We start from the raw sequence: 56,083 nt of genomic DNA, 5'->3' as shown, positions 1-56,083 counted from the left end.
CGCCGTTGGCGGCGTTGTAGCCGAAGTTGCCTTTGCCGTCCTTGACCTTGTTGAGGACGACCGAAGGCTCCTCGCCGCAGTTGGTGACGATCTCACGCAGCGGGGCTTCCATCGCGCGCAGCGCGATGACGATGCCGTGGTTCTGGTCCTCGTTGGCGCCCTTGAGCTGGCCAATGGCCTGCAGCGCGCGGATCAGCGCGACGCCACCGCCCGGGACCACGCCTTCTTCCACCGCCGCACGCGTGGCGTGCAGGGCGTCTTCGACGCGGGCCTTCTTTTCCTTCATTTCGATTTCGGTCGAGGCGCCGACCTTGATCACCGCCACGCCGCCGGCCAGCTTGGCCACGCGCTCCTGCAGCTTCTCGCGGTCGTAGTCGGAGGAGGTTTCCTCGATCTGCGCCTTGATCTGCTTGATGCGGCCTTCGATGCCGGAGGTTTCGCCGGCGCCGTCGATGATCGTGGTGTTTTCCTTGCTGACCTGGATCTTCTTGGCGCGACCGAGATCCTTGATGGTCGCCTTCTCAAGCGAGAGGCCGACTTCCTCGGAGATCACGGTGCCGCCGGTGAGGATGGCCATGTCTTCCAGCATCGCCTTGCGACGGTCGCCGAAGCCCGGCGCCTTGACGGCGCAGACCTTGACGATGCCGCGGATGGTGTTGACCACCAGCGTCGCCAGCGCTTCGCCTTCCACTTCCTCGGCGACGATCAGCAGCGGCTTGCCGGCCTTGGCCACGCCCTCGAGGACGGGCAGCAGGTCGCGCACGTTGGAGATCTTCTTGTCGTGCAGCAGGATGTACGGGTCATCCAGCTCGGCCGACATCGACTGCTGGTTGTTGACGAAGTAGGCGGACAGGTAGCCGCGGTCGAACTGCATGCCCTCGACGACGTCGAGTTCGTTTTCCAGGCCCGAGCCTTCCTCAACGGTGATCACGCCTTCCTTGCCGACCTTCTTCATCGCGTCGGCGATGATGTTGCCGATCGACTCGTCGCTGTTGGCGGAGATCGTGCCGACCTGGGCAATCGCCTTGTCGTCGGCGGTGGGCTTGGAGAGCTTCTTCAGCTCTTCGACGGCGGCCACGACGGCCTTGTCGATGCCGCGCTTGAGGTCCATCGGGTTCATGCCGGCGGCGACCGCCTTGGAACCTTCGCGGATCAGCGCCTGCGCCAGCACGGTGGCGGTGGTGGTGCCGTCACCGGCGTTGTCGGAGGTCTTGGAAGCGACTTCCTTCACCATCTGCGCGCCCATGTTCTCGAACTTGTCGGCCAGTTCGATTTCCTTGGCGACGGAGACGCCGTCCTTGGTGATGGTCGGGGCGCCGAAGCTCTTCTCGAGCACGACGTTGCGGCCCTTCGGGCCGAGGGTGGCCTTGACGGCGTTGGCGAGCACGTTGACGCCGCGCACCATCTTCGCGCGCGCGTCCTCACCGAAACGGATTTCTTTGGCAGCCATGGTTCAAAACTCCAGGGGATTTTTTAGATTCGAAATAGGGGAGCGACGCGGCGCGATCAGCCGACGATGGCGAGGATGTCGTCTTCGCGCACGATCTTGTATTCGACGCCGTCCTGCTTGTAGGACGAGCCCGAGTACTGGCCGTAGATGACCTTGTCACCGACCTTGACCTTCGGGGCGCGCACGCTGCCGTTGTCGAGCGCCTTGCCCTCACCGACGGCGATCACTTCGCCCTTGGTCGGCTTTTCCTTGGCGTTGTCGGGGATGACGATGCCACCGGCGGTGACTTCGTCGGCTTCAACGGGTTTCACGACCACGCGGTCGTAGAGCGGCTTGAGATTCATTGCAACCCTCGCAAATGATTGAAAGAAAAGAATAAATTGGCGAAACAGACGCAAATTTTAGCAGTCGGATGTGACGAGTGCCAAACTCGCGGACAGGAAAACCCGGCGAGGCCGGGATGGCGTTGACATGAGGAGGGCGCCCCGGCTTTTCAAGGGGCGGGGGTCGGCGGCACCCGGACGGCCTCATGCCGTCCCGCCGCACTCACCGGCTCAGTGGGCGAAGTAGTGCATGCCGCCGTCGACGGGAATGACCGCCCCGGTGATGTAGTGGGCCAGGGGCGAAGCCAGGAAGGCGGCCATGTGGCCGACGTCTTCGGGATCGCCAAAATCGCCGGCCGGAATGTTGCGCGCGATGAATTCCTGGCGCTCGGCTTCGGTGACATGCAGGCGAGCCAGGGTCTGCGCGCTCCTGATCCGCCCCGGCGCGATGCAGTTGACCGTGACGCCTTCGGCCGCCACATCGCACGACAAACCCTTGGACCACAGGTGCAAGGCACCTTTGGCGGCGATGGCGGCATTGAGGCGGCGAGGCTCCATCGAACCGCTGATATTGATCACACGCCCCCAGCGGTGGGCGAGCATGCCGGGGAGCAGCAGCTGGGTCAGGCGGCGCGCCGAGGCGAAGTTCAGGGCAAAGGCTTCCTCCCAGACCGTCTCGTCGCTTTGGAAGTCGGTGGGCCGGGAGCCGCCTGCGCAGTTGGCCAGGATGTGGATCGAACCGAGCGCCGCGTGGGCCTGTGCCGCCACGCGAATGATCTGTTCGTGATCGGTGAGATCGCCCTCCAGCACAACGGGCTCGGGATGTCCGGCCGCGCGCAGTTCATCGGCCAAGTCCTGCAGGCCATCGCCGTTGCGCGCGGCGAGTGCGAGGCGGACGCCCTCGCCCGCCAGCACGCGCGCCACTCCGGCGCCAATGCCGGAACTGGCACCCGTCACCAACGCCGTGCGTCCTGTCAGTTGCAAATCCATGATTCAAATTCCTCATACGAAGTCGTGATGTGTGAAATAGCGAAGACATCGCGTCATCGCTCGCCGTCGACGATCAATCCATCCGGATCACTGGCTTGCCGATCGCACGGTTGCTGCCGATCGAGGCGATCGCCGCAACGGCGTCATCGAATCCATGCACGGCGCCCACCACCGGTTCGATGTGATGTCGTTCGACCGCGGCGAGAAAATCCTCGAGATCGTGGCGGCCGCCGACGCTGACGCCGTGCACGTTGAGCTGACGCGACATGATCGGCGCGATCAGGTTCCCGGCGACCTCGAAGCCCTGCAGAAAGCCGACGATCGCGATGTGCGCGTTGTCGGCCGCCGCATCGAGCAGGGCGAGCAATGCGTTGCCCCCGACGACATCGACGATGCCGTCGACACCGCGGCCATCCGTAAGATCGCGCACGGCCGTGGCCAGGTCCGGCGTGCGCTTGTAGTCGATGACGGCGCGCGCGCCGAGCTTGCGCAGCAATGCTGCTTTCGCCTCGTCGCTGGTGGTGGCGATCACGTCGATGCCTTCGGCAACGGCGAGCTGCAACGCCATCAGCGAGACACTTCCGGTGCCTTGCACCAGCAGATGCGATCCGGGCCGCAGTTCCAACCGTCGCAGCGCCGTCCACGCGGTCAGGCCGGACACTGGCAATACCGACACCTGTTCGACATCCAGGAATTCCGGCGCCCGCAATGCGGCGTTCGCCGGCAGGCGGATGTACTGCGCAAGCCAGCCGTCGAGCGGACCGCCGAGCTTGCTTGCGTGATAGGCCGACCGGAACGGGCCGTCCTGCCAGGCGGTGGCGTACAGCCCGACCACGCGCTCACCGATACGAAGATCCTCGACGCCCTCCCCGACCGCCTCGATCCGGCCGACGCCGTCCGACAAGGGCACGAACGGCCGCGGCAGCGACGCCTGATAAAGCCCGGCGGCGAGCGCGTAATCCCGGTAATTGACCGAGGCGGCCTCGACCCGGACCACGACTTCACCGGGGCCCGGCGACGGAGTGGGCAGCAGCAACCGGCGCAGGCTGTCCAAGGTATGGCCCTGGAGTTCGTAGGCATCCATGAGCAACCTCCAAAAAGTGAGGTGCGCAGCCTATTATTGAATCATTCGCAGATATACGATCATTAAATCAAATGATCATTGCTTGAGATTCAATAATGCTCGGCGGACTGTACGCAGAACTGGAAGCTTTCGAGACCATCCTCAAGCAGGGGAGCTTCACCGCAGCCGCGCGCCAGCTCGGCATTACCACCGGCGCGGTCACGCGCCGGCTGCGGACACTGGAAACCCGGCTGGGCATCCAGCTGCTGCACCGCTCAACGCGGCGGCTGAGCCTCACCGAACCCGGCCGCCACTACTACGCCGAGATCGCGCCGGCGCTGGCGCAGATCGCCGCCGCCGCCGAGCGCGCGCGCGATCTGTCGGCACATCCGCGTGGCGAACTGCGCGTGTCGCTGCCGATGAACTTCGGTCGGTTGTACGTGATGCCGCATCTGACCGACTTCCTGCAACGATGGCCGGGCATCGAGGTCGACGCGCAGTTCGACGACCGCCTCGTCGACCTGGTCGGCGAAGGCTTCGATCTGGCGATCCGCATCGGCGCGCTGACCGATTCGCGCCTGGTCGCGCGGCGCCTCGCCGACACGCGACGCATCCTGGTCGCCGCGCCCGACTACCTGAAGCGTCGCGGCACGCCGAAGACGCCGGGCGATCTGGTCGAACACGATTGCCTGCACTACACCTTCTTCGACGGGACTTCGACCTGGACTTTCCATCGCGGCGCCGAGCCCCTACGCGTGCCCGTGCGCGGCCGCCTGAAGTCGAACTACGGCATGCCGCTCGTGGACGCCGCGGTGCAAGGCCACGGCATCCTGCAAAGCGCCACGTTCGCGGTCGCGGAGGAACTCGCCGACGGCCGCCTGTGTGAAGTGCTGCCGGACTGGAATCTGGTGCCGATCGGCATCTATGCCGTCTATCCCGGTCGCGAATACCGGCCGCGCAAGGTCGACGTCTTCATCGATTTCCTGCAGGAAACGATCGGCACGCCGCCGTGCTGGGATCGTCTCCTCGGCGCGGCGACAGCGCGCGGCTGACACGCGCGTTTCAGGGGCGCCGCTGCTGAAGCCGTCGTTTCAGAAACGCCAACCGGCCAGCAACATCGTCTCGCCGCCGTTCGGCTCATGCAGCCTGGCGTTGGAGACATGACGCACGATCAGCGAGAAGCGATCGTGACGCCACCCTGCACTGCTCACGAACTGCGGCGAGCCCGACAAGGCATCGGTGTGACCGGATTGCCCGCCGACGCCGAATCCCAGCAGCCAGCCTCGGTCGAATTCGAGCCGCGCGCCGAGATAGCCGACGGTGACGCCGTCATCGAGGTCGCGATCGCCGCGCACATGGCGGCCGTCGAAATACATCGCGCCGACCTCGGCACGCAGCGTGGCATTCTCGAACCGGCGCCATTCGGGAACCCAGGCCACTGCAACGACGCTGGTCGCCTCGCCGCCGGTGGTGACGGAAACGCCGCCGTAGGCCTCGAACTGCGCGAAGGCGGCGGGACTGATCAAAGCGGAGCTCAGCAAAAGCAACAGCAGCGCCGCCGGTCGCCATTGTCTGGCGATGAGCTTGCGAATCACGGATGCCTCAATGGGGGAGGAGGATCACGCCGCGCTATCTGGGTGTGTGGGGCGCGCAATTAAAGCGATTCGCGGGCGTGTGACACTGAACACACTGTTCCATGCCGAGGGTTCGGGTTCGCTAGACTCGTGCTGTTCTAGAACCGTGCTGCTCTTCAAGAGGCGCGCCATGTCCGACATCCGCATCGTGTTCTGTACCTGCCCCGACAACGACAGTGCATCGCGCATCGCCGAGGCGCTGGTCGGCGAGCGGCTGGCGGCCTGCGTGAACATCCTGCCCGCCATCGATTCGGTATATCGCTGGCAAGGTGCGATCGAGCGCGCCAGCGAGGTGCAGTTGATCATCAAGACTGTCGAGACGCGCGTGACTGCGCTCATCGCGCGCATCCGCGCCCTGCATCCCTACGAACTTCCGGAAATCCTCGCCATCGACGCCGCGGGCGGACTTCCGGATTATCTGGAATGGGTGCGAGCGGAAACGACGCCGGCACCGTAGCCGCATCGAGGCGGCGCCGGCTGCGACCGGCGCCGCGATCGCATCAAGGACTGTAAAGCAGCACCACGTCGCAGGGCGGAACCACCGCGTGCGCCGGGTCCAACGCATTGCCGATCATCGCCACGGCACGGCGCGTATAGGGAATCGCGAAATGGGTGGATCGATCCACCAGGCACGGCCACCATTCTCCAGGCTGCGCCTGCTGGACGTAGCGCGTGCGCACATTGGGCACGGGCGGCGCATCGTAAGCGCCCGACAATGCCGCCTCGTCCGAGCGCGAGCTGATCTGGATGAAATCGACCTGCGACGGCAGCCCGTGATTGTCGCCGTTCAACTCCTCCCAGAAATACGGATCGGCGAACTGCACGAACACCGGAATCGGGCCGATTTCCTCGGCGGCTTCATAGGCGCCTTCCGGCAGAATCCGTAGCAAACGCATCAGCACGTCGTTGAGCGCGCCACCGCCGAAGGAATACGGCGACGACAGCAGCACGGCCCTGTGCACCTTGTCCGCGCCACCCAGATGCTGGATGAAGTAACGCGACTGGATCCCACCCTGCGAGTGGCCGACGATGTCCACCTTCGAGGCACCGGTGGCGGCGAGCACGCGATCGACGAAGACGGCGGTTTCAGCGGCACTGTCTTCCATGTAACCCATGCCGTTCAGACCCGGCGCAATGAAAGGGTCGCGGCCGTAGTTGAAAGTGAAAACGCAGTGCCCGCGATTGTGCAGATAAGGCGAGAGACTGGTCCAGTTCACGGCCGCCGATAGAAACGTGGAAGTCACCAGCACCACCGGATACGGATGCTCGGCATCGGGTTTACAGTTCCAGTCGTTGGCGCCCGGCGGATCGCCGTTCCAGTTCGTCGTGGCGACGATGGTGAAGGGATAGAGGTTGCCGTAAGGCACCGGCAGACTCGCGGCCGCGCCTCCCGGTAACACCAAAGACGCGAACAGCAGGATCAAGGCTGTGATTTGCCTATGCATGTTGCCCTCCCGAGGCAATGTTGCGAATTGTTTTCTTGATCTGATTAGGCATTCACCACGCGTCGACTGAAACAGCGTCATCGTGACGCGGTGGCGCGCGATCGGATGCGATGGCGCGTTTGGATCATGCATCGCCTGCGCGGGAGCCGATTAGCGCGAGATGTCAGCGCACATAGCCTTTCAGGCCATCCGTCATGCCCCGAGGCACGCACGGAACGGACGGCGCTGCCGCCCGGATCCGGCGCGGGCCGGAACATCGGCTCATGACAGCGGGCAGGCGCATGAGTAGGCTTGCAGGCCCGCCCGTCCTGACCATGCCTGCTTTGAACTTGCCTGCTCCGAATCGGCCCACTCCCCGCTCCCGCCCCTCCTCCGACCGAACTCCCGCTCGCGGCGGCGGTCGAAGCGTGGAGCCGCGCGCGGACGCCTTACAGCCGGGCCGCCGCATATCCCGTTCCGGAGCCGAGATTTGAAGCCGATGTCGTGGCGTTTGCGACGATTTGTCGCCCTGGTCGCTCTTGCCCTGTCCCTGCCGCCGATCGCCGCCTGGGCCGCGATCGACGAGAAGGACCTGCTGCCCGTCGACGAGGCCTTCGCGCTCACGGCGAAAGCGACCGAGGACGGCCGCATCGAATTCGGCTGGAAGATCGCCGACGGTTATTACCTCTACCGGCATCGCATCAAGGTCTCGGCGACGGACGGCGCCAAGCTCGGCGCGATCGCGGTGCCGAACGGCGAGCCGCACGAGGACGAGTTCTTCGGGCGCGTGGAAACCTATCGCAAGCAACTGACCGGCCATGTGCCGATCGTGTCCGTCGGCGGCTCTATAAAAGATGGCGGCAGCATCGCGCTGAAGATCGGCTATCAGGGCTGCGCCGATGCCGGCGTGTGCTATCCGCCACAGACGCGCACGTTGACCGTGGCCCTGCCCGCCGCCTCGAACGCCGCCAGCGACGCCGCCGGAACCAGCAACAACAACACGGGCGATGGCAGCTTCGCCGCGCTTGGCGCCGTGCTGGGCGGACGCCGGCCAGCCTCTCCCGGCACGGATGGCGTCGCTGGCAGTGATCCGCTGCCCCTGCCGCCGGAACAGGCGTTCGGTTTCGAAGCCATCGCCGATGGCGGCAACACCTTGCTGCTGCGCTTCACGCCGGCGCGCGGCTATTACCTGTATCGCGACAAGACGCAGCTCAAACTCACCGCCGACAGCATCACGCTCGGCGCGCCGCGCTGGCCGAAGGGCGTACTGCATCGCGACGAGCACTTCGGCAATGTCGTGGTGTATTTCAATCAGGTCGAAGTGCCGCTGCCGCTGCGCCGCACGAAGACCGATGCGCAGCAGGTGGTGCTCACCGCGAGTTTCCAGGGATGCCAGGACGAGGGCATCTGCTATCCGCTGATGACACGGAAGATTTCGGTGGCGTTGCCGGCGGGTACTGTCACCACTGCGGAAGACACTGCGACACCGCCTGAAACCGCGACAAGCCCGCCCGCCTCGGGCAACGATCAAGCCGCGGCGAACGCGACCGCATCCTCATCCGCCGGGACGGCGACGGCTGGTTCCTCCACGACGACCTCCTCCACGGCCGCCGCCCCCGATGCCGCGACAACCTCCTCGGAGACGAACGCGCAGGATGCCGCCGGCGCCGAACAAGCCGAGGACGTCAAACTCGCGGCGGGCCTCGCCGGCGGCAATCGCTGGCTCACGCTGCTGTGGTTCTTCCTCGGCGGCCTCGGTCTTGCCTTCACGCCCTGCGTGCTGCCGATGATCCCGATCCTGTCCGGCCTGATCGCGGGCCAGGGCACGCGCCTGGGCACTTCGCGCGCGCTATGGCTGTCGTTCGTCTACGTGCTGGCCAATGCACTGGTCTTCACGGTGGCCGGCGTGATCGCGGGCCTCGTCGGCGCGAATTTGCAGGCCGCCTTCCAGACGCCCTGGGTGCTCATCCTGTTCGCCCTGCTGTTCGTGGCGCTGGCACTGTCCTCGTTCGGACTCTACGAACTGCAGTTGCCGGCCGCGCTGCGCGCGAAGCTCGGCAACATCAGCGACAAGCAGCGCGGCGGTTCGATGCTCGGCGTCGCCGCGATGGGCGCGCTGTCGGCGTTGATCGTCGGTCCGTGCGTGGCTCCGCCCCTGGCGGCGAGCGTGCTCTACATCAGCCAGACCCACGATCCGGTGCTCGGCGGCGCCTCGCTGTTCCTGCTGGCGATGGGCATGGGCGTGCCGCTGCTGGCGTTCGGTGCGGCCGCAGGTCACGGCATGCCCACCAGCGGACCGTGGATGACGGCGGTGCAGCGCGTCTTCGGTTTCGTGTTCCTGGCGCTGGCGGCGTGGATGCTTTCGCGCATCGTGCCGGGACCGGTGACGCTGGCGCTGTACGGCTTGGTCGCGCTGGCGGCAGCGGCATGGGCGTTCGCGGGCACGCGTCATGACAGCGAACGCGTGCGCTGGCTCGCCCGCTTCGCCGGATTGGTGCTGGCGATCGTCGGCGCCGCGCAACTGCTCGGCGCGCTCGGCGGCGGACGCGATCCGTTGCAGCCGCTGGCCGGGGTGTTCGGCGGCGGCGCGCAGCATCGCGAACTTGCCTTCCGCACCATCAAGTCCACACAGGATCTCGACCGCGAACTCGCCGCCGCGCAAGCCGCCGGCAAGCCGTTGATGTTCGACTTCTATGCCGACTGGTGCGTGTCGTGCAAGGAAATGGAGAAGTACACCTTCACCGATCCCGCGGTGCAGTCGGCGCTGGACGACTTCGTGCTACTGAAGGCCGACGTCACCGCCAACGATGAAGTCGACCAGGCGTTGATGAAGCGCTTCGGCATCATCGGACCGCCGGGCACGCTGTTCTTCGTCGATGCGACCGAGAAGCGCGGCCTGCGCCTGGTCGGTTTCGAAAAAGCCGAGGCCTTCGTCGCGCGCGTGCAGCGCGCGCACGGGGCGAAGTGATGCGTTCGGGGACGAAAATCGTGCTCGTGGCGCTGGCCGCGGGCACGCTCGGCGCCATCGCCAGCCTCGCCATGAACGGACCCGGCCCCTTCCTCGGCAGCGAACTCGGCCAGCGCCTCCTGCAATCCTCGATGGACGCGAGCGCGCCGCCCGTGCCCGCCGGCGTCAACGTCGCCAGGCGCGGCGAGCGCATCGCGGGCTTCACCGTGGCCTCGCTCGATGGCCAGAAAACCGGCGTCCCCGCCGCTTACGCCGGCCGGCCCGTGCTGATCAATGTCTGGGCCAGCTGGTGCGGCCCCTGCATCGAGGAAATGCCGGAGCTGCAACGCTTCCACGCACAACAGGGCGACCACGGCACGCAAGTGGTCGGGATCGCCTTGGATGATGTCGCCGCCGTCCGCGACTTCCTCGGCCGCGTCCCGGTGACCTATCCGATCCTGGTCGACGCCGCGGGGCCCGCCGACGCCGGCGTCCGCCTCGGCAACCCCAAGGGTGTGCTGCCCTATTCCGTGCTGGTCTCGGCCGACGGACGCTTGCTCAAGCAGCGCATCGGGCCGTTCCGCACCGGCGAGATCGACGACTGGGCGGCTACGGCCGAATGAACCCGCCTCAGGGGCGCGGCCACGTGCCGTGTCGGTCGGTCCAGCGGATCGCCGCCCAGTACCAGACCGCCGAGAACAGGAAGCTGGCGCCGAGGAAAAAGATCGGTTTCTGCAGACCGGCGACGACTCCAACGGCCGCCAACGCCAGCGAGAAGAAGAGGAATCCGTAGGCCGTTGCCTTGGTGCGAATCCCCATCAGCCCCACGCGCACATACGCCGGCTCCCCTTCCGTTCCTTGACGCTGCATCGCGGCTCCTCCGTGCATGATCCCCGCCTTCACGGTACCGGAGCGCCACCGGCGCCGGGAAGTCCCCGGCCGGGAAGCCGCGATACGGCGGGCTTTCCCACAATCAAACAAGCGCTTAAATCGCGCGAATCGCCACAAACTTCGTCGATCTGGACAGTATCGCCCGCTTCCCGCAGACTGCGCGCCTGTCCCGACGGCCCCCGACATCTGGTTCCGATGGCCAAATTGCTGGTTCTGCACGGCCCCAACCTCAATCTGCTCGGCACCCGCGAGCCGGAGGTCTACGGCCGCACCACGCTCGCGCAGATCGACGCCGGGCTCCAGGCCCAGGCCGCCGCCGCCGGCCATGCGCTGGAGAGCCTGCAGTCCAACGCCGAGGCCGTCCTGGTCGACCGCGTTCAGGCCGCGCGCGCGGACGGCACCGATTTCATCCTGATCAACCCGGCCGCCTTCACCCACACCTCGGTCGCCCTGCGCGACGCGCTGGCGGCGGTGGCCATCCCGTTCATCGAAGTGCATCTGTCCAATCCACACAGCCGCGAGCCGTTCCGGCGCACCAGTTACTTCAGCGACCTCGCGGTCGGCGTGGTCTGCGGCTTCGGGGCGGACAGTTATCGCTACGCGCTGGAGGCCGCCATGGGGCGGCTTGGCAAAGTTGACAGGTAGACGCGCGATCAAGATGTCCGTTTCCTACTCTCCAACCATGCCGCCGCCCTCCATGGCGCGGCTCCGTGACTTGCGGGCCGTCCGGCCCGGCCATCCATGGCCGGGCGTTCAGGTCCGCTGTCGATGCCGATAGGGCATCGACAGAGCGCGGCCCTTCACCCACCGAGGCCATCATGGACCTGCGAAAAATCAAGAAGCTGATCGATCTGCTCGAAGAGTCGAATCTGTCGGAAATCGAAATCAAGGAAGGCGAGGAATCCGTGCGCCTGGCGCGCGTACCTAAGGGCGGCTACACGGTCGCCGCGCCCACCGTCGTCCATGCCGCCCCGCCGGCGGCGACGCCGATGCCGATGCACTCGCCCACCGAAGCGGCCACCGGCGGCAGCAAGTCGGCGGACCCCAATGCAGGACTGCCGGCCGGCCACGTGGTGCGCGCGCCGATGGTCGGCACCTTCTACGCCTCGCCCGCACCGGACAAACCCGCCTTTGTCAGCATCGGCGCCACGGTCAAGGCCGGCGACACCCTCGGCATCATCGAGGCGATGAAGATGTTCAACCCCATCGAGGCCGACGTCTCCGGCACCGTGCTCGCCATCCAGTGCGAGAGCGGCCAGCCGGTCGAATTCGACCAGCCGCTGTTCGTGATTGGGTGAGCGGGAATTTCGAGCGGCACTGCCGCGAGCCCGCGAACGCCCACCGGCCATGCCGGCGGGCCGGGACGACCACATGGGAAATGAAACATGCTTGACAAGGTAGTAATCGCCAACCGTGGCGAGATCGCGCTGCGCATCCTGCGCGCCTGCCACGCCATGGGCATCCGCACGGTCGCGGTGCATTCCACCGTCGACCGCAACCTCAAGCACGTGGCGATGGCCGACGAGTCGGTGTGCATCGGCCCCGCGCCTTCCTCGGAGAGCTACCTCAACATGCCGGCGCTCATCGCCGCGGCGGAGGTCACCGACGCGCAGGCGATCCATCCCGGCTACGGCTTCCTGAGCGAGAACGCCGACTTCGCCGAGCGCGTCGAGCAGAGCGGCTTCATCTTCATCGGCCCGAAGGCCGACACCATCCGCCTGATGGGTGACAAGGTCGAGGCGATCCGCGCCATGAAGAGCGCCGGCGTGCCCTGCGTGCCAGGCAGTGGCGGACCGCTCGGCGACGACGCGGCCACCAACGTCAAGATCGCGCGCGAGATCGGTTATCCGGTGATCGTGAAGGCGGCCGGCGGCGGCGGCGGACGCGGCATGCGCGTGGTGCACACCGAGGCCGCGCTCAACAACGCCATCGCCACCACCAAGTCGGAAGCCAAGGCCGCGTTCGGCAACGACATGGTGTACATGGAGAAATTCCTCGAGAACCCGCGCCACGTCGAGATCCAGGTGCTGGCCGACGGCCAGGGCAACGCCATCCACCTCGGCGAGCGCGACTGCTCGATGCAGCGCCGCCACCAGAAAGTGGTGGAGGAAGCACCCGCGCCCGGCATCACGCCGGAACAGCGCGCCGAGATCGGTCGCGTCTGCGTGGAAGCCTGCATCCGCATCGGCTATCGCGGCGCCGGCACGTTCGAGTTCCTCTACGAGAACGGCCGCTTCTACTTCATCGAGATGAACACCCGCATCCAGGTGGAACATCCGGTCACCGAGATGGTCACCGGCATCGACCTGGTACGCGAGCAGTTGCTGATCGCCGCCGGCCACAAGCTGTCGATCAAGCAGGAAGACGTGGTGCTGAACGGCCATGCCATCGAGTGCCGCATCAACGCCGAGGACCCGGACACCTTCCTGCCCTCGCCCGGCCTCGTGCAGCACTTCCACGCACCCGGCGGCCCCGGTGTGCGCGTGGACTCGCACGTCTACGAAGGCTATCGCGTGCCGCCGAACTACGATTCGATGATCGGCAAGCTCATCGTCCACGGCGCCACGCGCGCGCAGGCGATCGCGCGCATGCGCGTGGCGCTGTCCGAGATGGTCGTCGACGGCATCAAGACCAACATCCCGCTGCAGCAGCGCATCCTCGCCGACGGCGGCTTCCAGCAGGGTGGGCAGAACATCCACTACCTCGAGAAACGGCTGGCGGAGCGGAAGGAGAAGTCCCTCTCGATCGTCTGAGCGGCCTGGGCTACTCGTGCTTTTGCGCGCACACCAATCGGGCGGGATTGAGCGACAGCATGTGTAGGGCGTGCCCCGGCACGCCTCTTTTTGTCCCTGCGCGGCAATACCGGCGTTCGTCACAAGCCAAACGTGACCAACCCCTTCATTTCTCCCCTCTTATGCTCCGGCCCCTCATCACCCACCCTGAGAGGACCGACGCATGCGTTTCCGTTCCAATCTCCTGTTCCTCGCCGCACTGGCGACCATCGGTTCCGGCGCCGCCTACGCGCTGACCGGCGCAGGCTCGCCCGCCGCTTCCACCACGACCGTCGCGACACGACAGACGACCACGCAAGCAGGTGACGTCGGCATCCGCTGGAATCGTGAATTGGCGGGCAACCTCGGCATCCGCATCCTGCCGGCGGCTGGCGCATCGCAGGGCAAGGACGGCAGCGAACACTTCGCCCTGCAACCGGCGCAGACGCTGCGGTTCAGCGTGCGCTCGGGCTACGTGCGGGAATTCTCCGGCGGATCGTTGCAGGCGCGCGGCGGCTTCGTGCTGGCGCTACGCAAGGGACAGCTCGACCTGAGCGGTTTCCGTCTCGTCCCCAGGCAGAACGGCAAGGATCGGACCGCGCTTGCATTCGATCTCGTCGGCGCCGACGGCATCGCCTGGTTCCAGGTCGATCGCATCATGCATGAACTGCGCGACGACGGCTCGCTGTCCGTTCCGACTTCGGACCTGCGCATCAGCCGGCGCCTCGCGCAGCGCCTGGGCATGCCGGAAGTCGCCGGCTGGACGATCGGCGAAGTGCAACTGCAATTGTCCACGCGCTCGACCACCGGTGCTCGCACCGCGACAGCCATGCTCGCCGGCGGAATCCATTGGGCCGGCGATCCCGCGCCCGACGGCGGCACCTATCAGAACGACCTCTTCATGCAGCAGACCACGGTGCAGTACACGCGCTGCAGCGGCTGCACCGGCGAATACGGCAGCGGCCGCGTCGTGTTCACGCCTTCCTCCACGCTCAAGAACAACGTCAACGCCGGCAGCCTGCAACCGACGATCGCCAACGATCCGCTCGGCACCAGCAGCGCGCGCTACACGGCCGGCATTCCCTGGTACAGCAAGTTCTCCGGTAACTTCGCGCCGTACAACAACGATCAGCATCCGTACCTGACCTGGAACATGTACCGCTACAACCCCGACGGCAGCCTCGAACAGATCGGCCGCTCCGGCATCAAGCACGCCTTCCTCACCACCAACGGCGAATGCCTGGATACCGATGACCACGACTCCCACATCCTCGGCCGCGGCTGCGTGGACACGTACTCGACCAGCCACAACGACAGCAACAACGGCTTGTCGCCGCGCGCGGAACTCCTACCCGCCACGGGCCAATGGGGCCGTTGCGGCTCCAGCTTCGACACCAACTGCGACGGCATCGCCAATGCGTCGCCGGCGACGGACAATTTCTACCAGCGCCTGATCGTCAACGAATCGCAGATCGCGCCCGGCCGCAACAATGGCGCCAACTGGCTGTTCGAATCCTGGTATCTCGCGCGCGGCGACATCAACCTCTACAACTCGATGTCCACCAAGCAGATCACGCATCGATGGACCGGCAGCGCGTGGAGCGTCAACGAGATCCAGGAGAAGCTCGGCCCCGCCATCGATCACTGGTTCGCCGCCGATGCGCTGCCGGCATCGAACAAGAAGAACCAGGAACTGGTCGCCGACGGCGCGCACGCCAAGGTGGCGGTCAAGGCATTCAATCTCGGCAACGGCTTCTGGCGTTATCACTACGCGGTGATGAACTTCGATTTCACCTTCGCGCAAACCTCCGGCGCGGAACCGAACCTGCGCATCCTCTCCAATCAGGGCTTCGACAGCTTCGCACTGTCCACCGCCAGCGCCGCGCAGGCGACCGACCTGCTGTTCCGCGACGGCGACTTGAACGCCGGCAACAACTGGTCGTTCTCCAACAGCGGCGGCAGCCTGAAGTGGAGCAACGCCAGCGGCACCGCCAGCACCTTGTGGTGGGGCACGCTGTATGCGTTCTCGTTCACGTCGCCGAAGGCGCCAGTCGCGGGCACGGCGACCTTGTCGGCGAACAACGCGGCGACCCCGCGCCAATACACGGTCGCGACGCTGGTGCCGGGCGCCTGAGGCCGGCAGTTGAGGCTATTAACAGTCGCGGCTCCCGGTTAACCTGAGCGGATGCCGTTTCTAGAACTTACCCTCCGCTGCCGCGAATCCGAACAACCCCGCTACGAACGCGCGCTCGACGACGTCGGCGCGCTGGCGGTGACGATGCTCGACGCCGATGCGGACACCTCGAACGAACATGCCATCCTCGAACCCGGCGTCGGCGAGACGCCGTTGTGGGATTCGATCACGCTGACCGCGCTGTTCCCGCACGATGCCGATGCGCTGCTGCTGCTCGCCGCGCTGGAGGCCTTCGATCCCGAACTGGACTGGACGCAGGCAGGTTTCCGCAGCGTCGAGGATCAGGACTGGGAACGCGCCTGGATGGACCAGTACGTGCCGCTGCGCTTCGGCGAACGTGTCTGGATCGTGCCGTGGAATTATGACGTGCCAACGGAGGCGCAGACACCCGACGCCGCGGTGGTGCGTCTCGATCCCGGCCTCGCCTTCGGCTCCGGTACGCATCCGACCACGGCACTGTGCCTGCGCTGGTTCGACGCGCTGGCCGCCGATGGCCGGCTGCAAGACCAGACCCTCCTCGATTTCGGCTGCGGCAGCGGCATCCTGGCGCTGGCGGCACTGAAACTGGGCGCGGCGAAGGCAGTCGGCGTCGACAACGACCCGCAGGCTTTGATCGCCACGCACGACAACGCCGAACGCAACGGCGTCGGTGACGCGCTCACGGTGTATCTGCCGCAAGACGAGCCGACTGCGACGACATACCCGATCGTCGTCGCCAACATCCTCGCCTCCGCGCTCGACGCGCTGGCCGACCTCTTGGCCGCGCGCGTCGCACCCGGCGGGCACATCGCCTTGTCCGGCATTCTCGACGGCCAGCAGGACGCACTGCTGCAGCGCTACGCCGCCTGGTTCGACGACCTGCGCGTCAGCATCGACGGGGACTGGGTGCGAATCGACGGCGTGCGCCGCGCGGCCTGACCCCAAGCGGGATGATCCTGCGGCACCGGCTGTGATTGAATAGCCGCCCCATGTTCATCAACTGCCCGCAATGCCGCGCCCTGGTCGCCACCGACCTCGCGACCGGCCAACCGCCCGAGCGCTGCCCGCGCTGCTCCGCGCGCCTGCGCGAAGCACCCGAAAGCGTGACGGCGGCCGAAGCGACGCAGCCAGATGCGGGCACGCCCCCTCCGACCGAACCGTCGAAGGCAACGGCGGAAAATCCGGCACCGAAACCCGATGCCACCACGAACACCGCCGCGCAGGATGCCGCTCTCGTCGTCGCCCTGCCCGGCACCGCACCGGCCACGCCGCCACCCAGTGCGCCGGTGCCGAAATCGTTTCTGCATAACTTCTCCAACTTCCTGAAAACACCGTCGCCGGAAGTGGAAGCGGCAACCGCGAATGCCGTCGCCGAAACGAATGAAACGAACGATGAAGTCACCGAGGTCGTCGCAGCGACTTCCGATAACGAAACGATCGATGACATCGCTCCCGCGCCGGAACCCGCGCAACCGGCACAATCGCCGCCTGATGACGACAAACCTGCGCCCGTCGTCGCATCTGTTCCAGTAACGCAACCCAAACACCGCAAAGAGACAAAAGCGCAAGCAAAATCCGCGCCCAGTTTCGTGCGCGCCGTCGACACCTCGGGAGCAACGCAGGCCACGCACGGCTGGAAATTACCGGCCGCCATCGCCGCGCTCGCGCTGCTGTTGGCACTGCAATTGCTTCTGGCCGATCGCAACCGCCTCGCGGCGGATGCGGGCTGGCGTCCCGTCGTCGCCGCCGTGTGCGGCGTGTTGCGCTGCTCGCTGCCGCCATGGCGCGAGCCCGCCGCTTTCGTGCTGATCGATCGCGACGTGCAGGCGCACCCGAAGAAATCCGGCGTTCTGCGCGTCACCGCCACGTTCCGCAACGATGCGCGCTGGGCGCAGCCTTGGCCGCGCCTGCAGCTCATCTTGTCTGACATCAATGGCAATCCCGTTGCCGCGCGCGTATTCACCGTGCGCGAATATCTCGGCGCCGCACCGCAACAATCGCTGCTCGCCAGCGGCCAGAGCGCATCCATCGCCATGGACATCGTCGAACCGGCCGCGCGCAGCGTGGCTTTCGATTTCGCACTGCAGTAATCGACGCTTACGCTCTGACGCAGATCACATTGGCGTCCCCGCCCCGAGCGCGCTAGACTCGTTCCCCCGTCGCGAACGGCGGGTGCGAAGATTCACGGGAAGCCGATTTGAACGCCGAACGCTCCGACAACGCCAGCCGCATCGGTGCCCGCGCACCGCTGCGCGAGCACGTCGCGAATTCGGTGCGTCGTTATCTCGGCGACTTGAACGGCAGCGACGCCGACAATCTGTACGAGATCGCGTTGCGCGAACTCGAAATTCCGCTGTTCACCGAAGTGCTGAACCATTGCGACGGCAATCAGAGCCGCGCCGCCGGCATGCTCGGCATCCATCGCGCGACGTTGCGCAAGAAGCTGCGCGACTACGGCCTCGGCTGATTCCGCAACCTGGCAAGACCTTTGCTCGTCGCTCCCACGAAGGCGGGAATCCCATGTCTTTCGTGCCGATATCGTAATCGCAAGGGCAAAGTCCCTGGATTCCCGCCTTCGCGGGAATGACAGCCTCGGACAGGCATCTTCCGGCCATTCCAGCCCAGCTCCCCTATAATTTACGGCCCCGCCGCCGTCCCCCTCCCCGCATGTCCAACGACCGTCTGCCCATCCGCAGGGCGCTGCTGTCCGTGTCCGACAAGACCGGATTGATCGATCTCGCCCGCGCGCTCGCCGTGCGCAACGTGGAATTGCTCTCCACCGGTGGCACCGCCAAGGCGATCCGCGAGGCCGGATTGCCGGTGCGCGACGTCTCCGAAGTCACGGGCTTCCCCGAAATCATGGACGGCCGCGTCAAGACGCTGCATCCGAAAATCCACGGCGGCCTGCTCGGACGCGCCGGCACCGACGATGCGGTGATGGCCAAACACGACATCACGCCGATCGATTTGCTGGTGCTGAACCTGTATCCGTTCGAGGAAGTCTCCGCGAATCCGGACAGCTCGCTCGAGGAGATCGTCGAGAACATCGACATCGGCGGCCCGGCCATGCTGCGCGCCGCGGCGAAGAATTACGCACGCGTCGCGGTGGCCACCGATCCGGCGCAGTACACCGGCCTGCTCGAGGAACTGCAGGCGAACGACGGCACGCTTTCGGCGAAGACACGCTTCACGCTCTCCGTCGCCGCCTTCAACCGCGTCGCACAGTACGACGCCTGCATCAGCCATTACCTCTCGTCACTGCAGGACGATGGCACGCGCGCGACGTTCGCCGCGCAGGCGAACGGCACCTTCGTCAAGGTGATGGACCTGCGTTACGGCGAGAATCCGCACCAGCAGGGCGCGTTCTATCGCGACCTGTATCCCGTACCGGGCACGCTCGCCACCTTCACGCAGCTGCAGGGCAAGGAGCTGAGCTACAACAACCTCGCCGATGCCGATGCGGCCTGGGAATGCGTGCGCCAGTTCGAAACGCCCGCCTGCGTGATCGTCAAGCACGCGAACCCGTGCGGCGTGGCAACGGGCGCCGCCTGCGGCGACGCTTATGAACTCGCCTACGTCACCGATCCCACTTCCGCATTCGGCGGCATCATCGCCTTCAACACCACGCTGGACGCGGCGACGGCGAAGGTCATCCTCGACCGCCAGTTCGTGGAAGTGCTGATCGCGCCGGATTACGAGCCGGGCGCGCTCGACTATGCGAAGAAAAAGGCCAACGTGCGCGTGCTGCGCATCCCGCATGGCGACGGCCGCAACAATGTCGACGTCAAGCGCGTCGGCTCCGGCCTGCTGATGCAAAGCGCTGACATCCGCGAAGTGACGCGCGACGAATTGAAGGTCGTCACCAGGCGCGCCCCCTCCGAAGCCGAACTCGCCACGCTGCTGTTCGCCTGGCGCGTGGCCAAGTTCGTCAAGTCCAACGCAATTGTTTATGCCAAGGACCAGCGCACCATCGGCATCGGCGCGGGGCAGATGAGCCGCGTTATCAGCGCCAAGATCGCCGGTCTCAAAGCTGAGGAAGCCGGGTTGACGGTGGCCGGGTCGGTGATGGCTTCCGATGCCTTCTTCCCGTTCCGCGACGGCATCGACGCCGCCGCCGGCGTGGGCATCCGCGCCGTGATCCAGCCCGGCGGTTCGATGCGCGATGGCGAGGTGATCGCCGCCGCGGATGAGCACGACATGGCGATGGTGTTCACTGGCGTGCGGCATTTCCGGCACTAAGCAAATCCCTCGCAAGAGCCCGCACATCTCTGTGCGGAGATTCAAACGAAGATCGAAGGCCCCTCATGAAAATCCTCGTCATCGGTTCCGGCGGTCGCGAACACGCTCTTGCATGGAAGCTGGCGCAATCCCCGCGCATCAGCGAAGTGATCGTCGCAGCCGGCAACGCCGGCACGGCGCACGAGGGCAAATGCCGCAACGTCGATGTCGCGGCCACCGATCTCGATGCGCTGCTCGATCTGGCCAAGCGCGAAGCGGTGGCGCTGACCGTGGTCGGCCCGGAAGGCCCGCTGGTGGCCGGCGTGGTCGATCGCTTTCGTGCGCAGGGCCTGCGCATCTTCGGGCCGACCGCCGCCGCCGCGCAGCTGGAAGGCAGCAAGGCGTTCGCCAAGGATTTCCTGGCGCGACACGGCATTCCCACCGCGCATTACGCGGTGCATACCGACGTCGATGCCGCACTTGCCTACGTCCGTGAAAAAGGCGCGCCCATCGTCATCAAGGCCGATGGCCTCGCCGCAGGCAAGGGTGTGATCGTGGCGATGACGCTGGAAGAGGCGGAAAACGCGATCACCGACATGCTCGCCGGCAACGCCTTCGGCACCGCGGGCGCGCGGGTGGTGATCGAGGAATTCCTCGACGGCGAGGAAGCCAGCTTCATTTCCATGGTCGACGGCACGACCGCATTGCCGATGGCGACGTCGCAAGACCACAAGCGTGTCGGCGACGGCGACACCGGCCCGAACACCGGTGGCATGGGCGCGTACTCGCCCGCGCCGGTGGTGACGCCGGAAGTGCATGCGCGCGTGATGCGCGAGGTCGTCGAACCCACGGTTCGCGGCATGGCCGCCGACGGCGTGCCGTTCACCGGCTTCCTCTACGCCGGGCTGATGATCGACCAGCAGGGCGCGCCCAAGGTGATCGAGTTCAACGTGCGATTCGGCGATCCGGAAACGCAGCCGGTGATGCTGCGCCTGCGCTCGGACCTGCTCGATCTGGTCGAGGCGGCGATCGATGGCCGCCTCCATGACGTCGAGGCAGAGTGGGACGCGCGCCCGTCGCTGGGCGTGGTGATGGCGGCGGCGGGTTATCCGGGCACGCCGCGCACCGGCGACACCATCAACGAATGGGACGTGCCCGACGTGGCCGACACCAAGGTCTTCCACGCCGGCACGAAGCTGGTCGACGGCAGCATCGTCACCACCGGCGGGCGCGTGCTGTGCGTCTGCGCGCTAGGCGAGACGGTCGCCGAGGCGCAGAAGCGCGCGTATGCGGAGGTGGCGGGCATTTCGTGGCCGGGCGAGTTCCACCGGCACGACATCGGCTGGCGGGCGATCGCGCGCGAAAGTTAAGCGCTTTTCCCTTCTCCCACCGGGAGAAGGTGGCGCGAAGCGCCGGATGAGGGCGGGAGAATCATTTGCCAGGGAACGTTCCTCGGCCAGTGATTTCCCGCCCTCATCCGCCCCTACGGGGCACCTTCTCCCGGTGGGAGAAGGGAAAAGCAAATGCTAGGCTCCCGCAAACCCTCGGGGGCCGCATGGCATACAACCAGTTCGAACTGCTGCGGCAACGCCGCTTCCTGCCCTTCTTTTCCGTACAGGCGCTCGGCGCGTTCAACGACAACGTGTACCGGCAGGCCATCATCGGCCTGCTCGGCTATCTGGCTGTGGCCGACGCCGACCGCACGCTCTACGCCAATCTGGCGCCGGCCATCTTCATCCTGCCGTACTTCCTGTTTTCCTCGATCGCCGGTCAGTTCGCGGAGAAGCTGGAGAAGTCGCGCCTGATCCGCGTCACCACGATGATGGAAATCGCGATCATGTCGGTGGCCGCGATCGGGTTCCTGTTGCAGAACATGCCGCTGCTGCTGGTGGCGCTGTTCTGCACTGGCGTGCAGTCCACGCTGTTCGGGCCGGTGAAGTATTCGATCTTGCCCTCGGTGCTGAAACCCGAGGAGCTGACCGGCGGTAATGGTCTGGTGGAGATGGGCACCTCGATCTCGATCCTCGTCGGCATGATCTTCGGCGGCCTGATCTTCACCATCGCCGGCAGTCATGGCACGGTGGTGGCGGCCGTCGCGATCATCCTGCTCGCGATCACCGGCAATCTCGTCTCGCGCATGATCCCGAAGGTGGACGCGGGCGCGCCGGATCTGAAGATCAACTGGAATCCGATACCGGAATCCGTCGCGATCTGGAAACTCACCCGCAAGCAGACCGCCGTGCGCAATGCGGTGCTGGGCGTGTCGTGGTTCTGGTTCATCGGCACCGTCCTCACCGCGCAGCTGCCGAGCTATGCGGTCGTCAATCTCGGGGCGATGCCGAGCAACACCACGGTCTATGTGTTCTGCCTGGCGCTGTTCTCCGTCGGCACCGGCGTGGGTTCGCTGTTGTGCGAGAAGCTCTCCGGCCGCACGGTGGAGATCGGCCTGGTGCCGCTGGGCGCGTTCGGCATCAGCGCGTTCCTGATCGATCTGTATTTCGCGCGCAGCGGCGTGCCGCCGGTGACCGGGCTGACGTTGAGCAGCTTCGTGCAAGCGGCGGGCACGTACCGCCTGATGATCGATCTGGTCGGCATCGGCCTGTTCACCGGCTTCTTCGTGGTGCCGTTGTTCGCGCTGATCCAGAGCCGCACGCCGAAGAACGAGATCTCGCGCGTGATCGCCGGCATGAACATCCAGAACGCCGCCTTCATCGTGCTGGCGGCGGTGCTCGGCATCGCGCTGCAGATGAAGGAACTGACGCTGTTCGGTCACCGCATCGCCATGCCCGGCCTGAGCATTCCGCAGGTATTCCTGGCACTGGCGATCGCCAACGCATTGGTGGCGATCTACATCTTCACGCTGGTGCCCGAATTCCTGATGCGCTTCCTCAGCTGGGTGCTGGTGCGCGCGCTGTACCGGCTGCGCCTGCACGGCATCGAGAAGAACATTCCGGACGAAGGCCCCGCGCTGCTGGTCTGCAATCACGTGAGTTACATGGATGCGCTGATCCTGTCGGCGGCGATCCCGCGGCCGGTGCGCTTCGTGATGTATTACAAGATCTTCAACATCCCGGTGATGAGCTGGATCTTCAAGCAGGCCAAGGCGATCCCGATCGCCGGCGCGAAGGAGGATCCGGAACTGATGCAGCGCGCGTTCGACGAGATCGACGCGGCATTGGCCGACGGGCAGCTGGTCGGCATTTTCCCGGAGGGCGCGTTGACCAAGGATGGCGAGATCGCGCCGTTCAAGTCAGGCGTGGAACGCATTCTGGAACGCGCCCATGAAAACGGGCGCCTTGTTCCGGTGGTCCCGATGGCGCTGCGCGGCATGTGGGCCAGCATGTGGAGCCGCCGCGACACGCGCCTGGGCCGCATGCGTGTGCCGCGGCGCTTCCGCGCGCACATCGAGATCGCCGTCGCAGCGCCCATGGACGGCCGGACGGCGACTGCGGAAGGCCTGGAGGCGCAGGTGCGGGCACTGCGCGGCGACACCGCCTGACCGCGCCGGTGACTTTGCCGCAGGCCTGTGTTCAGTTAGGCTTGCAGCCAGATGTAGGTGGTGCCGCATCGCTTTCGGCCCACTGGGGATTCAGATGAGCAACGTGCCCTCGCCTTCCGGCGGCGTATCCAATGACTATGTTCCGAACCATCTGGTCTGGGCGATCCTGACCACGCTGTTCTGCTGCCTGCCGCTGGGCATCGTCTCGATCGTGTATGCCTCGCAGGTCGACGGCAAACGCGCGGCGGGCGACATCGCGGGCGCGCGCGAGGCCTCGCGCAAGGCTGGATTCTGTGCCTTGTGGTCTGCGGTCATCGCACCCGCTCTTTTCATTGTTTGGTTCCTGATTTTCGGTGGAATGGCCATGCTGGCCACGCTTACCAGTTCGAACTGAACTCTTCACCTAACCCGAAGGAGATCGACCATGAGCAGCCTGCCGCCCTCACCTCCGCCCGTTCCCGGGCAATCCTCTGGCGCCGTGTCGGCGGCGTTGCCGCCGGGGACGGTCCCCAACTACCTGGTGTGGGCGATCATCATGACGGTGCTCTCCTGCTGCCTGACCTGCATCGGACTCATCACCGGCATCGTCGCCATCGTGTTTTCCAGCAAGGTCAACAGTTCGCTCGCTCGCGGCGACCTGGAAGGTGCTACACGCGCCTCGCGCAACGCCAAACTCTGGTGCTGGATCACCACGGTGATCGCGATTCTCGGCCTGCTGTGGAACGTCTACTTCTACGCGACGGGCGGCCCGGCGGCCTACCAGGAGTGGCTGCAGCAGATGCAATCCCTGCAGCAGCAGTGATCATATCGCGTCCACTGCAAGCAACCTTGGCGACGGCGGCGGTGGGAACCGCCGCCGTCGGCATTTGGGTGCTGCGCAATTTCGATCCGAACGTCCCAGGCATCTTCCCGCCGTGCATGTTCCATGAACTGACCGGTTACTGGTGCATCGGCTGCGGCATCACGCGCGCGCTGCACGCCCTCGTGCATGGCGACATCGCACACGCGTTCTCGATGAATCCGCTGGCCATGACGTTGCTGGCGATCTCGCCGCTGCTCACCGGCTGGAAACTCGGCTGGCGCCCACGCTGGCTGCATCCACTTGTCGCGCTGCTATCGGAGCCGAAGCTTTGGCTGATCCTGTTGCCGACCTACTGGGTCGCCAGAAATCTGCCGTGGTGGCCCTTCACCCTGCTGGCGCCGAATTGACGCAACTTGCTTTCAGCTGTTGCTGATCGCTTCTGAAAACCCCGACGTATCGCTGACATCCGGAGACCCGGAGGGCGGCGCACAGGATGTGCGCCGTTTTTCGACCGAGCCATGGATGGCGAGTCGAGAAATCCTGATAGCAATGAAACTCTGGGGCTGGTTCGTCGGGAAAAGCGTTTTTCTTTGGTTCGTTTCTTTGATTCGCGCCATCCATGGCGCTCACCCCTTCGGGGCCGGCTGCGCCGTTCGCACGCGCTCCTGCGCGTGCAGTGACGCTTATCAAAAGAAATGAACTCGGCCGCGCAGCGGACGAAACGCTTTTGCTCTTCACAAGCAAAGGCAAAAACCAAATGGATCCCAGCTTTCGCTGGGACGACGATCAAAGCCAGAAGCTGGATGACCAGCCATCCGGCTGTTAAACACCCGGCTTCCGCCGGAATGACGAGCAAAACCAACGGCAAAGCCCATAGATCACCAGCCATACGGCTGTTGAAAAACCCCGCCTTCGCGGGAATGACAAGCCTCCTCAGCTCACCCATCCCCCAATCACAAACACCGCCAACACCGCCAGCCACACCAACAACACCCGCCAGACCAAACTCATCGCATCCCGCAATTCCGGCAACTCCGACATCCCGCCCACCAACGCGGCCGACTTGGGCACCACGCCGGACTCGGTCTCATCCGCCGCCTCTTCCGCAAGCTCGCTCTTCACACTGGCCCGCGCCGCGGCTTCCAGAAAGCCGGCATCCAGCGAGAACGAGGCGCCACCGGCCTCCTTCCAGGCGCTGAAGACGGAATCGAAATTCCCCACCAGCGCCATCGCAAGCGTCATCACCTGCGCCACCGGCCAGTCGAGAATGGCCAGCAAGGTCCGCGCCCCGGCCACGGTCTCCGGCGGCAAGACATGCGTGCCGTCGCCTTCGGCGGTGATCGCGGTGAGGCGATACAGCAATGCGCCCACCGGTCCGAGCAGCATGAACCAGAACAACACCCCGAACCAACGCTGCTTGGCGTTGCGGAACACCGCGCCCACCAGCGACGGACCATCCAGCGACACCGGCTCGCCCGGCGGCCACAGATGCGAGGCCGCGTTGTGGCGAGCCACCGGATCGCGCGCCTCGGTGATCGCTTCGACTTCGCGATCGAGATCGCTCGGCCCCCAGGTGTAGAACAGCACGGCGATGCCGAACAGGATCGCCGCCAGCCCCAGCACCGGGCCGTCGTCGAGCGCGAACTGGAAGAACAGCACCAGCAGCAACGGCGGCAGCAGCGCCAGCACGATGCCGTACTGGCTGCGCCAGAAGCTCTCCTGCGGGAATTTCGAATCCAGCCAGCGCGTCCAGGCGTGGTACCAGCCGTAATGGCGGACGGCCGGCGCCAGCGACGGCGCGAGGTGGCCAAGCGCGAGGGCAACGACAGTGGCGATGAGGGTGACGAACATGCCCCGAGTTTAATGCACCGGCGCGACCGCCGGCATCGCGGGTCAGCGGCGGGCGCGCATCTCCGCGTGCCAACGGTCGATCAGCCAGCGCGAAATCGAAATCGAGGGCGACAGCAGCAGCTCATTTTCGGCTACCTCACCGCGCTGACCGCGCGGTTCGATTCCGCGCTGGCGCGAATCCGAGGCGCGGATCGCGGCATCGATCTCGTCGAAGGTGAACCAGCGCGCGTCCTCCAGCTCGTCGTCGTCGACCACCGGCTCGTCCGGCTCGGCCTCGGCCAGGAAGCCCAGCATCAGCGACGACGGGAACGGCCACGGCTGCGAGGCCAGATAGCGGCAGCTGCGCACGCGCACGCGGCTTTCCTCGAAGACTTCGCGCGCCACGGTCTGTTCCAGCGATTCGCCCGGCTCGACGAAGCCGGCCAGCGTCGAATAGCGCCGCGGCGGCCACGCCGCCTGCCGGCCGAGCAGCAGCCGCTCGCCGTCGCTGACGGCGACGATCACCGCCGGATCGGTGCGCGGATAGTGCTCCAGCCCGCAGTGCGGGCAACGCCCGAGCCAGCCCGCGGACACGAAATCCAGCGCGGTGCCGCAGGCGCCGCAATGGCGATGCCGCGCGCGCCAGTGCAGCAGCGCGCGCGCCTGCGCGAACGCGGTCGCCGCCGGTGCCGGCCAGGCCGCGGCCGCGGTGCGCAGATCCACGCGCTGCGCGAGTTCGCGCGTGATCTCGTCGGCGCGCAGCGCGAACCAGGCCTCTTCGCCCTGCAGTCCGAGGAACAACGCGCGCGCCGGATCGATGTCGGCGAAGTCGCCGCCGCGCAGCACCAGCAGACCGCCCTCGGCATCCGCGCCGGCCCTGCCTTCCTCGTCGATCGCGAGCAGTTGCGCGCGCGGCCATAGCGCCGCCAGCGTCGCGGCATCGCGGCGCAAGTGTTCGGCACGGTCGAGCGCGCCCTCGACGAAGGCGTAGGTGGTGGCGTTGGGGTGTTGTGTCATGGGCGATCGTCGGCTCGAATCTGCCAGCAGAAGCCCGCGCGGAAGCCGCGGACTCCGGGAATGGCGCACATTATCCACTGCGCCGTTTCATTCGAACGAACGATCAGACGGTGAACGAGGACCCGCAGCCGCAGGTGGATTTCGCGTTCGGATTGCGGATCGTGAACTGCGCGCCGTGCAGGCTCTCGACGTAGTCCACCGAGGCGCCCATCAGATATTGCAGGCTGAGCGGATCGACCAGCAGCGTTACACCGTCGGTATCGATGGCCAGGTCGTCCTCGCCCTGCTGCTCGTCGAACTCGAAGCCGTACTGGAAGCCCGAGCAGCCGCCGCCCTGGATGTAGACACGCAGCTTGAGTGCCGGATTCCCTTCCTCGGCGATCAGCTCGCGCACCTTGGCCGCGGCCGAGGGAGTGAAGTCGAGCGGACGCTCCAGCGACTGGTAGCCGGGGGCGGCGGGCATGTTGGGTGTGGTCGCTTCCATGCCTACAGGATGGGGCGCCGGGGGAGCCGCTTCAAGCTCCGGCAGCGGAACGCTCGGTCGCGGCGGCCTCGGCGGCCGCCTCGGTCCACGGGAACGACTGTTCGACCGCCGAGCCGCCCTGCGGATCGAGCCGCACGCTCACGCGCAGCGGCTTGAAGCCGGGCGGCAGCACGATGTCGCCCTCGACCTGCTGGAAATACTTGAACGAATAGGCAACGCCGGGCGCGTTCGCCTGCTGACGGAGATCAGCCCAGCCCAGGCGCTGCAGCTTGCCCTCGCGCGTGCCCTCCACCGACAGGGCCACGTTGCCGCTGCTGACCGCGCCTCGGTTGAGGTTCTGGGTGAGGGTGGCGGTGAAATGCCAGGCGACGTCGCTTTGCGGCTGCAATTGCAGCTCGTGCACGGTAAGCCCGCGCCGCTGTCCGGTGGCGCCGACGAAGCGCTCGTAGAAGGCGACGTCGGCACGCAGGCCGGAAATCTCCTCGTCGCGTTCGGCCAGCGTGCCCTGCAGGTCGCGGTTGGCGTCGCGGCTGATCTGGTCGGAGCGGGTCAGCGTGGCCACTTGCTGCTGCAGGATCTCGATCTGGGACTGCTGCTCGCGCAGACGCGCGCGCGGATCGCCCGCCGCCGGCACGAACACCCGCCACAGGCCCCAGAAGCCGAACAGCAGGGCGAGGATCACGATCGCGGTCCAGTGCCAGGGCTTCAGGCGCCGCTTCCCGGTGATCGGGGCTGGCGCCGGTGGCGCGGGGGAAGCGGCGACAGCGGGCGTCTCCGTCCCGGCCGCGGGTTGTTCAGTTTCTGACATCGCAACGGTATAGCGAGCGGCCCGAACCGGCGTCAACCTGCATCCGGCAGGGGGCGCGGTAGCCACTCAGGCTGCGCTAATCTGCGCGCACGCATTTTTGCATCGCCACACTGGGGCCTAGGGAGAGCTGCGATGTCGGAAGCCCATCTGTTCGCGATCGGCGTGCTGTTGGCATGGCTGGCCGGCATTCGTGTCTATCTCACCGTGTTCGGGATCGGCATCGCCGGCTATTTCGGCTGGCTCGACCTGCCGCAGGCGCTGGAAGTCACCTCCTCGCCCTGGGTGCTCGGCGTGTCCGGAGTGCTGGCGCTGGCGGAGTTCTTCGCCGACAAGATTCCCGGCGTCGATTCCGGCTGGGACCTCCTACACACCCTGCTGCGGGTACCGGCCGGCGCCTTCCTGGCCGCCGCCACCTTGTCGCCGGACGGGCACCTGGGCGCCGGCATGCTCGCCACCGGGGCCGGCGTGGCCCTGACCAGCCACGTGATCAAGGCCGGCTCGCGGGCTCTGATGAACACCTCGCCCGAGCCGGTCAGCAACTGGACCGCTTCGGTGACCGAGGACGCCGTGGTGGTCGGCGGGCTGGCGCTGGCGTTCGCGCATCCGTGGATCGCGCTCGCGATCGTGGCCGCGGTCAGCCTCTCGTTCGCGCTGCTGCTGTGGTGGATCTGGCGCAAGCTGTTCCGCCGCGCGCCCAAGCCGCCGGTCGAGGCGGGATCGCGCGCCTAGCGAGGCATGCCTGCCAAGGCCAGCCGACGGGTGTCATGACAAACGCCCAAGAACGGCAGCCGCTCACATCAAGACACATGAATGCGCCTATCGCGGTGCCGACTCCGCCCTGCCCGCGTGGTTCCATGCTGTAGGCTGTATCACACTATCGCGACAACGACCGATCAGGGGATCAGGACCCGTGCCCGTCACGCCAACCGCTGCTGCCGACGCAGAGCGCAAACATGCCGCGCGCGCAGAATTCCCACCGCCGCACTACTGGCGGCGTTGGGGTGTGTCGGATGCGCCACCGGCCCAGCTTCCCACGCTCGACGCGGCCCCCGACGATGCAGCGGCCTCTGCGCCGGGACTGCGCGCCCCAGCCGTCGAACCCGAGGGCGAAGCGCCCTATCGCGTCCTGCTGGTCGAGGATGACCGCAGCCAGGCCCTGTTCGCGCAGAGCGTGCTCAACGGCGCCGGCATGGACGTGCGCGTGATCGGCTCCGGCACTGAAATCCTGGCGGCACTGCGCGAGTTCAATCCCGAACTGGTGCTCACCGACCTGCACATGCCGGGCACCAGCGGCATCGAGATCACCACCGCGATCCGTGCCGATACCGCCTTCTCGCAGATGCCGGTGGTAATCCTCACCGGCGACACCGATCCGGACCAGCAGCTGGAAGTGCTGCAGGCCGGCGCCGATGACGTGCTTTCCAAGCCGGTTCGACCGCGCCATCTGATCGTCGCCGTGGCCAGCCGCGTGCGTCGCGCGCGCGCCTGGCAGCGCCAGCGCGACGGCGAAGGCCGGCACCCGCTCACGGGCCTGTACACGCGCCCGGCCATGCTGCAGCGCCTGGACGCCGTCATCCATGCACAGACTCCGAGCGGGCTGTATTTCGTCGAGATCGAAGGCGTCGCCACGCTGCGCGATCACTACGGCTACTTCGCGCTCGAAGCGACATTGACCGAAGCCGGTCGCACCATCGCCACCATTGCCGGCGACAACGCGGTCGCGCGCCTCAACGAGAATTCGTTCCTGGTACTCGCGCCCGATGCCGGTGCCGCCGCGCAGCTGGATCGCGCGCGCGCGTTGCGCGACGAACTCGGCCGCCGCGACATCGCCATCGGCGAGGAATCCGTCCGCCTGCGCACCCTGATCGGCTACACCCCGCTGCCGCACAGCTTCGAGGACGCCACCAGCGCGCTGGCCGCCGCCGAGCAGGGCCTGCGCCTCGCGCGCGCGCAGCCGGCGGGCATCGCCGTGCACGTACCGCCGACGAAGGAACGCGGCAGTGCCGACAGCGCCGGCATGCGTCTCGTGCACGAAGCGATGATGCACGAAGGCTTTGAACTCGCCTACCAGCCGATCATTGCGGTCGCCGGTGGCGGCGAGGCGCAATACCAGACGCTGCTGCGGCTGCGCGATGGCGAAGGCCAGCTGCATACCGCGGGCGAGATCCTGCCCGCCATCGAGGCGGCCGGCGCGCTGCAGGAAATCGATCGCCGTGTCATGCAGCTCGCCGTCGCGGTGCTGCGCCGGCGCAGTCGCGAAAAGCAGCCGGTGCGCCTGTTCGTCTCGCAATCGGCGCGCAGCCTGGGCCGTGATGGCTACGCCGACTGGCTCACCGCGCTGGTGCGCGAGGAAGGCATCGACAGCGGCTCGCTCGTGCTCGACGTGCGCCAGGACGATGCACTGATCCACATCATCGCATTGCAGGAATTCTGCACCGCCATGGTTGCCGCCGGCGTGCAGCTATGCCTCGGCCAGTATCACGCCAGCGGTGAAGGCAATGACCTGCTCGCGCAGTTGCCGCTGAGTTTCGTGCGCCTGTCGGCGCGCTACTCCAGCCATCTCGACGATGTGCCGGTGCGCGACGAAATGCGCGCGGCGATCGAGCGCGCGCACCTGCTCGGCCTGCAGGTAATCGGCCAGCAAGTGGAGAACCCGCAATCGGCGGCGACGTTGTGGGTGAGCGGCGTCGACTACATCCAGGGCAATCTGGTGCAGCAGGCCGCCGACACGCTCGACTTCGACTTCCAGCACTCGATCCTCTGAGCGCCTGCGCATGGACTTCCGGGCATCGCCACCGCCTCCGGTCCCGCCCTGGCTGGCACCCGCGGCGGCCGGTGGCGCGGCGTTGCTGCTGCTTCCAGGCTTGTTCGGCATCGGCGGGCCCTGGCATGTCCTGGCGCTGCTGCTCGCGCTGATCGCCGCGGGCGCGGCCGCCCACGGCATCAAGACCACGCGCGAACGCGAGCGCGCTGAGCGCGAACTCGGCGACGAGATCATGCGCCGCGACGCGACCCGGCTCGACGAGCTGCAACGCGAACTCGAACGGCACACCCAGCTCGAGCGCGAACTGCGCCATGCGAAGCAAGCGGCCGAATCCGCGCTGATGTCGAAGGACGAGTTCCTGGCCACGATGAGCCACGAGATCCGCACGCCGCTCAACGGCATCGTGCCGATGCTCGACCTGCTGATCCACGCCCCGCTCGCACCCGATCACATCGAGTTGGTGCGCACCGCCTACACCTCCTCGCAGCAGATGCTGCGCATCGTCGACGACATCCTCGACTACTCCAAGCTCGAAGCGGACAAGCTCGAACTCGAATCCACCAGCTTCAACCTGCGTGAAGTGCTCGACGGCGTGATCCGCCTGATGGAACGCCCGGCGCAGAACAAGAGCCTGCGGCTGCACCTGCAGATCGATCCGTCCGTGCGACTGCCGGTGCGCGGCGATCCGGTGCGGCTGCGTCAGGTGCTGAGCAACCTGGTGAGCAACGCGGTGAAATTCACCGAACGCGGCTCGGTGACGGTGAGCGTGCGCCGCATCGGCGAAACCGCCGCGCAGCATCTGTTGCATTTCGAAGTGCGCGACACCGGCATCGGCATCGCGCAGGATGCACAGGCACGCCTGTTCCAGGCCTTCACCCAGGCCGATGCCTCGACCACGCGCCTGTACGGCGGCACCGGGCTCGGCCTGGCGATCTGCAAACGCATCGTCGACCTGATGGGCGGGCGCATCGGCGTGGAATCCATGCCGAAACAAGGCGCCGCATTCTGGTTCGAAGTGCCATTGCTGAAGGCGCAGGGCGACATTCCCGGCGCGGCGCCCGACGCCGCCGATCGCGGACGCGTATTGCTGCTCAGCACCGATCCGCGCCTGCGCCTGCGTCTGTCGCTGCTGCTGCCGAATTGGGGATTGCGCGTGGCCGCGGTGGAAACCACGCAGGAAGCGATCGACCGCCTGCGCAACTCGATCAGCCTCGGCTCGGATTGGGCGTACTCGATCGTGCTCGCAGACCTCGCCGGCATGCGCAACACCGTGCCCGCGCTGCAACGCTATCTGGCGCGGCAGACCGTTTCGAAGCGCCTGCACCTGGTCTGCCTCTACGGCGACGAACCAGTCGGCGATGATCTGCGCCGCAGCGCCACCCTGCTCAGCCGCAACGCGCCCGACGACGACCTGCGCGACGCGCTGACCGCGCTGGATTTCTCCGAAACGGCACAGGCCGCGGCCGATGCATCCGCGAAACAGGCAGCAGCGGCGTCACTGCAGGACGCCCGCGTTCTGCTGGTGGAAGACAATCCGGTCAACCTCATGGTCGGGCAGCGCCTGCTGAGTGTGCTCGACATCCGCAGCGACACCGCCGGCAATGGCGAGATCGCCCTCGCCAAGATGGCGGAGGCGCCTTACGACATCGTGCTGATGGACTGCCAGATGCCGGTCATGGACGGCTACACCGCCACGCGCCAGTGGCGCGAACGCGAACGCGCGTCTGGCGGCAGGCGTCTTCCGATCATCGCGATGACCGCCAACGCGATGGCCGGCGATCGCCAGAAGTGCCTCGACGCCGGCATGGACGATTACCTGCCCAAGCCGGTGACACGCGCCGAACTCGAAGCCTGCCTGCAGCGCTGGTGGAATCCGGAAGCCGTCGAGGACACGGCGCCTGAAGACATTCCGTTCGACGATGCGGATATCCAGCCGAGCGACGTGCGCATCGACGTCAATGATCCGAAACTGAGCGGGCTGAGCGTCGAAAATGCCGTTGCATCCGCCGCTCCGCTGCCGCCACCCGCCGAAGCCACCACGCCACCACCTTCTGTCGAGCCGGAAACTCGCCAACCGGAGAGTCCCTTGCTAGCACCCGCCATCGACAACGAAATCCTCGAAGATCTGCGTGGCCTGCTCGGCGGCGAATTCGATCGCCTGATCGATCTGTTCCTCGAGGATGCACCGCAACTGATCGGCACGATGCAGGCGGCGGCCATCGCTCCGGATTTCCAGCGGCTGTACGATGCCGCACATGCGCTGAAGAACTCCAGCGCCAACCTCGGCGCGATACCGCTGTCGGATGCCACCAAGCACGTGGAACTCGGTGCGCGCATGCAATCCCTGCCGAATGCGAAGGCGGACGTCGCGAGAGTCGCGGCCGAATTCGTGCGCGTGAAGCATGCTTTGCTGGCGCTCAGGCGCAGCGCGACTGCCTGAAGCGTTTCGGCTCAGGAAATCGCAGCTCCCGCAGTCGTCATTCCCGCGAAGGCGGACGGAACTCCGCTCCGCCGCGAATCATTCCTCGATCTTGCGCTGCAGATAATTCTGCTCGCCAACGCGCTGCATCAGGTCGAGCTGCGTCTCCAGCCAATCGACGTGCTCTTCCTCGGAGTCGAGGATGTCGTTGAACAGGCGGCGGCTGACGTAGTCGTTGACCTTCTCGCAATAAGCGATGGCCTCGCGCAGCAGCGGGATCGCTTCCATTTCCAGCGCCAGATCGCATTCGATGATCTCGCGCGGCGACTCGCCGACCTTCAGCTTGCCCAGTGCCTGGAAATTCGGCAGCCCTTCGAGGAAGAGGATGCGATCGGCAAGCTTGTCGGCATGCTTCATCTCGTCGATCGATTCTTCGTACTCGTGCTTGGCCAGTTCGTGCAGGCCCCAGTTCTTCAGCATCTTCGAATGCAGGAAATACTGGTTGATCGCGGTCAGCTCGTTGTAGAGCGCCTGATTGAGATACTTGATGACCTGTGCGTCGCCTTTCATGGCCGACCTCTGCAAAATCCGGGACGCGGTCACTCTAGCGCCATGGGAAAAACCATGACGAAACGCGAATCGTGCGCAACTCGCACGGAGCGCGAGACGGGAGAGCCCGCCGATCAGGCGGCGCTGAGCACCGGGAAGGGAACGACGTTGCCGCCTGTGCGCGGAGCCTCGTTGCGTGTCGCGTCGAGACGGCTCTCATCGAGGATTTCACACGCCATCGACACGCAGCTGCCGCAGGTGGCGCCACAACCGGTGCGCATCGTGAGTTCGGCCATGCTCCCGCAGCCGGCCTGGGCCGCCTGACGGATTTCACGCTCGGTCACGCCATTGCAGAGACACACGTACACGGTAGCGGGCTCGGGACACCTGGGAATTGGCGCCCATTCCGCCACCAATGAGAATGATTGTCAATTCTTAACGTGACTGAACCTTCAGCCAGAGCCGGGGTCCGGCTTCTGCCCGGTCTTGGCGCCCCCCGCCGGGCGATGCCGGGACCGCTGCGACCGGTGCCGGCCGACGGCCCGCGCCCAAGCCTCGATCTGGGCGTTCGGGATGGCATGCGCCCCGGCGATCTGGCGCGCGAACGGCGCCAGATGGCGCAGGGCGCTGGCGTAGACGCCACGCTTGAACGTCACCACGTGCTCGAGCGGGTACCAGAAATCCACCCAGCGCCAGTGGTCGAACTCGGGCTTGTCGGTCAGGTCCAGGCGCAGGTCGGTGTCGCAGCCGGTGAACTGCAGCAGGAACCAGACCTGCTTCTGGCCGATGCAGATCATCCGGTCATTGCGGCGGATGGCCCGCGGCGGCAGGCGATAGCGCAGCCAGCCCGGCGTCACCCCGAGCACGGCCACGTGCTCCGGCAACAGACCGGTTTCCTCGCGCAACTCGCGGTACATCGCCTCCAGCGGCGTCTCGTCGGTATTCATCCCGCCCTGCGGGAATTGCCACCCGTCGCGCCGGACACGCCGCGCCCAGAAGACGCGACCGTCGGGGTGCATCAGCACAATGCCGACATTGGGTCTGTAACCGTCCGGATCGATCACGATGCGGACTCCAAATCTTTCACTGCCCCCGACTCTGCCATGCCGGGCGTGAAGCGACAAGCCACGTCCCCGTTCACATTCTGGAAGGCCCGCATCCCCGGATGTGCATTGACGCCGGTCGGCGCGACATGGACAATTCGCGGTTCGCCGCGACCTCGCGCGGCCGATGGCTATGTAGCTCAGCCGGTTAGAGCACAGCACTCATAATGCTGGGGTCGGTGGTTCGAGTCCACCCATAGCCACCATCTGCCTGTCGTCCTGCCATGGACATCTTCAAGACCTTCACCATCGAAGCCGCCCACCGGCTGCCGAACGTGCCGCCCGGTCACAAGTGCGCGCGCCTGCACGGGCACTCGTTCCGCATCGAGCTGCACGTCTCGGGCGAACCTGGCGCCGAGACCGGCTGGGTGATGGATTTCGGCGACATCAAGGCGGCGTTCCGGCCACTGTACGAGCAGCTCGACCACCACTATCTCAACGAGATCGAGGGGTTGGAGAACCCAACCAGCGAGCGCCTCGCGATCTGGATCTGGGAACGGCTCAAGCCCGCGCTACCGGCCCTGAGCGAGGTCGTCGTGCACGAGACCTGCACCTCCGGTTGCCGCTACCGGCCCGCCTAACTCGTTGAATTCACTGATGCCTGAACGATTCAGGCGCTGTTGCCCTGGATTTGTTGCGCCGCAACATAGGCCGCGCTATGCTGCGTCGCAACATAACTCCCGGCAATCCCTGCCGGCCCATCAAGCAGGAGTCCGCCATGTCTTACCAGTTCAACGAGCAGTTCACCGCCGTGTCGCGCCAGTTCGCCGACACCGCCGCCCAGGTCAACCGCCTGGCCCTCGAGAACGCCGAAAAGGTGTTCGGTCTGCAGCTCGCCGCGTTCGAAGAGAACGCCAACGCCACCTTCGCCTTCCTGGGTGAAGTCGCCGGCGCCCGCGATTTCGACAGCCTGAAGGCCGTGTGGCCGAAGGGCCTGCAGGTCGCCCGCGAGAACGCCGAGCGCGTCGTCAGCACCAGCCAGGAAGTGTTCGGCCGCACGCTGAAGACCAACGAAGCCATCGCCGAAATCGCCAAGGCCCAGGTCGAGTCGACCACCGCCAAGGCGCAGGCCGAGGCCGAGCAGGTGGTCAAGGCCACCACGGCCAAGCGCAAGTAAGTCGGCAACAAGTCAATCGCCGTGCAACCGGCACGCGGTCTCTCTCCCCGCGTCTCAAACCCGGCAACGCGAGTTGCCGGGTTTTCTTTTGCCTGCGCGCCCGTCACGGCATCCGTCACCGGCGCTGCGATTCGGGCGCGATGATCCGGTTTTGCTCCGGTTTCCGTCTTACTGTGGGCGGCTCGGGAATTCCGCCCGCCTCGGAACGGCGCAAAAATCGATTCCGGTCGAGCCGCCCTCACACATCTAAGGAGAGAGATCATGCGTTCGCTGTTTTTCGCGTTGTTGCTCGTGCCGATGCTGTCGTTTGCGGATCCGATCTCGATGGTCGGAGGCAATCGTGAGTTTTGCGACGACCAACCTCCTGACAAGACTGCCGACGAAAGCAGGGGTGGAGGATGCGAAGTCGACATGGTGGTCTTGGACAAGGCCAGCAGGGAAGCCGAATCGCTTGATCTGATGCACGACCTGACGTTCGACAGCACACTCTTGAACCGGTTGAATGGCTCGCTCTGGTTCGACACCTGGAAATTGGATCTCGATTCCGGGACCGGGCTGGAGAAGGAAGAAGCGATGCTGGTCGAGCTGTCCTTCGTTTCCGATGCGGGCCCGAGCTTCGGCGGGTATCTGCTTGCGATTTCGTTTGCACGCAACAAGAAAGACGCCGCGATCGTGGCAACCTGGCTGACCACGCCCCACGCTGGATGGTCATTCGCCGACGGAAAAGAAGCTTACGGTTCCCAGAAGCTGGTCAGCGCGGTTCTGCCGTTGGGATCGGTCGATGCGGGCTCGTTTCCGAGTGTCTACATCGAGTTCGACGAGAAAGGCGTGTTCATCGGTGTGACCGGCAGTGAGCCGCGACTCTTCGCATTCCCGAGCAATGCGCACTGGAGACCGTATCGTCTGCGCAATGGCTTCGTGATCGGCGATCAGATCAAGCCCAGCATCGGTGCAAAACTCAACTGGCCGCTGCTGTACGGCTATTGAGTCCCGCGACTCGTCGTCGCAGCGCCCATCCGCTGGAGACAGCTTTCGATCCTGCGTCGCCTGGGATCGGTGTTGGGGAACTCAGCACGAATCACCATCAATGCTTGCACCAGCTGCTGCCGGCTGGTGGCAGCGTGATCATCGCGGCGGAGACAGAGAATTTCGGCGCGCGCAAAGGCGAGATTCGTCACCTGCCCCGGCAAGCGTTCGAAACTGTCGCGCGCCGCGACGGCGGCCTTGCGCGCATCGTCGTCGTGTCCCAGATCGTGCAGCGCCGCAGCCAGACCGAGGCGGTGGATGGCCAGATTGAGATGGCTGGGTGCCAGGGTCTGTTCGTCGATGGCGACGGCATCGCGCAAATGTTCGGCGGCCGCGGCGGCATCGCCCAGGGACCAGTGCAGCAGCTCCCCAAGGTTGTATTCGGCCGCGGCGACACGCGGATGCCGCGGCCCGTTGAGTTCGCGCTTGATCGCGAGCGAGCGCTGGAAGTAATCCACCGCCTGAGGATAGCGCCCTTGCGCCTGCGCGATCGTCCCCAACGCGTTGAGATCCCCCGCGGTGGCGCTGTGCCGTTCTCCGAACACCTGGCGATGGATGCGCAAGGCCGCCTGTGCCATGTGTTCGGCCTGATCGAATTGCCCCTGGTCACGGCGCAACAAGGCCAGCGTGTAGAGATCACGCGCCACGGCGGGATCGTCGCCGTCCGCATCGGTCGGCACGGCCAGGCTCGCCTCGAGCAATTCCTCGGCACGCGTTTCCTGTCCCGCGGCGAGCAGCACTCTCGCCAATTGCTGTTGCGCTTTTCGCGTGCGCGCATCGCGCGCACCAAAGCGCCGCGAGTAATCGCGCGCCACCTGCTCCTGTAACGCGAGCGCCTGTTCGAGGCGTCCGCTGGCTTGCAGTACGGAAGCACGTAATCCAAGCAGATCGAATCGTTCCGCATCCGTGGCCGATGTCCGCGGCAGGCTCGACAACGCCCGCGCGATGTCGGATTCGGCAACCGCATAGCGGCCCAGCGCCTGCGCCGTGCGCGCGTGCTGGCGATAACTCTCCCGTAGTTGTGCGGGATCGCCCTGCGGGAGTCCTTGGCGCAAACGCAACGCAGTCGCCGAATAACGTTCGGCGTTGGCGTAGTCGTTGCGGACGAGATAGACCTCGGCGATCGCGGCGGACAGCGCGGCGCGGGTTTCAGCATCCTTGACCCGGTCCTGCGTCAGCCGTTCGGCACCGCGCGCGAGCAACTCGCGCGCGCCGGGGTCGCGGCCACGCGACTGTTTCGGGTCCGCGGCGCGGAACAGGTCGATCAGGAACGTCGTCACCTGCTCCGCCTGCGCACGTCGCGCGTCCGCGTAATCGCGCGATCGCGCCAACTGCCATGACTGCAGAACGAGACCGGTAACGAGCGCCAGCGCGCAGACCAGAGCAACGCTGCCAATGGTCACCGCCACCGCGTTGCGGCGAATGAACTTGCGCAAGCGGTAGCCGCGCTCGTCGCGGCGCGCGACGATCGGCCGCGATTCGAGCACGGCTCGCAGGTCCGCCGCCAACTGTTCGGCACTTGCGTAGCGCTGCGCCGGCTCCTTGCGCAATGTGCGAGCGATGACTGCATCGAGATCGCCGCGAAGCTGTCGCTGCAACGTGTCGGGACCGGATGCATGACGCGCATCCGCCACTTGTTCCGCTTGTCGTGGCTGTTCGCGCTGCAACCTGGCGAGCGCCTGACTCGCCAGCGGCGGAATCGTCTTGGTGATGTCTTCGACGAGCTGCGCCGGCGAGCGATCGCGCATGGGCAACGGCGACTCGCCCGTGCACAACTCGAACAGCAGCGCGCCGAGCGAATAGACGTCAGAAGCGGTGCTTGTCGCCGCGCCTGCAATCTGTTCTGGCGCCGCGGTGGCGGGTGAAAAATAGCGCTGCGCATCCAGCGTCGCCTCGGCGACATCACCGGCATCGCCTGGCAGCGGCTTGGCGATGCCGAAGTCGAGCAGCTTGACCCTGCCGTCGCCATCCACCAACACGTTGCCCGCTTTCAGGTCGCGATGCAGGATCAGGCGTTGATGCGCATATTCGACCGCGCCGAGCACGTCCAGCATCAGGCGGACGCGCTCGCGGATCGGAAGCCGATGGCGGTCGCAGTACGCCGTGATCGGCACCCCGTCGACATACTCCATCGCGAAGTAGGGCTGCCCTTCCGTCCACTCGCCGAAGTCGATCAGGCGCGCGATGTGCGGATGCTCCAGCGTGGCCAGGAGGCGGCGTTCGCGCCGCAGGCGCTGCCGCGTCTGCGGCAACAGACGATCGAACAGTCCCAGCTTCAGCGCCACCGTCTGCACACCGCCGTCGATCTCGCGCGTTGCACGATAGACGCGCCCCATGCCGCCGACTCCCAACTCCTCCTCGATATGGAATGGCCCGATCCACGTTCCCGGCGCGAGCCGGCTGGCATCGATGAGGGCACTGCCCGCGCCTGCCCACGCATGCAACGCCGGATCGTTCTCGTCCGCACCGAGTTCCTCGTGCGCATCCAACAGGCGTTGCACGGCGCGGCGCAACTCGGCGTCCTCACCGCATGCGTCGCGCAGATACGCTTCGCGCGCTTCGCCCTCGACATCGAGCGCACGCGCGAACACCTCGGCGGCGCGCGACCACACCATGGTCTGCGTAGATGACATGCAGCACTCCTGGCCGCGTCAGGACAACTGCTGGTGCAGCCACGCACGCGCGAACTGCCAGTCGCGCTTGGTCGTGGGCAGCGAGATGCCGATCGCTTCCGCGGTTTCCTCGATCGACAGCCCGCCGAAATAGCGCAGCTCCACCACCTTGCCGGCGCGCGCATTGATCCGCTCCAGGCGCTGCAGCAGGCGATCCAGGTCCAAGGCGTCGAGGAGATCGGAAACCGGAGCGGCGACATCGTGTCCCGCCCGCAACGTGACGTGCATGACGCCCCGTCCGCGCTTCAGCGCCGCGCGCTCGCGCAGATGATCGACCAGCAGGCGCCGGATGACGTGGGCGGCGATCGCGTAGAAGTGCGCGCGGTTCTGGAACGGCATCGCGCGCTGTTCGACCAGCTTGAAATAGGCCTCATTGGCCAGCTCGGTCGCCACCAGGGTAATCCGGCCGCCCTGGGAGAGCTGCTTCTGCGCCAGCCGCCGCAGCACCGGATAGACCTGTTCCAGCAACAGGGCCTCCGCTTCGGAATCGCCGTCGCGCCACCGGGACAGCAGCTGGGTAATGTCTAGCGAGGTCGCATCCATGAGACGTCCGTGAAAAACAGGCCGTAGGTCCGGAAAACATCATATCCCGTCGACCTCGGCCGATTCGTGCGGTGCGCCGCACGCGCCGCCGATCCTGGGCCAGCGATGAGCCAATTCCGCATCGACCTCCGAGTACCGGACGCGCATGAGCCGCCCGTCGCGTCGTGGGGCATCGGCCCCGCAAGCCGCCGGCGGCTTTTGCGCAAACCCGATCCGCAACCTCGCATACGGAGAACGCAATGAACTATCTGTCCAGGGGCATACTCCCGGCCATCGGCCTGGCTCTGCTGGCCTGCTGTTCCACGGCCAATGCGGCGCTGGTCCAGACCACGCGCTATACCAGCTACAACTCCAATCAGGCCAACACGCAGCTCGAATACACCGCCTGGTGCCAGGCGGGCGAAGTCGCCGGCGGCGGCGGCTACACCATGTCCTACGCCACGGGCGTTTTCGTGTACGCGGATGCCCCCACCAGCAGCGGAAGCTTGCAGGGCTGGAGATTCCGCTTCATCGTCGGCGGATTCGAGTGGCCGCAATATCGCGTGTTCGGTTCCGTCTATGTGAACTGCCTGCGCCAGCAATAGCTCGCGGCCAGCCTGACAGACGCGCGACGGGAGCCAGGGTTTCCTTCGAGATCCATCGCAGGAATACCGTCGCGCTCCACACGCCAGGATGGCTGGCGATGCAAAGGGCCGGCGGCACGTGCCGCCGCCGGTTCCTCTTCAGTTCGAGACCTCGGCATTCCGCGGCGGCGGGAAGCCTGGCAATTCAAATTTCGGGGTCGGCAGGGTGACCTCGACGGGCACTCCTGTCATCTGCCCTGTTTTCAGGAAGTCGAGGATGGCCAACTTGACCGCAGGTTCGTTCCTGAGCAGATAGAACGCGCCATCGTGGCCGCCACGATGCACGAGAATGGCGTGGCCGCCGGGAAAATACGGCAACAAGCCGAGCGTGTTGTCGATCGGCGTCGAGGCATCCCAATCGCCATGCACGAACACGACCGGCGTCGAATTGACAACCGGCTTCCTGACCTCGTCGCCCATGTCGCGCGTCGGCCAATCCGGAGCGGATGCGATGTTCGCCTCGAAATTCCAGGTGCCCAACAAATCGACAGCCGGATCGGTGCGCAGCTGGTGCTCGCGCTCGGCCGTCACGCCGAGACTGCTGTCGGCCAGCGGGCCGATCAGGATGGTGTCCGTGTCGCGGCGATCCGCCGCGACATCCCGCGCCCATTCCTCGTAATGCCCGTGGTACAGCGACAGGATGAAGGCAGGCCAGCGCTCAGCTTCCTGCGTATGCGATAACAATGCGAGCTGCAGATCCTCCGGACCCAGCACAACGGTTTCGGACCGGCCTGCATCGTCGCGGATCGTCACACTGACCGGACCTTTCGCGAAGCGTGCATGCAAGGCGCGCACCGCGCCCATGATGCCGCCCGGCGGCAGGTAAGGCCGCAAACCCGGATCGCGATCGGCGTCGTAGGCGATCCGCTGCAACACCGCAAAGATATGCGACGGCATGTCGTAACCGTTGTCGAGCGGTTCCACGCCCGACAACACGGCACGCGCAACGATCTCCGGATGCAACCGCATCACCGCCAGACTCCACTGCGAACCGAAACTGCCGCCGAACAGGCTGATCTTGTCGTAGCCCAGCGCGCGCCGCAGTGCATCGACGTCGGCGGCGAATTCGCCGATGTCGTAACCGGACAGATCCTTGTCGGGGTTCTCGGCGACCGCCGCTTTGGCGAGATCGCGCATGGCCGCCGCAGAGGCCGCGACCGAAGCAGGTTCAACAAGAGGAGCGACCTTGCCCTTGCCGATCAGCATCTCGCCACGCATCGTATAGCCGCGTTGCTCGACCACGACCAGATCGCCGGCCTGGCTCAGATTCAGCCAGGTGCGCAGGCGCCCCATGTCGTTCTTGGCGAACGCGCCCAGCACGCTCAACCCCGGACCGCCCGGCAGCCAGAACACCGGCGGTGCGCCACTCGGTCGCGATGCCTTGGATGGCGATTTAATCCGCGCGAATCCGACGCCGATCAGGCGGCTGTCAGGATTGCGCCGATTCTCGGGGGCATACAACGTCCCGATCTCGTAGGCGACCGCCTCGCCCTTCTCATCGCGGATCGTGCCTTGTTCGACGACGATCTCGCCGGCGCGATGCGCGGCGGCATCCGATGTTGATGCCAGCGACGGCAACGACCACGGCAGCAGGATTAGCAGGAACCACTTGGGAGCGATCCGTCCCATCGACAATCCTTCGACGCGAGTGGTATTTCGTGATGTGCCGCGATCAGCGCACGGAGCGGACATCCGCTCCGTGCGCCTTGAGCTGAAACGCCGGTCGAATCGCTAAGCCGCCTTGTGCCCGCGCGGCGCCTCGTCGAGCTTGTCACCCAGCGCTCTGCGCACGATCACGTAGAACACCGGGATCAGCAGCAGGCCGAGGAAGGTGGCGAAGAGCATACCGCCGACCACGCCCGTGCCGATGGCGTGACGGGAGTTAGCGCCGGCACCCGAGGAGAACATCAGCGGCATCACGCCCATGATGAAGGCGAAGGAGGTCATCAGGATCGGGCGGAAACGCAGCTTGGCCGCTTCGATCACGCCTTCGGCGAGCGTCTTGCCCTTCTTGCGCTCGTCGAGGGCGAACTCGACGATCAGGATCGCGTTCTTCGCCGCCAGGCCCATCACCGTGATCATACCGATCTTGAAGTAGATGTCGTTCGGCAGGCCACGCAGCAGCGTGAACGTGACGGCACCGAGCACGCCCAGCGGCACCACCAGCAGCACCGCCACCGGCACCGACCAGCTTTCGTACAGCGCCGCGAGGCAGAGGAACACCACCAGCACCGACAGCACCATCAGCGCGGTCGCCTGGTTGCCCGAGAGGATTTCCTGATACGACTGACCCGTCCAGTCGTAGCCGAAGCCCTTGGGCAGGTCTTTCTGCACGATGTTCTGCATCGCGTTCATGGCTTCGCCGGAGCTGTGACCCGCCGACTGTGACCCGACCACTTCCGCCGCGGCATAACCGTTGTAGCGGGTGAGCGCGGGCGAGGCGGTGATCCAGCGGCTCTTCACCACGTTCGACAGCGGGATCATGGCGTTGGTGCTGGCATCGCCTTCCGTCGTCGAGACCGCGTTCGGGTTGGGCGTATAGAAACGACTCAACGCCTCGGGCCCGGTGCGGAAGGCCTCGTCGGCCTGCATGTTGACGCGCTTGATGCGGCCACCGTCGGTGAAGTCGTTGACGTAGAACGGCGCCAGCATCAGCTGGATCGCGGTGTAGATGTCGGACACCGACAGCCCCATCGCCTCCGCCTGCACGCGATCGACGTCGAGCTTGAGCTGCGGCGCATCCGCCAGCGTGTTCGGGCGCACGCCCGTCAGCACGGGATTCTGGCTGGCCTTGCCCAGCAGCATGCCCAGCGCCTGCCCGAGCGCGGCGCGGCCCTGGCCGGTGCGGTCCTGCAGGTACATGTCGAAGCCGCCGAACTGGCCGAGGCCGTTCACCGTCGGCAGGTTGACCACGAAGATCTGCGCGTCGCGGATGCCGAACGCCTTCATGTTGACCTGCTGGATGAACTCCTCCGCCGTGATGTCGCGCTCATCCCAGGGCTTGAGCTTGATGAAGGCCATGCCCGCGCTTTCGCTCTGGCCGATGAAGCTGAAGCCGGAGACGGTGAACACGCCCTCATAGCCATCCTGCTTTTCGACGACCTGGAGCAGTTGGTCCATCACCTTCTCGGTGCGCTCGAGCGTGGCGCCCGGCGGCAGCTGCACGATCGCCAGTGCATAGCCCTGGTCTTCTTCCGGCAAGAAGCTGCCGGGCAGTCGCGTGTACACGAAGATGCACAGCGCGGTGAGCAGGCCGAACACGATCATCCACAGCGGCGCATGACGAATCGCGCTGGTGATGTGGCCGACGTAGGTGTTGCTGACCCAGTCGTAGACCTTGTTGAAGCCGCGGAAGATCGGATTGCGGCTCTCGTGATGCCCCGTCGGCTTGAGCATGGTCGCGCACAGCGCCGGCGTGAAGCCGAGCGCCAGGAACGCCGAGAACGCCATCGCCAGCGCGATGGTGAGCGCGAACTGCTTGTAGATCTCGCCGGCGCTGCCGCCCTGGAACGCACTGGGCACGAACACGGCCGCCAGCACCACGGTGATCGCCACCACCGCGCCGCTGATCTGTCCCATCGCCTTGATGGTGGCTTCCTCGGGCGAGAGGCCTTCCTCGGTCATGATGCGTTCGACGTTCTCGATCACCACGATCGCGTCGTCCACCACGATGCCGATCGCCAGCACCATGCCGAACAGGCTGAGCTGGTTGATGGTGAAGCCGATGAAGTACATGCCGACGAAGGTGCCGAGCAGGGCCACCGGGATCACCAGCGTGGGGATGATCGTCGCGCGCAGGTTCTGCAGGAAGATCAGCATCACCAGGAACACGAGCACGACCGCCTCGATCAGCGTCTTGACCACTTCCTCGATCGAGACCTGCACGAAGGTGGACGTGTCGTAGGGCGCGAACCAGGTCACGCCCGGCGGGAAGCTGGCTTCCAGTTCCTTCATGCGCGCCTTCACCGCCTCGGCCACGCCGAGCGCGTTGGCGCCGGGGGCGAGCTGCACGGCGAAGCCGGCGGCGGGCGCGCCGCTCCAGCGCAGGCTGGCGGCATACGACACCGCGCCCTTCTCGATACGGGCGACATCCTTCAGGCGCACCGTGCTGCCGTCGTTGTTGGCGCGCAGGATGATGTTGCCGAACTCTTCCGGCGTGCTGAAGCGGCCCTCGGCCGAGACCGTGGCGGTGAACGCCTGTCCCTTCGGCGACGGTGCCGCGCCGATGCTGCCGGCGGCGAACTGCACGTTCTGCCCCTGCACCGCGGTCAGCGCCTGCGTGGCCGACAACCCGAAGCCTCGCAGCTTCTCCGGGTTGAGCCAGATGTTCATCGCATACTCGCCGCCGAACTGCTGGGTGCCGCCGACGCCGGGCACGCGCGCGATCTGGTCGAGCACGCGTGAACCGACGATGTCGGCCATTGCATGCTCGTCGAGCGCGCCGGTGTCGCTGCGCAGCGCCAGCACCATCAGGAAGCCGGGGTTCTGCTTGGCCACCACCACGCCCTGCCGGGTCACTTCCGAGGGCAGGCGCGGCGTCGCCAGCGAGACCTTGTTCTGCACCTGCACCTGGGCGATGTCGGGATCGGTGCCGGGCTTGAAGGTGAGCGTGATCGAGGCGCCGCCGGTGGCGCTCGAGGAGGAGCTGAAGTAATCGAGGTTGTCGATACCCGTCAGTTCCTGCTCGATCACCTGCGTGACCGCGCCTTCGACCGTCTCCGCGCTCGCGCCGGAGTAGCTGGCGCTCACCGTGACCTGCGGCGGGGCGATGTTCGGATACGACTCGACGCCGAGGCTCATGATCGCCAGGGCGCCGCCCAGGCTGATCAGGATCGCGATGACCCAGGCGAAGACCGGGTGGTGAATGAAAAATCTGGACATGAGGGATCAGTCCTTCTTCGTGGCCGCGTCACCGGTCTTTTGTTGTTGCGCGGCTTCTGCGTTCTTGTCGGGCGCGTCGTTTCCGGGCGCGGCTGCGCCAGGCTTGGCGGCACCCGGGGCACCCTGAGCGCCAGCGGCCCCTTCCGGCTGCCAGGGCGTGGCATTGACCTTGACCGGCTTGCCGCCGCCCATCTGCTGCGCCATGCCGACGGCCTGCAGGCCCGAGACGATGATCTGATCGCCGTCCGTCACGCCCCTGGTCACGATCCAGTTCGTGCCCTGGCTGCGATCGGCATCGATGTCCTTGCGCGCCACCATGCCGTCCTTGCCGACGGTCAGGACATAGGCGCTCTGCGCATCGCGCTGCACCGCCGCCTGCGGAATCAGGAACGCACTGGAGATCGAACCGAGCGATGCCTTGAGCGTGACATACGTGCCGGGCAGCAGCGTCCGTTCCGGATTGGGCAGCGTGGCGCGCAAGGCGACCGCGCCGGTCGCCGGATCGACGGTGTCGCCGGAGAAGTCGAGCGTGCCCTTGTGCGAATACAGCGAACCATCCGGAAGCAGGACGTCCACTTCCGCCTTGCCGCTGGGCGTGTTGCCCTGCAGACGGCGGACCTGGCTCAGCTCCGTCACGCTCATGGAGAAGTTCACATACAGCGGGTCGATCTGGTCGACGGTGGTGAGCAGCGTCGTCGCGCCCTGCCCGACCAGCGCGCCCTCGGTGACCTGCTGCTTGCCGGCGCGACCGGCGATCGGCGCACGCACGCTGGCGTAGCCGAGATTGATCTGCGCGTTGTCGACGGCGGCACGCGCGGTCTGCACCTGCGCCGCGGTGGTCCGCTCGGTGGCGAGCGCATCGTCGTAATCGGATTGCGAGATGTACTTCTGCGGCAGCAGGCGACGCGCGCGCTCGGCCGCGGTCTTGGCGTTGGCGTAGTTGGCCTGCGCCTGCGCCAGCGACCCTTGCGCCTGGCCCAGATCCGCGCGCAGCTGCGAAGGATCGATGACGAAGAGCTCCTGCCCTTCACGGACATCGCTGCCTTCTTCGTACACGCGCTTCTGCAGCACGCCGGGAACGCGGGCGCGCACGTCGGCGCTGCGATAGGCGGCGAGTCTGCCGACCATGTCCTGCTGCAACGTGATGCTGCCGGCCTTGGCTTGGACCACGCCGACTTGCGGCGGCGGCATTCCGCCACCGGGGCCGCCAGGGCCCGCTTCCTGGCCTTTACCGCAGGCCGCCAGCACTAGGAGGAGCGCGCCGGACAACGCCAGCGTTCGGGAATGCATCGCCATGGAAAAACTCCGGGAACAGGGGCCGGACAAGGGGGACATTAATTCTTGTACTGGTCAGGATAGCATTTAGCGATCTGGATGACTGTGCCGAAAGTTATGTTGATACCGGGTGCAAAGCCTGAGCAACTGACAGACGGTCGGCCAATACGCTGGCGTCTGGTGCGGCAGCGAACGGCAGCCGCCCCAGGCAAGGCGCGGAAATCCGCTGCTGCAGCAGCATGAAATTCTCGTCGCGGCTTTCCATCCCGGGATCGACTTCGCTCGCGATCCAGCCGACGAGATGCGCGCCGTCGTCGGTGATCGCGCGCGCGGTCAGTCGAGCATGGTTCAGACAACCCAGCCGCAGACCGACCACGAGGATCACCGGCAGGCCCAATGCATGCACGAGGTCGACCTGATCGAGACTGCCTGACAGCGGCGCGGCCCAGCCACCGACGCCCTCCACCACCACGATGTCCGCCTGCGCCGACAGTCTGTCGTGGGCTTCGAGGATGGGATCGAGCGTGATCTCCACGCCGGCATCGCGCGCGGCCAGCTCCGGCGCCAGCGGCCGCGGCAGCGCGTAGGGATTCACGTCCTCGTAGCGCGCCACCGGATCGCCCGCCGCCTGCAGCGCCAACGCGTCCTCGTTGCGCCAGCCTTCCGCGGTGCGCGTGCAACCGCTGGCCAGCGGCTTCATGCCGACCGCGCGCCAGCCTTCGGCACGCAATGCGTGCAGCAGCGCGCAGCTGGCCAGCGTCTTGCCGGCACCGGTATCGGTGCCGGTGACGTAGAAGCCGCCAGGATGGGGGCCGTGACCGGGTTGTGGCATCGCCGCCTCCTGCGGATGGCCTGTTGCTAGACTGCACACATGTTCACTTCTTCCAGTCTAAGCGGCAGCAAGCGCGAGCAGTACGCGCAGCTCGCCGAACAGGCCAAGGCACTGCTCGCCGGCGAACGCGACCGCATCGCCAATGCCGCCAATCTCTCCGCGCTGGTGTACCACGCCCTGCCCGATCTGAACTGGGTCGGCTTCTACTTCTACGACGGCACCGAACTGGTGGTCGGCCCGTTCCAGGGCCTGCCGGCCTGTGTGCGCATTCCGCTCGACAAGGGCGTGTGCGGCGCGGCGGCGCGCAGCCGGCAGACGCAGCGCGTCGAGGACGTGCACGCCGTGCCCGACCACATCGCCTGCGATGCCGCCTCGCGTTCGGAACTGGTGGTGCCGCTGGTCCGGCCGGACGGTGCCCTGATCGGCGTCTTCGATCTGGACAGCCCGGCGTTGGCTCGCTTCGACACCGACGATCAGGCCGGCCTGGAAGCGATCGCCGCCCTCTTCGTGGCATCACTGGGATGAGGCCGCGATGAGCGCTCCGCTGAAATTGCGCAACGTCGGCCCGAAGAGCGCCGCCTGGCTGCGGCAGGTCGGGCTGCGCACGCTCGACGATCTTGCCGCCGCCGGACCGGTCGAGGCCTTCATGCGCGTCAAGCGTGCCGGCTTCAAGCCCAGCCTCAACCTGCTCTACGCGCTGGAAGGCGCGCTGTGCGACTGCCACTGGCAGGAAGTGCCGGAGGCGCGCCGTGCGCAGCTCGTCGCCGAGGCCGAGGCCGCGATCGCGCAACTGCCCGCGCCACGCGGCCGACCCGCCGCCGGGCCGGTGACGACCACGCATCATCAGGAAGAAGATGCCGCGCCGTCGTTCGGATTCTTCGACGAGCCCGACAAGGACTGAACCACCCCGGCATGCGGCCAGCCGAGCCGGAAGCGGCGGCCCCCGGCGCAATCGCATACAATCGCCGCGCTTCGAGGTGATCCAAAGGCATTGCGCGAGTCCCTTCGCAAGAGCCCGTGCATCCACGCGCGGACTTTCCAATGCCAGCGGATTGAAACGGGAAGCCGGTGACGTCGCGCGCTACTGCGCATCGACCATTCCGGCGCTGCCCCCGCAACGGTAAGCGAGTCACGCCAACGCATTCGCCACTGTGTTTCGACACGGGAAGGCGCCGCGGCCGAAGTCGGTCACGACTTCAACTCGTAAGCCCGGAGACCGGCCTTGGAGTCGACAGGTTGCGATGCGGAGGGCATTGCGGCGGCGCTGGCGCCCGTTGCGCTCGTTCTGCCTCGCACTTCCTCTTCTCCTCGCGACTCCCATTGGCTCGGCGCGTGCGTGGGTGCACGCGATGGAGAACATTCGATGCACGCTCAACCCCGCGCATGCCGCGGATCCTCTCGCAATAATCCGCGATTCCGAACCATCCACCTCCGCGTCCTGCCGCTCGCCGCCGCCTGCGCGCTGCTGCCGTCGCTGGCTTTCGCCGAGCCCGAGGCCGCGACCGATCTCGACGAAGTGATCGTCACCGCCACGCGCACGCAGGTACCGCTGATCGACAGCCTGTTCCCGGCCGAAGTGATCGACCGCGAGGAGATCGAACGCAGCCAGGCGCGCGACCTGCCCGATCTGCTGCGCGGCCGCGCCGGTGTCGACATCGGCAACTCCGGCGGTCCCGGCAAGGTCACCAGCGTGTTCATGCGCGGCAGCGGCTCCGGCCACGTGCTGGTCCTGGTCGACGGCATCCGCATCGGCCCCGCCACCAACGGCGCGACGGCGTTCCAGGATTTGCCGGTCGAACAGATCGACCGCGTCGAGATCGTGCGCGGCCCGCGTTCGAGCCTGTACGGCTCGGAAGCGATCGGTGGCGTGATCCAGATCTTCACGCGTCGCGACCAGGGCAAGTTCACGCCGCGCTTCCGTCTCGGCATCGGCAGCCACAACCTGCGCGAAGCCAGCGCCGGCTTCGGTGGCGGCGGTGAACGCGGCTGGTATGGCGCCGACGTGGCTTACTCGCGCACCGACGGCATCAACGCCTGTCGCGGTTCGACTAACCCATTCGCTGGTTGCTTCGCCGACGAACCCGATCGCGACGGCAATCGCAACCGCTCGCTCAATCTGCGCGGCGGCCTCGAGCTGGGCGAGACGTTCACGCTGGAAGGCCATGCCCTGCGTGCCGAAGCCGACACCGAATTCGACGGCAGCCTCTTCGCCGGCAACTTCGCCAGGAACGTGCAGCAGGTGGCCGGCGCCAAGCTCGGCTGGACGCCATCCGAGCGCGTGGCCGTGAACCTGCAGGCCGGCCGCAGCTACGACAAGGCGGATTCCTACTTCGAGCAATCCGGCAAGGCACGCGCGCACGTGAGCACCTTCGACACGCGCCGCGACACCGCTTCGTTGCAGGCAGACTTCACGCTCACCGCCAATCATCTGATCTCCGCCGGCGCCGACTGGCAGAACGACAAGATCACCAGTACGGCGGACTACGCGGAAACGGAGCGCGACAACACCGGCGTGTTCGCCGAGTACCAGGGCAGCTTCGGCGCGCATCAACTGCAACTGAGCGTGCGCAACGACGACAACGAACAGTTCGGCAACCACACCACCGGCGGCGTGGGCTGGGGCATGAAGTTCGGCGACGGCTTCCGCTTGAGTGCCAACTACGCTACCGGTTTCAAGGCGCCGACCTTCAACGATCTGTACTTCCCGGGCTCGGCCAGTCCCGATCTCGATCCGGAAACCTCCAAAACGCTCAATATCGGCATCGGCCAGCACACCGAACTGCTGAGCTGGACTTTCAACCTCTACGAAAGCCGGTTCGACGATCTGATCGTGTTCGAGTTCCCGCCGCCGAACTACATCGGCGAGGGCTACAACGTCGACAAGGCCCGCGTGCGCGGCGCCGAGCTGACCTTCGAGACCACGATCGCAGGCTGGGATGTCTCCACGCAGTGGAGCTTCATCTCGCCGCGCAACCGCAGCAAGCGCAACCCCGACGGCACGCCCGATGCCGATTACGGCAACCTGCTCGCGCGTCGCGCGCGCAACATCGGCCGCATCGATCTGGATCGCGCTTTCGGCGATTTCCGTTTCGGCATCACCGTCGCCGGCGCCAGCCATCGCTACGACGATCCGGCCAACACGAAGCGGCTCGGCGGCTACGGCACCACCGATCTGCGCCTGGAATACGCGTTCTCACCGGCATGGACGTTGCAGGCGCGCGCCGGCAACGTCTTCGACAAGCGCTACGAAACGGTGGACTGGTACAACCAGCCGGGCCGCGAATACGGCCTCAGCCTGCGCTACCAGCCGCGTTGAAAAATGGCGGCTCGCCTCAGGCGATCGATGCCGAGGCGACGCCGGACGCCTGCGGGTGCAGCGAAAGCAGCGCCCGCATGTCGTCGATGACCGCCAACGCCTGCGTGCTCCGCAGATCGAAGCCGCGCGGATAGCCATAACTCACCAGCACCAGCGGCATCGCCGCGGCCTTCGCCGCGGCGGCGTCGGTGGCGGAATCGCCGATCATCACGCAATCGTCAGGTTCGCGACCGAACAACTGCGCCAGATGCAGCAGCGGCAACGCGCTGGGCTTGCGTTCCGGCAAGGTGTCGCCGCCGACCATCGCGCCGAAACGCTCGGCGATGCCCAGATGTTCGAGCAACGGCCGCACATAGCGTTGCGGCTTGTTGGTACACACCGCGAGCGCGACGCCCTGCGACTGCAACGCTTCCAGCGTTTCGGCCACACCGGGATACAGCTGTGCACGCAGCAGCAGCGTCTCGCCGTAATGCACCATGAAACCTTCCATGACATCGTCGACGGCGACATCGCTGTCCACGTGGCGGAACGCGGTCTCGACCAGGACACGCGCGCCATCGCCGATCCAGCCGCGGATCACCGCCTCCTCGACCTGCGGAAGTTTCCAGTCCGCCAATGTGCGATTGACTGCCTCGGCGATGTCGACTGCGGTGTCGACGAGCGTGCCGTCGAGATCGAACAGCGCCAACGAATACGGAAATTTCAAATCGTTCTCCAAAACAAATACTCGAATTTCTAAGCGACATCCCAGGGCGGCGTATCGCCGAAACGCTCGGCGAGGAAATCGAGGAAGCTCCGCACCAGGCCAGGCAACTGCCGCCGCGTCGCGTACACGCCGTACAAGCCCATCGGCTCGACGTGGTACTCGGGCAACACCTCGATCAACTCACCCGAACGCAGCAACGGCCGCACCTGGTACGTCGGCATCATGGCGATGCCGGCATCGGCGCGTACCGCCGCCAGCAGCACGCTGGCCTCGTTCGCGCTGATGCTGCCGCCGACCGCCACCGCCACTTCGCGGCCCTCGTGCCGCAAATGCCACAGACTCTTGCCGACGAAGTGATGGGTGAGGCAATTGTGCCGCATCAGGTCCTCGGCACGGCGTGGTGTGCCGTGCGCCGCGAGATAGCCGGGTGATGCGCACAACGCCGAGCCGCACACCGACAGCTTGCGCGCGACCAGGTTGGGATCGAGTGCATGGGTGATGCGGATGGCCAGATCGATGCGCTCCTCGACCAGATTCACGGTGCGATCGGCCAGCAGCATGTCGATCGACGTGCCCGGATGCCGCGTCACGTAATCGGCCACCGCCGCGGCCATCTGGCATTGCCCGAACGAGGTGCTGCAGGTGATCCGCAATCGCCCGTGCGGCGCCGCGCCCGCACGCTCGCCGACCGCGTTGCGCAGTTCATCGCCCAGATCGAGCATCTGGCGGCAGCGCGAGAGCGCCTGCTCGCCGGCGGCCGTGAGGCTGATCCGGCGCGTGGTGCGATGGAAGACGCGCGCGCCGAGCCAGCTTTCCAGTTCGGCCAGATAGCGCGTCACCATCGCCCGCGACATGTCGAGTGTCTCGGCCGCCGCAGTCAGGCTGCCGCGCTCGGCGACTTCGACGAATACGGCCACCGCCGTCATCCGGTCCATTTGATTGATTTGATCGATTCGAGCAACAGATATTCGCCTTATACGCGGTTTTTCGATCGATTTCAGGCAACTATCCTGCTCTCCGGTTTCCCCACTCCCTGGAGCACGCCATGAACATCGCCCTCGTCGGCGCCACCGGCAAGATCGGTCGCCAGATCGCCCGCACCGCGCTCGATCGCGGCCATAGCGTCACCGCCGTCGTGCGCAGCGACGCCAACCTGCCGCCGGAACTCGACGGCGCCCGCATCGTGATCGCCGCGCTCGACGACCACGACGCCCTCACCGCCGCCGTCCGCGGCCACGACGTGCTGGCCAGCGCCTACGGCCCGGCCTCGCCCGAGACTGCCTCGACGCTGTCGACCGTGGCCACCCAGCTGATCGCCGCCGCGCGCGCCGCCGGCATCCGCCGCCTGGTCGTGGTGGGCGGCGCCGGCAGCCTGGAGATCGCGCCCGGCCTGCAACTGGTCGACGCGCCGGATTTCCCTGCCGCCTACAAACCCTTCGCGCTGGCCGCGCGCGATGCGCTCGGCATTTATCGGAGCGCCGAGGATCTGGACTGGACGTTCTATGCGCCGGCCGCCGAGATCGGCCCCGGTGAGGCGCGCGGTCATTTCCGCACGGCGGCCAAGACTTTCCTCAGCGACGCGCAAGGTCACAGCCAGATCCACTATCCCGACTACGCCGCCGCTTTCGTCGACGAGATCGAGCGTCCGCAATACGTGCGGCAGATCGCGACCGCCGCGTACTGATGCGCACGACGGGTATCACGTCGATTCATCAGGTCGCGTGATCCTCTTGCCCGGCAAGGCCATCGTCACGGCCTTGCCGCATCACGCCTGATCCGGCGGCGCCTCGAAAGCAAACAGTCCGTGCTGGCCGACGCTCTCGTCCGCTTCGCGGAACCCCGAGAGCCCGACGCCGACCAGGCGATAGCGCGTCGATGCGGGAAGATCGACGCGATCGCGCAATGCCAGCGCGATCGCGGTGAATTCCTGCAGCGACGACGGCGGCGCGTCCGGTGTGAAGCTGCGGGTAAGGATGCGGAACTGCGCGGTCTTGAGCTTCAACACCACGGTATGGCCGACGCGTTCGGTCTTGCGTGTCGCGGCCCACGCCTTCTCGGCAATGCGCACGATCGCGGGCGTCAACTCCTCCAGCAAAAGATCGCGCTCGAACGTGTCCTCGGCCGAGATCGATTGCACCGGCTGGTTCGGCTCCACCGCGCGCTCGTCGATGCCGCGCGCGCGCCGGAACAGGCTGCCGCCGAAACTGCCGAAACGCGCTTCCAGCTCCTCGCGCGCGAAATCGCGCAGCCGGCCGACAGTATCGATGCCAAGATCGGCCAGTTTCTTTTCCATCACCTTCCCCACGCCGGGAATGCGCGCGACCGACAGCGGCTCGAGGAAGGCCTCGACCTGCGAGGGCTTGATCACGAACAATCCGTCCGGCTTGTTCCAGTCGGAGGCGATCTTGGCCAGGAACTTGTTCGGCGCGACGCCGGCCGAAGCGGTCAACGCGGTTTCCTCTCGGATCTGCGCGCGGATCGCCTCGGCGGTCGCGGTCGCGCTGGGCGATGCGATCTTTGGCGCGGTGACGTCGAGATAGGCTTCGTCCAGCGACAGCGGCTCCACCAGATCGGTGTGGCGCAGGAAGATCTCGCGCACCTGCCGCGACACCGCCTTGTAACGCGTGAAATCCGGCGGCACGAAGATCGCATCGGGGCACAAGCGCTCCGCGCGCACGGCCGGCATCGCTGAACGCACCCCGAACTTGCGCGCCTCATACGAAGCCGCGCACACCACCGAACGCGAGCCGCGCCAGGCCACCACGACAGGCTTGCCACGCAGCGCCGGATCGTCGCGCTGCTCCACCGATGCATAGAAGGCATCCATGTCGATGTGGAGGATCTTGCGCATGCGGCGATTATCCGCGCTCGCGGCGGCGACGCCATCGTTCGATCGCGCGCGGGCATCACTTCGCGTTATCGGGAACTTGACGCATCGCTGACGCAGGCGGCGGGACGATCGAACCTCCCATCCTTGGGAGTCGACCATGCCACGCGGAGACAAGTCAGCCTACACCGGCAAACAGAAGCGCCAGGCCGAGCACATCGAACGATCGGCGCGAGCCAGGGGCCGATCGCGGAAGACGGCCGAGCGCATCGCCTGGGCCACCGTCAACAAGCAGGACGGCGGCGGCAAGAAATCCCGCTCCGGGAGTTGAGCCATGAACGCGCAACGCGACCGCAAGGACATCCCGTCGAGTGGCGATACGGATCGTCATGAAACCCCTCGTGGAACACCCGGTGAAACACCCGAAGCCCGCGAGCGCCGCAAGCGGCACGAAAGCGACAACCACGACGAAGCACTGGACGAAACCTTCCCGGCGAGCGACCCGGTATCGCCGTTCATCCCGGCGAAAGGAAATCGATGATGCGGGGGCGTCGGGACGGATTGCATCGGCCCTCCGATGCGCTATCTTTTTCCTCGGCGGGCGGGTGCTCCTTCGCTCACGCCCGTCCAATTCGTGCGCTCGCTCACGCCTTCGTCAATCATCTTGATTGCGGACCGCAGTGCGACGACGATATGCGCGCTTCCGACACCCTTGGTTTCCACAATCGACACGTGACCCTCGGAGGGGGCATGCAGCAAGACTGGAGCGATGCCATTGCACAGGGAATCCTCTGCAAGCGTTGCGTGCTGCCGCTGGAGGACGACCTCGCGCCCGGCCCAAGGCTGTGCCATTGGTGCCGCGAAGAGGACCGCATCGCGGCGCTGGCCGCGAAGGAAGAAGAAACGCAGAGTCACGACTCCGCGCGGTGAGCGGCTTCGCCGCTATCGAAGTGTTCCGAGTCTCTTGTCCGTCATTCCGGCGAAAGCGGGAATGACGAGCAAGAGCGGAAACCGCTGATCCAGACTTACTCGACCGTCACGCTCTTGGCGAGATTGCGCGGCTTGTCCACATCGGTGCCGCGGGCCAGGGCGGTGTGGTAGGCCAG

54 protein-coding genes, 1 tRNA gene, 1 pseudogene and 1 riboswitch (1 of these 57 cut by a window edge) are annotated in these 56,083 nt (G+C 66.2%); of the genes and pseudogenes, 33 read left to right on the top strand and 23 right to left on the bottom strand.

The window, feature by feature from the left end:
* The 4 genes from groL to AC1RNP_RS03360 form a co-directional block, all read right to left on the bottom strand.
* Positions 1–1,450, bottom strand: the 5' portion of a protein-coding gene (gene groL, locus AC1RNP_RS03375) for a chaperonin GroEL (protein ID WP_493049846.1). It extends 191 nt beyond the left edge of the window; 1,450 of the gene's 1,641 nt are visible here — the first part of the coding sequence; its start codon is at positions 1,448–1,450; the stop codon falls past the left edge of the window.
* A gap of 56 nt (positions 1,451–1,506) precedes the next feature.
* On the bottom strand, positions 1,507–1,794 hold the full coding sequence (gene groES, locus AC1RNP_RS03370; protein WP_493049845.1) for a co-chaperone GroES: 288 nt from the start codon (positions 1,792–1,794) through the stop codon (positions 1,507–1,509).
* Between the two features lie 210 nt (positions 1,795–2,004).
* Positions 2,005–2,763, bottom strand: coding sequence for an SDR family NAD(P)-dependent oxidoreductase (locus tag AC1RNP_RS03365; RefSeq protein WP_493049844.1), 759 nt, complete (start codon positions 2,761–2,763; stop codon positions 2,005–2,007).
* Between the two features lie 73 nt (positions 2,764–2,836).
* Complete coding sequence (locus tag AC1RNP_RS03360; RefSeq protein WP_493049843.1) at positions 2,837–3,847, bottom strand: zinc-dependent alcohol dehydrogenase family protein; 1,011 nt, start codon at positions 3,845–3,847, stop codon at positions 2,837–2,839.
* Between the two features lie 95 nt (positions 3,848–3,942).
* Here AC1RNP_RS03360 and AC1RNP_RS03355 point away from each other — a divergent pair, with 95 nt between their 5' ends.
* Positions 3,943–4,878 carry a LysR family transcriptional regulator gene (locus AC1RNP_RS03355; protein ID WP_493049842.1) on the top strand — a complete coding sequence of 312 codons (936 nt, stop codon included), beginning with the start codon at positions 3,943–3,945 and terminating at the stop codon, positions 4,876–4,878.
* A gap of 39 nt (positions 4,879–4,917) precedes the next feature.
* On the opposite strand, the gene AC1RNP_RS03350 is transcribed toward AC1RNP_RS03355, so the two are convergent.
* Positions 4,918–5,421 carry a hypothetical protein gene (locus AC1RNP_RS03350; RefSeq protein WP_493049841.1) on the bottom strand — a complete coding sequence of 168 codons (504 nt, stop codon included), beginning with the start codon at positions 5,419–5,421 and terminating at the stop codon, positions 4,918–4,920.
* A 169-nt stretch (positions 5,422–5,590) separates the two neighbouring features.
* Between AC1RNP_RS03350 and cutA the strand changes: the two genes are divergently transcribed.
* The gene (gene cutA, locus AC1RNP_RS03345; RefSeq protein ID WP_493049840.1) at positions 5,591–5,917 is read left to right on the top strand and encodes a divalent-cation tolerance protein CutA; all 327 of its coding nucleotides are present in this window, start codon (positions 5,591–5,593) and stop codon (positions 5,915–5,917) included.
* A gap of 43 nt (positions 5,918–5,960) precedes the next feature.
* Here the strand turns inward: cutA and AC1RNP_RS03340 are convergent, their stop codons facing one another.
* On the bottom strand, positions 5,961–6,905 hold the full coding sequence (locus tag AC1RNP_RS03340; protein WP_493049839.1) for an esterase/lipase family protein: 945 nt from the start codon (positions 6,903–6,905) through the stop codon (positions 5,961–5,963).
* Positions 6,906–7,383: 478 nt separating this feature from the next.
* Between AC1RNP_RS03340 and dsbD the strand changes: the two genes are divergently transcribed.
* Together dsbD and AC1RNP_RS03330 are read left to right on the top strand one after the other, a co-directional pair.
* On the top strand, positions 7,384–9,852 hold the full coding sequence (dsbD, locus tag AC1RNP_RS03335; protein WP_493049838.1) for a protein-disulfide reductase DsbD: 2,469 nt from the start codon (positions 7,384–7,386) through the stop codon (positions 9,850–9,852).
* Complete coding sequence (locus AC1RNP_RS03330) at positions 9,852–10,454, top strand: TlpA family protein disulfide reductase (RefSeq protein ID WP_493049837.1); 603 nt, start codon at positions 9,852–9,854, stop codon at positions 10,452–10,454. Before dsbD ends, AC1RNP_RS03330 begins: the two co-directional genes overlap by 1 nt.
* A gap of 7 nt (positions 10,455–10,461) precedes the next feature.
* Here AC1RNP_RS03330 and AC1RNP_RS03325 read toward each other — a convergent pair whose 3' ends face one another.
* Complete coding sequence (locus AC1RNP_RS03325; protein ID WP_493049836.1) at positions 10,462–10,701, bottom strand: hypothetical protein; 240 nt, start codon at positions 10,699–10,701, stop codon at positions 10,462–10,464.
* Positions 10,702–10,917: 216 nt separating this feature from the next.
* Between AC1RNP_RS03325 and aroQ the strand changes: the two genes are divergently transcribed.
* The 14 genes from aroQ to AC1RNP_RS03255 all read left to right on the top strand — a co-directional run bounded on the left by aroQ (position 10,918) and on the right by AC1RNP_RS03255 (position 24,884).
* Positions 10,918–11,367, top strand: a complete 450-nt coding sequence (gene aroQ, locus AC1RNP_RS03320) for a type II 3-dehydroquinate dehydratase (RefSeq protein WP_493049835.1) — start codon at positions 10,918–10,920, stop codon at positions 11,365–11,367.
* A gap of 173 nt (positions 11,368–11,540) precedes the next feature.
* Positions 11,541–12,020, top strand: a complete 480-nt coding sequence (gene accB, locus AC1RNP_RS03315; RefSeq protein ID WP_493049834.1) for an acetyl-CoA carboxylase biotin carboxyl carrier protein — start codon at positions 11,541–11,543, stop codon at positions 12,018–12,020.
* An 87-nt stretch (positions 12,021–12,107) separates the two neighbouring features.
* Complete coding sequence (gene accC / locus AC1RNP_RS03310) at positions 12,108–13,475, top strand: acetyl-CoA carboxylase biotin carboxylase subunit (RefSeq protein WP_493049833.1); 1,368 nt, start codon at positions 12,108–12,110, stop codon at positions 13,473–13,475.
* Between the two features lie 202 nt (positions 13,476–13,677).
* Positions 13,678–15,627 (top strand): hypothetical protein, encoded by a 1,950-nt coding sequence (locus AC1RNP_RS03305; RefSeq protein ID WP_493049832.1) that lies wholly within the window; start codon positions 13,678–13,680, stop codon positions 15,625–15,627.
* A 51-nt stretch (positions 15,628–15,678) separates the two neighbouring features.
* Entirely contained in the window at positions 15,679–16,605 is a 927-nt protein-coding gene (gene prmA / locus AC1RNP_RS03300; RefSeq protein ID WP_493049831.1) for a 50S ribosomal protein L11 methyltransferase, read from the top strand.
* A gap of 50 nt (positions 16,606–16,655) precedes the next feature.
* Positions 16,656–17,756, top strand: a complete 1,101-nt coding sequence (locus AC1RNP_RS03295) for a DUF3426 domain-containing protein (protein ID WP_493049830.1) — start codon at positions 16,656–16,658, stop codon at positions 17,754–17,756.
* 107 nt (positions 17,757–17,863) lie between these two features.
* Positions 17,864–18,133 (top strand): DNA-binding transcriptional regulator Fis, encoded by a 270-nt coding sequence (gene fis, locus AC1RNP_RS03290; protein WP_493049829.1) that lies wholly within the window; start codon positions 17,864–17,866, stop codon positions 18,131–18,133.
* A 200-nt stretch (positions 18,134–18,333) separates the two neighbouring features.
* Complete coding sequence (purH, locus tag AC1RNP_RS03285; RefSeq protein WP_493049828.1) at positions 18,334–19,905, top strand: bifunctional phosphoribosylaminoimidazolecarboxamide formyltransferase/IMP cyclohydrolase; 1,572 nt, start codon at positions 18,334–18,336, stop codon at positions 19,903–19,905.
* A 65-nt stretch (positions 19,906–19,970) separates the two neighbouring features.
* Positions 19,971–21,254 carry a phosphoribosylamine--glycine ligase gene (purD, locus tag AC1RNP_RS03280; RefSeq protein WP_493049827.1) on the top strand — a complete coding sequence of 428 codons (1,284 nt, stop codon included), beginning with the start codon at positions 19,971–19,973 and terminating at the stop codon, positions 21,252–21,254.
* Positions 21,255–21,439: 185 nt separating this feature from the next.
* Entirely contained in the window at positions 21,440–23,383 is a 1,944-nt protein-coding gene (locus tag AC1RNP_RS03275) for an MFS transporter (RefSeq protein ID WP_493049826.1), read from the top strand.
* Positions 23,384–23,477: 94 nt separating this feature from the next.
* Positions 23,478–23,777: a CD225/dispanin family protein gene (locus AC1RNP_RS03270; protein WP_493049825.1), complete on the top strand. Its 300-nt coding sequence runs from the start codon at positions 23,478–23,480 to the stop codon at positions 23,775–23,777.
* 39 nt (positions 23,778–23,816) lie between these two features.
* Positions 23,817–24,185: a CD225/dispanin family protein gene (locus AC1RNP_RS03265; RefSeq protein ID WP_493050274.1), complete on the top strand. Its 369-nt coding sequence runs from the start codon at positions 23,817–23,819 to the stop codon at positions 24,183–24,185.
* Positions 24,185–24,592, top strand: a complete 408-nt coding sequence (locus AC1RNP_RS03260) for a DUF2752 domain-containing protein (RefSeq protein ID WP_493050273.1) — start codon at positions 24,185–24,187, stop codon at positions 24,590–24,592. Before AC1RNP_RS03265 ends, AC1RNP_RS03260 begins: the two co-directional genes overlap by 1 nt.
* 19 nt (positions 24,593–24,611) lie before the next feature.
* On the top strand, positions 24,612–24,884 hold the full coding sequence (locus AC1RNP_RS03255; protein ID WP_493049824.1) for a hypothetical protein: 273 nt from the start codon (positions 24,612–24,614) through the stop codon (positions 24,882–24,884).
* A gap of 234 nt (positions 24,885–25,118) precedes the next feature.
* On the opposite strand, the gene AC1RNP_RS03250 is transcribed toward AC1RNP_RS03255, so the two are convergent.
* The 4 genes from AC1RNP_RS03250 to AC1RNP_RS03235 form a co-directional block, all read right to left on the bottom strand.
* On the bottom strand, positions 25,119–26,036 hold the full coding sequence (locus tag AC1RNP_RS03250) for a hypothetical protein (protein ID WP_493049823.1): 918 nt from the start codon (positions 26,034–26,036) through the stop codon (positions 25,119–25,121).
* A 42-nt stretch (positions 26,037–26,078) separates the two neighbouring features.
* Positions 26,079–27,032 (bottom strand): NAD(+) diphosphatase, encoded by a 954-nt coding sequence (gene nudC, locus AC1RNP_RS03245; protein ID WP_493049822.1) that lies wholly within the window; start codon positions 27,030–27,032, stop codon positions 26,079–26,081.
* Positions 27,033–27,135: 103 nt separating this feature from the next.
* Complete coding sequence (gene erpA / locus AC1RNP_RS03240) at positions 27,136–27,516, bottom strand: iron-sulfur cluster insertion protein ErpA (protein ID WP_226469227.1); 381 nt, start codon at positions 27,514–27,516, stop codon at positions 27,136–27,138.
* A 31-nt stretch (positions 27,517–27,547) separates the two neighbouring features.
* Positions 27,548–28,324 (bottom strand): DUF6776 family protein, encoded by a 777-nt coding sequence (locus tag AC1RNP_RS03235; protein ID WP_493049821.1) that lies wholly within the window; start codon positions 28,322–28,324, stop codon positions 27,548–27,550.
* A gap of 132 nt (positions 28,325–28,456) precedes the next feature.
* Here AC1RNP_RS03235 and AC1RNP_RS03230 point away from each other — a divergent pair, with 132 nt between their 5' ends.
* From AC1RNP_RS03230 to AC1RNP_RS03220, 3 genes are all read left to right on the top strand, one after another.
* Positions 28,457–29,053 (top strand): DUF4126 domain-containing protein, encoded by a 597-nt coding sequence (locus AC1RNP_RS03230; protein WP_493049820.1) that lies wholly within the window; start codon positions 28,457–28,459, stop codon positions 29,051–29,053.
* Between the two features lie 181 nt (positions 29,054–29,234).
* Positions 29,235–31,088: an EAL domain-containing protein gene (locus tag AC1RNP_RS03225; protein ID WP_493049819.1), complete on the top strand. Its 1,854-nt coding sequence runs from the start codon at positions 29,235–29,237 to the stop codon at positions 31,086–31,088.
* A 10-nt stretch (positions 31,089–31,098) separates the two neighbouring features.
* Positions 31,099–33,528, top strand: a complete 2,430-nt coding sequence (locus tag AC1RNP_RS03220; RefSeq protein WP_493049818.1) for a hybrid sensor histidine kinase/response regulator — start codon at positions 31,099–31,101, stop codon at positions 33,526–33,528.
* Between the two features lie 78 nt (positions 33,529–33,606).
* Here the strand turns inward: AC1RNP_RS03220 and bfr are convergent, their stop codons facing one another.
* The 3 genes from bfr to AC1RNP_RS03205 form a co-directional block, all read right to left on the bottom strand.
* The gene (gene bfr, locus AC1RNP_RS03215) at positions 33,607–34,077 is read right to left on the bottom strand and encodes a bacterioferritin (protein ID WP_493049817.1); all 471 of its coding nucleotides are present in this window, start codon (positions 34,075–34,077) and stop codon (positions 33,607–33,609) included.
* Positions 34,078–34,190: 113 nt separating this feature from the next.
* Positions 34,191–34,424 carry a (2Fe-2S)-binding protein gene (locus AC1RNP_RS03210; protein ID WP_493049816.1) on the bottom strand — a complete coding sequence of 78 codons (234 nt, stop codon included), beginning with the start codon at positions 34,422–34,424 and terminating at the stop codon, positions 34,191–34,193.
* Between the two features lie 84 nt (positions 34,425–34,508).
* Entirely contained in the window at positions 34,509–35,120 is a 612-nt protein-coding gene (locus AC1RNP_RS03205; RefSeq protein ID WP_493049815.1) for an RNA pyrophosphohydrolase, read from the bottom strand.
* 168 nt (positions 35,121–35,288) lie between these two features.
* Between AC1RNP_RS03205 and AC1RNP_RS03200 the strand changes: the two genes are divergently transcribed.
* The 4 genes from AC1RNP_RS03200 (at position 35,289) to AC1RNP_RS03185 (ending at position 37,263) form a co-directional block, all read left to right on the top strand.
* A tRNA-Met gene (locus AC1RNP_RS03200) sits at positions 35,289–35,365 on the top strand.
* Between the two features lie 18 nt (positions 35,366–35,383).
* Positions 35,384–35,740 (top strand): 6-carboxytetrahydropterin synthase QueD, encoded by a 357-nt coding sequence (gene queD / locus AC1RNP_RS03195; RefSeq protein WP_493049814.1) that lies wholly within the window; start codon positions 35,384–35,386, stop codon positions 35,738–35,740.
* A 137-nt stretch (positions 35,741–35,877) separates the two neighbouring features.
* Positions 35,878–36,276 (top strand): phasin family protein, encoded by a 399-nt coding sequence (locus AC1RNP_RS03190; protein ID WP_493049813.1) that lies wholly within the window; start codon positions 35,878–35,880, stop codon positions 36,274–36,276.
* A 261-nt stretch (positions 36,277–36,537) separates the two neighbouring features.
* Positions 36,538–37,263 carry a hypothetical protein gene (locus AC1RNP_RS03185; RefSeq protein WP_493049812.1) on the top strand — a complete coding sequence of 242 codons (726 nt, stop codon included), beginning with the start codon at positions 36,538–36,540 and terminating at the stop codon, positions 37,261–37,263.
* On the opposite strand, the gene AC1RNP_RS03180 is transcribed toward AC1RNP_RS03185, so the two are convergent.
* Together AC1RNP_RS03180 and AC1RNP_RS03175 are read right to left on the bottom strand one after the other, a co-directional pair.
* Positions 37,257–39,935, bottom strand: coding sequence for a serine/threonine-protein kinase (locus AC1RNP_RS03180; protein ID WP_493049811.1), 2,679 nt, complete (start codon positions 39,933–39,935; stop codon positions 37,257–37,259). The two genes, AC1RNP_RS03185 and AC1RNP_RS03180, sit on opposite strands and share 7 nt — an antisense overlap.
* An 18-nt stretch (positions 39,936–39,953) precedes the next feature.
* Positions 39,954–40,517, bottom strand: a complete 564-nt coding sequence (locus tag AC1RNP_RS03175; RefSeq protein WP_493049810.1) for an ECF-type sigma factor — start codon at positions 40,515–40,517, stop codon at positions 39,954–39,956.
* Between the two features lie 239 nt (positions 40,518–40,756).
* Between AC1RNP_RS03175 and AC1RNP_RS03170 the strand changes: the two genes are divergently transcribed.
* On the top strand, positions 40,757–41,101 hold the full coding sequence (locus tag AC1RNP_RS03170) for a hypothetical protein (RefSeq protein ID WP_493049809.1): 345 nt from the start codon (positions 40,757–40,759) through the stop codon (positions 41,099–41,101).
* Between the two features lie 138 nt (positions 41,102–41,239).
* Here the strand turns inward: AC1RNP_RS03170 and AC1RNP_RS03165 are convergent, their stop codons facing one another.
* From AC1RNP_RS03165 to bioD, 4 genes are all read right to left on the bottom strand, one after another.
* Entirely contained in the window at positions 41,240–42,769 is a 1,530-nt protein-coding gene (locus AC1RNP_RS03165; RefSeq protein ID WP_493049808.1) for an alpha/beta hydrolase, read from the bottom strand.
* 102 nt (positions 42,770–42,871) lie between these two features.
* The gene (locus tag AC1RNP_RS03160) at positions 42,872–46,021 is read right to left on the bottom strand and encodes a multidrug efflux RND transporter permease subunit (RefSeq protein ID WP_493049807.1); all 3,150 of its coding nucleotides are present in this window, start codon (positions 46,019–46,021) and stop codon (positions 42,872–42,874) included.
* 6 nt (positions 46,022–46,027) lie between these two features.
* Positions 46,028–47,317, bottom strand: coding sequence for an efflux RND transporter periplasmic adaptor subunit (locus AC1RNP_RS03155; protein WP_493049806.1), 1,290 nt, complete (start codon positions 47,315–47,317; stop codon positions 46,028–46,030).
* Between the two features lie 94 nt (positions 47,318–47,411).
* Positions 47,412–48,128, bottom strand: a complete 717-nt coding sequence (gene bioD, locus AC1RNP_RS03150) for a dethiobiotin synthase (RefSeq protein ID WP_493049805.1) — start codon at positions 48,126–48,128, stop codon at positions 47,412–47,414.
* A gap of 39 nt (positions 48,129–48,167) precedes the next feature.
* Between bioD and AC1RNP_RS03145 the strand changes: the two genes are divergently transcribed.
* The 3 genes from AC1RNP_RS03145 (at position 48,168) to btuB (ending at position 51,444) form a co-directional block, all read left to right on the top strand.
* Positions 48,168–48,653 carry a GAF domain-containing protein gene (locus AC1RNP_RS03145; protein WP_493049804.1) on the top strand — a complete coding sequence of 162 codons (486 nt, stop codon included), beginning with the start codon at positions 48,168–48,170 and terminating at the stop codon, positions 48,651–48,653.
* Between the two features lie 7 nt (positions 48,654–48,660).
* The gene (locus tag AC1RNP_RS03140; RefSeq protein ID WP_493049803.1) at positions 48,661–49,029 is read left to right on the top strand and encodes a TfoX/Sxy family protein; all 369 of its coding nucleotides are present in this window, start codon (positions 48,661–48,663) and stop codon (positions 49,027–49,029) included.
* Between the two features lie 113 nt (positions 49,030–49,142).
* Positions 49,143–49,367: riboswitch (cobalamin riboswitch) on the top strand.
* 124 nt (positions 49,368–49,491) lie between these two features.
* On the top strand, positions 49,492–51,444 hold the full coding sequence (btuB, locus tag AC1RNP_RS03135) for a TonB-dependent vitamin B12 receptor (RefSeq protein ID WP_493049802.1): 1,953 nt from the start codon (positions 49,492–49,494) through the stop codon (positions 51,442–51,444).
* Between the two features lie 16 nt (positions 51,445–51,460).
* On the opposite strand, the gene gph is transcribed toward btuB, so the two are convergent.
* On the bottom strand, positions 51,461–52,150 hold the full coding sequence (gph, locus tag AC1RNP_RS03130; protein ID WP_493049801.1) for a phosphoglycolate phosphatase: 690 nt from the start codon (positions 52,148–52,150) through the stop codon (positions 51,461–51,463).
* Between the two features lie 29 nt (positions 52,151–52,179).
* Positions 52,180–53,085, bottom strand: coding sequence for a LysR family transcriptional regulator (locus AC1RNP_RS03125; RefSeq protein ID WP_493049800.1), 906 nt, complete (start codon positions 53,083–53,085; stop codon positions 52,180–52,182).
* 110 nt (positions 53,086–53,195) lie between these two features.
* Here AC1RNP_RS03125 and AC1RNP_RS03120 point away from each other — a divergent pair, with 110 nt between their 5' ends.
* Positions 53,196–53,834 carry an NAD(P)-dependent oxidoreductase gene (locus AC1RNP_RS03120; RefSeq protein ID WP_493049799.1) on the top strand — a complete coding sequence of 213 codons (639 nt, stop codon included), beginning with the start codon at positions 53,196–53,198 and terminating at the stop codon, positions 53,832–53,834.
* A gap of 81 nt (positions 53,835–53,915) precedes the next feature.
* On the opposite strand, the gene dinB is transcribed toward AC1RNP_RS03120, so the two are convergent.
* Positions 53,916–55,001, bottom strand: a complete 1,086-nt coding sequence (gene dinB / locus AC1RNP_RS03115) for a DNA polymerase IV (protein ID WP_493049798.1) — start codon at positions 54,999–55,001, stop codon at positions 53,916–53,918.
* A 136-nt stretch (positions 55,002–55,137) separates the two neighbouring features.
* On the opposite strand from dinB, the pseudogene AC1RNP_RS03110 reads away from it, so the two are divergent.
* The 3 genes and pseudogenes from AC1RNP_RS03110 to AC1RNP_RS03100 form a co-directional block, all read left to right on the top strand.
* A pseudogene (locus AC1RNP_RS03110) lies at positions 55,138–55,300 on the top strand (HupB); the annotation flags it as partial.
* Between the two features lie 11 nt (positions 55,301–55,311).
* A complete protein-coding gene (locus AC1RNP_RS03105) occupies positions 55,312–55,518 on the top strand; it encodes a hypothetical protein (RefSeq protein WP_493049797.1) in 207 nt (68 codons plus the stop codon).
* A gap of 191 nt (positions 55,519–55,709) precedes the next feature.
* Complete coding sequence (locus tag AC1RNP_RS03100; RefSeq protein WP_493049796.1) at positions 55,710–55,907, top strand: hypothetical protein; 198 nt, start codon at positions 55,710–55,712, stop codon at positions 55,905–55,907.
* Positions 55,908–56,083 lie beyond the last annotated feature (176 nt).

The organism is Luteimonas sp. GW821-FHT14E02 (genome assembly GCF_058803905.1).
Note: the sequence above shows the minus strand (reverse complement) of the source record. Positions and strands in the feature narration are given on the sequence as shown.

Bases quoted from the DNA above. Each gene is read 5' to 3' on its own strand.
- groES (WP_493049845.1), bottom strand. From the start codon at position 1,794: ATGAATCTCAAGCCGCTCTACGACCGCGTGGTCGTGAAACCCGTTGAA.
- AC1RNP_RS03365 (WP_493049844.1), bottom strand. From the start codon at position 2,763: ATGGATTTGCAACTGACAGGACGCACGGCGTTGGTGACGGGTGCCAGT.
- AC1RNP_RS03360 (WP_493049843.1), bottom strand. From the start codon at position 3,847: ATGGATGCCTACGAACTCCAGGGCCATACCTTGGACAGCCTGCGCCGG.
- AC1RNP_RS03355 (WP_493049842.1), top strand. From the start codon at position 3,943: ATGCTCGGCGGACTGTACGCAGAACTGGAAGCTTTCGAGACCATCCTC.
- cutA (WP_493049840.1), top strand. From the start codon at position 5,591: ATGTCCGACATCCGCATCGTGTTCTGTACCTGCCCCGACAACGACAGT.
- AC1RNP_RS03340 (WP_493049839.1), bottom strand. From the start codon at position 6,905: ATGCATAGGCAAATCACAGCCTTGATCCTGCTGTTCGCGTCTTTGGTG.
- dsbD (WP_493049838.1), top strand. From the start codon at position 7,384: ATGTCGTGGCGTTTGCGACGATTTGTCGCCCTGGTCGCTCTTGCCCTG.
- AC1RNP_RS03330 (WP_493049837.1), top strand. From the start codon at position 9,852: ATGCGTTCGGGGACGAAAATCGTGCTCGTGGCGCTGGCCGCGGGCACG.
- AC1RNP_RS03325 (WP_493049836.1), bottom strand. From the start codon at position 10,701: ATGCAGCGTCAAGGAACGGAAGGGGAGCCGGCGTATGTGCGCGTGGGG.
- aroQ (WP_493049835.1), top strand. From the start codon at position 10,918: ATGGCCAAATTGCTGGTTCTGCACGGCCCCAACCTCAATCTGCTCGGC.
- accB (WP_493049834.1), top strand. From the start codon at position 11,541: ATGGACCTGCGAAAAATCAAGAAGCTGATCGATCTGCTCGAAGAGTCG.
- accC (WP_493049833.1), top strand. From the start codon at position 12,108: ATGCTTGACAAGGTAGTAATCGCCAACCGTGGCGAGATCGCGCTGCGC.
- AC1RNP_RS03305 (WP_493049832.1), top strand. From the start codon at position 13,678: ATGCGTTTCCGTTCCAATCTCCTGTTCCTCGCCGCACTGGCGACCATC.
- prmA (WP_493049831.1), top strand. From the start codon at position 15,679: ATGCCGTTTCTAGAACTTACCCTCCGCTGCCGCGAATCCGAACAACCC.
- AC1RNP_RS03295 (WP_493049830.1), top strand. From the start codon at position 16,656: ATGTTCATCAACTGCCCGCAATGCCGCGCCCTGGTCGCCACCGACCTC.
- purH (WP_493049828.1), top strand. From the start codon at position 18,334: ATGTCCAACGACCGTCTGCCCATCCGCAGGGCGCTGCTGTCCGTGTCC.
- purD (WP_493049827.1), top strand. From the start codon at position 19,971: ATGAAAATCCTCGTCATCGGTTCCGGCGGTCGCGAACACGCTCTTGCA.
- AC1RNP_RS03275 (WP_493049826.1), top strand. From the start codon at position 21,440: ATGGCATACAACCAGTTCGAACTGCTGCGGCAACGCCGCTTCCTGCCC.
- AC1RNP_RS03270 (WP_493049825.1), top strand. From the start codon at position 23,478: ATGAGCAACGTGCCCTCGCCTTCCGGCGGCGTATCCAATGACTATGTT.
- AC1RNP_RS03250 (WP_493049823.1), bottom strand. From the start codon at position 26,036: ATGTTCGTCACCCTCATCGCCACTGTCGTTGCCCTCGCGCTTGGCCAC.
- nudC (WP_493049822.1), bottom strand. From the start codon at position 27,032: ATGACACAACACCCCAACGCCACCACCTACGCCTTCGTCGAGGGCGCG.
- erpA (WP_226469227.1), bottom strand. From the start codon at position 27,516: ATGGAAGCGACCACACCCAACATGCCCGCCGCCCCCGGCTACCAGTCG.
- AC1RNP_RS03235 (WP_493049821.1), bottom strand. From the start codon at position 28,324: ATGTCAGAAACTGAACAACCCGCGGCCGGGACGGAGACGCCCGCTGTC.
- AC1RNP_RS03230 (WP_493049820.1), top strand. From the start codon at position 28,457: ATGTCGGAAGCCCATCTGTTCGCGATCGGCGTGCTGTTGGCATGGCTG.
- AC1RNP_RS03220 (WP_493049818.1), top strand. From the start codon at position 31,099: ATGGACTTCCGGGCATCGCCACCGCCTCCGGTCCCGCCCTGGCTGGCA.
- bfr (WP_493049817.1), bottom strand. From the start codon at position 34,077: ATGAAAGGCGACGCACAGGTCATCAAGTATCTCAATCAGGCGCTCTAC.
- queD (WP_493049814.1), top strand. From the start codon at position 35,384: ATGGACATCTTCAAGACCTTCACCATCGAAGCCGCCCACCGGCTGCCG.
- AC1RNP_RS03190 (WP_493049813.1), top strand. From the start codon at position 35,878: ATGTCTTACCAGTTCAACGAGCAGTTCACCGCCGTGTCGCGCCAGTTC.
- AC1RNP_RS03185 (WP_493049812.1), top strand. From the start codon at position 36,538: ATGCGTTCGCTGTTTTTCGCGTTGTTGCTCGTGCCGATGCTGTCGTTT.
- AC1RNP_RS03180 (WP_493049811.1), bottom strand. From the start codon at position 39,935: ATGTCATCTACGCAGACCATGGTGTGGTCGCGCGCCGCCGAGGTGTTC.
- AC1RNP_RS03175 (WP_493049810.1), bottom strand. From the start codon at position 40,517: ATGGATGCGACCTCGCTAGACATTACCCAGCTGCTGTCCCGGTGGCGC.
- AC1RNP_RS03170 (WP_493049809.1), top strand. From the start codon at position 40,757: ATGAACTATCTGTCCAGGGGCATACTCCCGGCCATCGGCCTGGCTCTG.
- AC1RNP_RS03165 (WP_493049808.1), bottom strand. From the start codon at position 42,769: ATGGGACGGATCGCTCCCAAGTGGTTCCTGCTAATCCTGCTGCCGTGG.
- AC1RNP_RS03160 (WP_493049807.1), bottom strand. From the start codon at position 46,021: ATGTCCAGATTTTTCATTCACCACCCGGTCTTCGCCTGGGTCATCGCG.
- AC1RNP_RS03155 (WP_493049806.1), bottom strand. From the start codon at position 47,317: ATGGCGATGCATTCCCGAACGCTGGCGTTGTCCGGCGCGCTCCTCCTA.
- bioD (WP_493049805.1), bottom strand. From the start codon at position 48,128: ATGCCACAACCCGGTCACGGCCCCCATCCTGGCGGCTTCTACGTCACC.
- AC1RNP_RS03145 (WP_493049804.1), top strand. From the start codon at position 48,168: ATGTTCACTTCTTCCAGTCTAAGCGGCAGCAAGCGCGAGCAGTACGCG.
- AC1RNP_RS03140 (WP_493049803.1), top strand. From the start codon at position 48,661: ATGAGCGCTCCGCTGAAATTGCGCAACGTCGGCCCGAAGAGCGCCGCC.
- btuB (WP_493049802.1), top strand. From the start codon at position 49,492: ATGCACGCTCAACCCCGCGCATGCCGCGGATCCTCTCGCAATAATCCG.
- AC1RNP_RS03125 (WP_493049800.1), bottom strand. From the start codon at position 53,085: ATGGACCGGATGACGGCGGTGGCCGTATTCGTCGAAGTCGCCGAGCGC.
- AC1RNP_RS03120 (WP_493049799.1), top strand. From the start codon at position 53,196: ATGAACATCGCCCTCGTCGGCGCCACCGGCAAGATCGGTCGCCAGATC.
- dinB (WP_493049798.1), bottom strand. From the start codon at position 55,001: ATGCGCAAGATCCTCCACATCGACATGGATGCCTTCTATGCATCGGTG.
- AC1RNP_RS03105 (WP_493049797.1), top strand. From the start codon at position 55,312: ATGAACGCGCAACGCGACCGCAAGGACATCCCGTCGAGTGGCGATACG.